General features: G+C 42.1%; 46 protein-coding genes. 32 read left to right on the forward strand and 14 right to left on the reverse strand.

Annotation, left to right across the window (positions count from 1 at the left end):
- Window positions 1–226: 226 nt before the first annotated feature.
- Genes Q7O90_RS02990 through Q7O90_RS03010 form a run of 5 tightly spaced genes read left to right on the forward strand, consistent with a single transcriptional unit; the run spans window position 227 to window position 3300 of the window.
- Entirely contained in the window at window positions 227–1033 is an 807-nt protein-coding gene (locus Q7O90_RS02990; RefSeq protein WP_304127267.1) for an arsenate reductase/protein-tyrosine-phosphatase family protein, read from the forward strand.
- Window positions 1034–1045: 12 nt separating this feature from the next.
- On the forward strand, window positions 1046–1588 hold the full coding sequence (locus Q7O90_RS02995; protein WP_304127270.1) for a ClbS/DfsB family four-helix bundle protein: 543 nt from the start codon (window positions 1046–1048) through the stop codon (window positions 1586–1588).
- An 18-nt stretch (window positions 1589–1606) separates the two neighbouring features.
- A complete protein-coding gene (locus Q7O90_RS03000) occupies window positions 1607–2401 on the forward strand; it encodes an SPL family radical SAM protein (RefSeq protein WP_304127272.1) in 795 nt (264 codons plus the stop codon).
- Window positions 2386–2691, forward strand: a complete 306-nt coding sequence (locus tag Q7O90_RS03005; RefSeq protein WP_304127275.1) for a hypothetical protein — start codon at window positions 2386–2388, stop codon at window positions 2689–2691. Before Q7O90_RS03000 ends, Q7O90_RS03005 begins: the two co-directional genes overlap by 16 nt.
- A 33-nt stretch (window positions 2692–2724) precedes the next feature.
- On the forward strand, window positions 2725–3300 hold the full coding sequence (locus tag Q7O90_RS03010) for a hypothetical protein (protein ID WP_304127278.1): 576 nt from the start codon (window positions 2725–2727) through the stop codon (window positions 3298–3300).
- A 77-nt stretch (window positions 3301–3377) separates the two neighbouring features.
- Here the strand turns inward: Q7O90_RS03010 and Q7O90_RS03015 are convergent, their stop codons facing one another.
- On the reverse strand, window positions 3378–8135 hold the full coding sequence (locus tag Q7O90_RS03015) for a hypothetical protein (RefSeq protein WP_304127281.1): 4758 nt from the start codon (window positions 8133–8135) through the stop codon (window positions 3378–3380).
- 113 nt (window positions 8136–8248) lie between these two features.
- Entirely contained in the window at window positions 8249–9451 is a 1203-nt protein-coding gene (gene coaBC / locus Q7O90_RS03020; protein WP_304127284.1) for a bifunctional phosphopantothenoylcysteine decarboxylase/phosphopantothenate--cysteine ligase CoaBC, read from the reverse strand.
- A gap of 222 nt (window positions 9452–9673) precedes the next feature.
- Between coaBC and rpmE the strand changes: the two genes are divergently transcribed.
- The 10 genes from rpmE to Q7O90_RS03070 all read left to right on the forward strand — a co-directional run bounded on the left by rpmE (window position 9674) and on the right by Q7O90_RS03070 (window position 18928).
- Entirely contained in the window at window positions 9674–9871 is a 198-nt protein-coding gene (gene rpmE, locus Q7O90_RS03025) for a 50S ribosomal protein L31 (RefSeq protein ID WP_106057728.1), read from the forward strand.
- Between the two features lie 206 nt (window positions 9872–10077).
- The gene (gene prfA, locus Q7O90_RS03030; RefSeq protein ID WP_304127290.1) at window positions 10078–11142 is read left to right on the forward strand and encodes a peptide chain release factor 1; all 1065 of its coding nucleotides are present in this window, start codon (window positions 10078–10080) and stop codon (window positions 11140–11142) included.
- Between the two features lie 17 nt (window positions 11143–11159).
- Window positions 11160–12152 (forward strand): L-threonylcarbamoyladenylate synthase, encoded by a 993-nt coding sequence (locus tag Q7O90_RS03035; RefSeq protein WP_304127293.1) that lies wholly within the window; start codon window positions 11160–11162, stop codon window positions 12150–12152.
- A gap of 104 nt (window positions 12153–12256) precedes the next feature.
- A complete protein-coding gene (gene rpiB, locus Q7O90_RS03040) occupies window positions 12257–12685 on the forward strand; it encodes a ribose 5-phosphate isomerase B (RefSeq protein WP_304127296.1) in 429 nt (142 codons plus the stop codon).
- A gap of 54 nt (window positions 12686–12739) precedes the next feature.
- Window positions 12740–13381 (forward strand): uracil phosphoribosyltransferase, encoded by a 642-nt coding sequence (upp, locus tag Q7O90_RS03045; protein ID WP_287299841.1) that lies wholly within the window; start codon window positions 12740–12742, stop codon window positions 13379–13381.
- A gap of 66 nt (window positions 13382–13447) precedes the next feature.
- The gene (tyrS, locus tag Q7O90_RS03050) at window positions 13448–14776 is read left to right on the forward strand and encodes a tyrosine--tRNA ligase (RefSeq protein ID WP_304127301.1); all 1329 of its coding nucleotides are present in this window, start codon (window positions 13448–13450) and stop codon (window positions 14774–14776) included.
- A 141-nt stretch (window positions 14777–14917) separates the two neighbouring features.
- The gene (locus tag Q7O90_RS03055) at window positions 14918–15376 is read left to right on the forward strand and encodes a C-GCAxxG-C-C family protein (RefSeq protein ID WP_106057722.1); all 459 of its coding nucleotides are present in this window, start codon (window positions 14918–14920) and stop codon (window positions 15374–15376) included.
- Between the two features lie 128 nt (window positions 15377–15504).
- Complete coding sequence (locus tag Q7O90_RS03060) at window positions 15505–15834, forward strand: hypothetical protein (protein ID WP_304127305.1); 330 nt, start codon at window positions 15505–15507, stop codon at window positions 15832–15834.
- Window positions 15835–16218: 384 nt separating this feature from the next.
- Window positions 16219–17100 carry a LysR family transcriptional regulator gene (locus Q7O90_RS03065; RefSeq protein WP_304127307.1) on the forward strand — a complete coding sequence of 294 codons (882 nt, stop codon included), beginning with the start codon at window positions 16219–16221 and terminating at the stop codon, window positions 17098–17100.
- Window positions 17101–17281: 181 nt separating this feature from the next.
- Window positions 17282–18928, forward strand: a complete 1647-nt coding sequence (locus Q7O90_RS03070; protein WP_304127336.1) for an InlB B-repeat-containing protein — start codon at window positions 17282–17284, stop codon at window positions 18926–18928.
- Window positions 18929–19020: 92 nt separating this feature from the next.
- Here the strand turns inward: Q7O90_RS03070 and Q7O90_RS03075 are convergent, their stop codons facing one another.
- The 4 genes from Q7O90_RS03075 to Q7O90_RS03090 all read right to left on the reverse strand — a co-directional run bounded on the left by Q7O90_RS03075 (window position 19021) and on the right by Q7O90_RS03090 (window position 22135).
- Complete coding sequence (locus Q7O90_RS03075) at window positions 19021–19506, reverse strand: imm68 putative immunity domain-containing protein (protein WP_304127338.1); 486 nt, start codon at window positions 19504–19506, stop codon at window positions 19021–19023.
- Between the two features lie 179 nt (window positions 19507–19685).
- Entirely contained in the window at window positions 19686–20450 is a 765-nt protein-coding gene (locus Q7O90_RS03080; RefSeq protein ID WP_304127340.1) for an acyl-CoA dehydratase activase, read from the reverse strand.
- 157 nt (window positions 20451–20607) lie between these two features.
- A complete protein-coding gene (locus Q7O90_RS03085; protein WP_304127343.1) occupies window positions 20608–20862 on the reverse strand; it encodes a DUF3343 domain-containing protein in 255 nt (84 codons plus the stop codon).
- A gap of 1 nt (window position 20863) precedes the next feature.
- Window positions 20864–22135, reverse strand: a complete 1272-nt coding sequence (locus tag Q7O90_RS03090) for a double-cubane-cluster-containing anaerobic reductase (RefSeq protein ID WP_304127345.1) — start codon at window positions 22133–22135, stop codon at window positions 20864–20866.
- Between the two features lie 337 nt (window positions 22136–22472).
- Here Q7O90_RS03090 and Q7O90_RS03095 point away from each other — a divergent pair, with 337 nt between their 5' ends.
- Both Q7O90_RS03095 and Q7O90_RS03100 read left to right on the forward strand, forming a co-directional pair.
- Window positions 22473–23018 carry a glutathione peroxidase gene (locus Q7O90_RS03095; RefSeq protein ID WP_304127347.1) on the forward strand — a complete coding sequence of 182 codons (546 nt, stop codon included), beginning with the start codon at window positions 22473–22475 and terminating at the stop codon, window positions 23016–23018.
- Window positions 23019–23178: 160 nt separating this feature from the next.
- Window positions 23179–24270, forward strand: coding sequence for a hypothetical protein (locus Q7O90_RS03100; protein ID WP_304127349.1), 1092 nt, complete (start codon window positions 23179–23181; stop codon window positions 24268–24270).
- 115 nt (window positions 24271–24385) lie between these two features.
- Here the strand turns inward: Q7O90_RS03100 and lpdA are convergent, their stop codons facing one another.
- The 7 genes from lpdA to Q7O90_RS03135 all read right to left on the reverse strand — a co-directional run bounded on the left by lpdA (window position 24386) and on the right by Q7O90_RS03135 (window position 32081).
- Entirely contained in the window at window positions 24386–25759 is a 1374-nt protein-coding gene (gene lpdA / locus Q7O90_RS03105) for a dihydrolipoyl dehydrogenase (RefSeq protein ID WP_304127351.1), read from the reverse strand.
- A gap of 45 nt (window positions 25760–25804) precedes the next feature.
- Window positions 25805–26806 (reverse strand): lipoate--protein ligase, encoded by a 1002-nt coding sequence (locus tag Q7O90_RS03110; RefSeq protein ID WP_304127353.1) that lies wholly within the window; start codon window positions 26804–26806, stop codon window positions 25805–25807.
- A 176-nt stretch (window positions 26807–26982) separates the two neighbouring features.
- Entirely contained in the window at window positions 26983–28401 is a 1419-nt protein-coding gene (gene gcvPB / locus Q7O90_RS03115; protein WP_304127356.1) for an aminomethyl-transferring glycine dehydrogenase subunit GcvPB, read from the reverse strand.
- Window positions 28401–29726: an aminomethyl-transferring glycine dehydrogenase subunit GcvPA gene (gene gcvPA / locus Q7O90_RS03120; protein WP_304127359.1), complete on the reverse strand. Its 1326-nt coding sequence runs from the start codon at window positions 29724–29726 to the stop codon at window positions 28401–28403. Before gcvPA ends, gcvPB begins: the two co-directional genes overlap by 1 nt.
- A gap of 40 nt (window positions 29727–29766) precedes the next feature.
- Window positions 29767–30138, reverse strand: coding sequence for a glycine cleavage system protein GcvH (gene gcvH, locus Q7O90_RS03125; protein WP_106057709.1), 372 nt, complete (start codon window positions 30136–30138; stop codon window positions 29767–29769).
- A gap of 66 nt (window positions 30139–30204) precedes the next feature.
- The gene (gcvT, locus tag Q7O90_RS03130) at window positions 30205–31293 is read right to left on the reverse strand and encodes a glycine cleavage system aminomethyltransferase GcvT (RefSeq protein WP_304127362.1); all 1089 of its coding nucleotides are present in this window, start codon (window positions 31291–31293) and stop codon (window positions 30205–30207) included.
- Window positions 31294–31430: 137 nt separating this feature from the next.
- Window positions 31431–32081, reverse strand: a complete 651-nt coding sequence (locus Q7O90_RS03135; RefSeq protein WP_304127365.1) for a CvpA family protein — start codon at window positions 32079–32081, stop codon at window positions 31431–31433.
- A gap of 119 nt (window positions 32082–32200) precedes the next feature.
- Between Q7O90_RS03135 and Q7O90_RS03140 the strand changes: the two genes are divergently transcribed.
- The 8 genes from Q7O90_RS03140 to Q7O90_RS03175 all read left to right on the forward strand — a co-directional run bounded on the left by Q7O90_RS03140 (window position 32201) and on the right by Q7O90_RS03175 (window position 44283).
- Window positions 32201–33991 (forward strand): aminopeptidase P family N-terminal domain-containing protein, encoded by a 1791-nt coding sequence (locus tag Q7O90_RS03140; RefSeq protein WP_304127369.1) that lies wholly within the window; start codon window positions 32201–32203, stop codon window positions 33989–33991.
- A 198-nt stretch (window positions 33992–34189) separates the two neighbouring features.
- Window positions 34190–35284 carry a M24 family metallopeptidase gene (locus Q7O90_RS03145; protein ID WP_304127370.1) on the forward strand — a complete coding sequence of 365 codons (1095 nt, stop codon included), beginning with the start codon at window positions 34190–34192 and terminating at the stop codon, window positions 35282–35284.
- A gap of 32 nt (window positions 35285–35316) precedes the next feature.
- Entirely contained in the window at window positions 35317–36210 is an 894-nt protein-coding gene (pepI, locus tag Q7O90_RS03150) for a proline iminopeptidase (RefSeq protein ID WP_304127373.1), read from the forward strand.
- Window positions 36211–36557: 347 nt separating this feature from the next.
- Window positions 36558–36785, forward strand: a complete 228-nt coding sequence (locus Q7O90_RS03155) for a helix-turn-helix domain-containing protein (RefSeq protein ID WP_304127375.1) — start codon at window positions 36558–36560, stop codon at window positions 36783–36785.
- A gap of 30 nt (window positions 36786–36815) precedes the next feature.
- Entirely contained in the window at window positions 36816–38540 is a 1725-nt protein-coding gene (locus Q7O90_RS03160) for a type I restriction-modification system subunit M (protein ID WP_304127377.1), read from the forward strand.
- A gap of 1 nt (window position 38541) precedes the next feature.
- A complete protein-coding gene (locus Q7O90_RS03165; RefSeq protein WP_304127380.1) occupies window positions 38542–39678 on the forward strand; it encodes a restriction endonuclease subunit S in 1137 nt (378 codons plus the stop codon).
- Between the two features lie 12 nt (window positions 39679–39690).
- Window positions 39691–42927, forward strand: a complete 3237-nt coding sequence (locus tag Q7O90_RS03170; RefSeq protein WP_304127383.1) for a type I restriction endonuclease subunit R — start codon at window positions 39691–39693, stop codon at window positions 42925–42927.
- A 12-nt stretch (window positions 42928–42939) separates the two neighbouring features.
- The gene (locus Q7O90_RS03175) at window positions 42940–44283 is read left to right on the forward strand and encodes a hypothetical protein (protein ID WP_304127386.1); all 1344 of its coding nucleotides are present in this window, start codon (window positions 42940–42942) and stop codon (window positions 44281–44283) included.
- A 157-nt stretch (window positions 44284–44440) separates the two neighbouring features.
- On the opposite strand, the gene Q7O90_RS03180 is transcribed toward Q7O90_RS03175, so the two are convergent.
- Window positions 44441–45043 (reverse strand): hypothetical protein, encoded by a 603-nt coding sequence (locus Q7O90_RS03180; protein WP_304127388.1) that lies wholly within the window; start codon window positions 45041–45043, stop codon window positions 44441–44443.
- A 314-nt stretch (window positions 45044–45357) separates the two neighbouring features.
- Between Q7O90_RS03180 and Q7O90_RS03185 the strand changes: the two genes are divergently transcribed.
- The 7 genes from Q7O90_RS03185 (at window position 45358) to Q7O90_RS03215 (ending at window position 57611) form a co-directional block, all read left to right on the forward strand.
- On the forward strand, window positions 45358–51735 hold the full coding sequence (locus Q7O90_RS03185) for a leucine-rich repeat protein (protein ID WP_304127390.1): 6378 nt from the start codon (window positions 45358–45360) through the stop codon (window positions 51733–51735).
- A 104-nt stretch (window positions 51736–51839) separates the two neighbouring features.
- Window positions 51840–52361: a nucleoside deaminase gene (locus Q7O90_RS03190; protein WP_304127392.1), complete on the forward strand. Its 522-nt coding sequence runs from the start codon at window positions 51840–51842 to the stop codon at window positions 52359–52361.
- On the forward strand, window positions 52362–53150 hold the full coding sequence (locus tag Q7O90_RS03195; RefSeq protein ID WP_304127395.1) for an Ig-like domain-containing protein: 789 nt from the start codon (window positions 52362–52364) through the stop codon (window positions 53148–53150).
- A gap of 104 nt (window positions 53151–53254) precedes the next feature.
- Window positions 53255–54256, forward strand: coding sequence for a 4-(cytidine 5'-diphospho)-2-C-methyl-D-erythritol kinase (locus Q7O90_RS03200; protein ID WP_304127398.1), 1002 nt, complete (start codon window positions 53255–53257; stop codon window positions 54254–54256).
- A complete protein-coding gene (locus Q7O90_RS03205) occupies window positions 54247–54915 on the forward strand; it encodes a GntR family transcriptional regulator (RefSeq protein WP_304127400.1) in 669 nt (222 codons plus the stop codon). Before Q7O90_RS03200 ends, Q7O90_RS03205 begins: the two co-directional genes overlap by 10 nt.
- A 225-nt stretch (window positions 54916–55140) precedes the next feature.
- Entirely contained in the window at window positions 55141–55485 is a 345-nt protein-coding gene (locus Q7O90_RS03210) for a DUF6110 family protein (protein WP_273067479.1), read from the forward strand.
- Window positions 55485–57611: a heavy metal translocating P-type ATPase gene (locus Q7O90_RS03215; protein WP_304127404.1), complete on the forward strand. Its 2127-nt coding sequence runs from the start codon at window positions 55485–55487 to the stop codon at window positions 57609–57611. The genes Q7O90_RS03210 and Q7O90_RS03215 overlap by 1 nt, the downstream gene beginning before the upstream one ends.
- The last annotated feature ends 60 nt before the right edge of the window (window positions 57612–57671 follow it).

The following is a 57671-nucleotide window of genomic DNA, read 5'->3' on the forward strand; positions in this document are numbered from 1 at the left end:
AAAAGTCAAATAAGTTACGCTCCGATAGAAAAGGAGCCCGTCCGCTGAGAATATTTGCGTATCAGATACGACTGTAAGGCCAAGAAATTCTACACTTATGAGAGTCTTTTTGAATATGGGTCTTACAGAGCATACTGGGCATGAATATTGATAAGTAATTCGAAAAAAACGGCTGAGGAGATAACTATAGAAATAGAATCCACGGCACTTTAGGAGGAAAAACACTATGCTAAAAATCTGTTTCGTCTGCCATGGCAATATCTGCCGCAGCCCCATGGCGGAATTTCTGCTAAAAAGAATCTTGGAGGAGCATGGAAGAACAGAAGACTTTCTCGTAGTCTCTAAAGCGACTTCCACGGAAGAAATCTATCGCGGGCAGGGGAATCCCGTCTATCCTCCTGTACGGGAGATTCTGGAAAGACTTGGAATAGACTGCAGCAAAAAAAGAGCCTGCCAATTACAAAAAGAAGACTACGAAAAATACGATTATTTTATCGGGATGGACGAGCGGAACCGCGAGAATATGAAACGCATTTTCGGAGGCGACCCGGAAAAGAAAGTTTCCCTTCTTGGAGATTATACCGGCCATCCTCATCCTATTGCAGACCCATGGTACAGCGGAGAATTCCAAGCCTGCTATGAAGATATTGTAGAGGGCTGTGAGGGATTTTGGAAAAAAGTAAATGGAGAAGAGTTTGATAAAAACAAACTGGAATACACATTGATGATTAAACAACCTGATTTTATTACACAAGAGATATTCACAAAGGCACTTGAGAATATAAAAAAGAAAAAGCCTAATGCATTGTATGATGAGATGAGTTTTAGAGAAATAGAAGAAGGTAAATCCATTCAGATTTTACATGTTGGAAGTTATGATGATGAGCCAAAATCATTTGAACAGATGAATGAATTTGCTAGAAAACATGATCTTACAAGAATAGGTGATTTTCATAAAGAAATATACTTAAGTAATAAAAACAGAACATCAGAAGAAAAACAAAAAACCATATTAAGATATTCAGTTAAATAGGAGGAATTTGTTGTGCCAAGACCAACGACAAAAAAGGATTTAATGACTGTTGCTAAGGAAAACTATGAAAAGTTAAATTTACTTATTTCAAAGATGACAGAGGAAGAGTTAAACACACCGTTTGATTTTTCAAAAGATGAAAAGAAAAAAGAAGCTCATTGGAGAAGAGATAAAAACTTAAGAGATGTTTTAATCCATCTCTATGAATGGCATCAGCTTATTTTGAATTGGGTACATTCCAATCAAAAGGGAGAAGAAAAACCATTTTTGCCTGAACCATATAACTGGAAAACTTATGGAGATATGAATGTGGAGTTTTGGAAGAAACATCAAAATACTTCTCTTGAAGACGCAATTAAAATGGTTCATAAATCACATAGTGATGTATTAGCGTTAGCTGAAAAATTTACAGATGAAGAACTCTTTTCAAAAGGTGTTTATAAATGGGTCGGAGGAAGTGTGCTTGGTTCATACTTTGTAAGTGCAACTGCAAGCCATTATGATTGGGCAATGAAAAAGATTAAAGCGCATCAGAAAAATGTAAATCAAAAATAATTGGAATAGGATAGTAAAGTGCATTTTACAAAAGTAAAAGGAATACTATCTTCAAAGAATGGAATGAATTTGTTCAGAGGCTGTACTCATGGCTGCATTTATTGCGACTCAAGAAGTAAATGTTATCAAATGAACCATAAATTTGAAGATGTAGAAGTAAAGGAAAATGGCATCAGTATTTTGGAAGAGAGCCTAAAACGAAAGCGAAAAAAATGTATGATTGGTTTGGGATCTATGACTGATCCATACATTAAAGAGGAACTTGGACTAAATTATACAAGACAGGCACTTGATATAATAAATAAATATGGCTTCGGTGTAACACTTATAACAAAGTCAGCTAATGTTTTAAGGGATTTAGATTTATTTGAAGAAATAAATTCAAAATCAAAATGCGTTATTCAAATGACATTAACAACTTATGATGAAGAACTTTGTAAAAAGATAGAGCCTAATGTTTCAACAACGAAAGAAAGGGTTGAAGCATTAAAAATATTGCGTGATGAAGGAATACCAACAGTAGTTTGGCTAACTCCGATACTGCCGTTTACTAACGATACGGAAGAAAATATTCTTGGGATTTTAAACTGCTGCAAAGAAGCAAAAGCGTTTGGAATAATATGCTTTGGTATGGGTCTTACACTTCGGGATGGAAACAGAGAATATTTTTATTCGCAGTTAGATAAAAAGTTCCCAAAGCTGAAAGAACGCTGCATCAGAGAATACGGAAACAATTATGTAGGTGGCGATATTATTGACAAAATCTTTCAAGGAATGACTACGATGGACTGGCAAAAGTGTATAACGATATAAATAATCGCAATAGTCCTTCGATTTGCGCAACTTATGTATACGGAGTGGAATATCTGTATTCGAAATCAAAGGATAGAAGTTACATATTTAACTCCGATTTTTCATTAAAAGCAATTTATGATTCTAATACAGCCAAGATGGAGTATGAAAAAAGTGATATCGACGAAGAAGAATTATACAATGAGGTTTATAAAAACTTCGGATTTCTCGTCGAAGCCAACGTCAATCGCAAGCCACTGATCAACATGCAGAAAGAGTTCAACAAGGAGTACTATAAGCGATTCAATTAAAAATTACAGGAGTATAATAAGAAGGTGCAAACCATGCAAAATGCACAACTTAAGAAGATATTAATCATCACTTGCTGCTTGCTCGTAGGAGTAGGAGTGTTATTTATAAGATGGTACATCAAAAGTAATATAGAGAGGTATTCAGTTTATTATGTTATGAATATCTCACACGATAGAGATGCGCATCCAGAGTTTGCGATGTTGCTTGATAATATTGATAGTATGGAGCAACCAGAAAAAAAGAAAGTTATATACAAACCGGAAAGTGGAGCTTCGGGGGTATTTAGTGATAGATTTTATATTTATAATGGAGCTAATGTGCTTAATGATGAGGAACCTATTTTGTTCAAAGAAGATGATTTTGATGGAGATGCCTACGTCTATCATGACAATAGAGGAAGAATATATACATTCGATAAGACATTCAAGGTAAGAAGCGCATATGACTATAAAAATCATGCTGATATCGATATAAAAACAATAGACCAGAAGGCCCTTTACGATGAAATATATAAAGATTTTGGCTTCCTTATAAAGGCTAATGACAAGAAGCCAATGATCAATCTACAGTGGCTTTTCAACAAGAAGTACTATAAGCGATTCAACTAATAATTGAATATAGAATTTGAATAAATGCAAAAGAACCCCAGTTTAGTACTGCTAAGCTGGGGTTCTTTAAATATTAACTACTTCTTAAACATATGTAGCCTCTCCGCCCTACGTATATCATTTTCGATGAAATCGGAAGCTGCGAAGGAGCTGTCGTACTCGAGACCTGGTGGTAGCATTGGCGTGCAAGGTCTTGAGATGACTGCTCCGAGCTGCTTCTGTGTCAGCTTACGGCCGTACTCGGCCTGGTACTCCTGCTCGAGTATGCGAAGGATGTCCCGAGCATTCTCGAGGCAGGTAATAGAATACTTATATACCTTATCCATATCGTTTTCGCCCACGAAGCTAAAAGTCGTATATGGCAGCATCAGATTAATCGTTCTGTGCTCCTTAGAGTCATCAACTAGCTCGAGGCTGTCACCGCCAAAGAATGGATAGCTGTCATGCTCATTTATCCAAATCGAGATATCTGGTAGGAAATAAGCACCCTCAACTGGAATTTCTCGTTCTTTCATAGTATCTAACGCTCTGCCAGTAAGTACTCCTACGATTACCTTTCGAAGGTCAATTCCCTCGCCCTTAATCAGGGGTGCTATGTGATTTAAACGCTGACCATTATGAAGGAAGTCGTCAACTAATATTGCAGGCTTTTCAAAGGACTTGATGGTTTTTATCTGCTCCTGTAGCGGTGCGTAGTTAAGGTATTCTCTGATAGTGAATCCAGATAAATCATTCTTAAAGTACTTATCTGTTCTTAGAGCCTTTGTTACTGTATTAGGTATGACCACATCCGAAAGAGCCTTGCCGTATGGTACTGCCATATAAGGGCCACGTTTCTTCAGAGGATCGGAAGCTGCAGGCACTCCGTTTTCAGATGTAACCATATTTACGATACGGCTATATACTGCACTAGGGTTAAATGTGAGTATCAGCTTGCCAGGGAATAGCTCGTTAAAAGTCCGGAGGAGCTTCGCATGAGCATTATCTGCAGCCTTAATAATCCTAGGGTTCTGGTTGAACGGAGCCTTGATACACGCTTCGACATCTCTAAATAGTACGATAGGTGCTTTCATATCAACTGCATAGATTGCCTCTTCCTCACTGCTAGAGATATTAACAAATCCATGGTGGATTAAAAGGTCAATCGTATCCTCGTCCATACCTGCATGATTTACAGGGCGATAGATTACGTAAGTGTAATCTTCATCGAGGAGTTCCGTCATGATCTCCGTGAGCAGAATCTGCTTAAGGTTGGAAACGCCTACATTTGTATCATCTTTTGCATAAAATGCACCGATTGAAGCTATCGAGCCAAGCGCACTCTTTCTAATCGTAGAAGCTACTTCGCTGCTGCCGAATTCCTCAATTAGGTCATTCGCACGAAGCTTTCTAGCCGATGCAAAGGCAGAGAGTACAGGTTCTTCACGTTCTCCTGGTCTAGCTTCTATCAGGATTGATTTCGTAGCTGGGTCATCAAGGTATTCGCTGAGAACCACGGGGTCGTAGCCAGCCTTCTCCAAATCATCGCTAAGTGGCATTGTGAAACCAGCATCCATGTGTTCAAAGACGCTGAAGCTGATGTCGCTAGCTGTAAGTACTTCCTTATATGCAGGCTCATGCTTATAGAGGTTCATATCGTATATGTAGTTCTGCACAACTGGGTCGAGCAACGTGCCGATATCTCGTCCGAGGTCAATATTGTTACGAATCCTAGCGGAGCTTACATCTTCAGAATATTTTTTGAGGTGCAGCTTTATAATCTCGCCTGTGATTGGGTAGCCATCACCGCTATCTCTATAAGAATCGTCGCTCGATTCTCTATCGAACACAATGTGACCTAGCGAGTGAATCGAGTATTCGCTTGGGGCAGCCTTGTAGCAAGCGGCATTTGCAATAGCATCTGAGCCTGTAACTATGTATAAATCTTTGCCTGCAAAAAGCTCTCTCAGTCTCCGCATGTCATCCGAACTAGCGAGGTTAACCTGCATATCGTCTGGGAATAGATTTAAGCCCTCTTCACTGCTAATGGACATCGCGAGAATATTCCTGCGCAGTGCATGAGGCAGCATCCTCTTGGTCCAAGAAAGCTCATCTAGTGCTAGATACACCTCAAAGCCCATATCCCTTATAGTCGTTGCAATCGCCTTATTTCCAAGAGTGAATGGATCATACGAGCCAGGGAAGAATGCGACTTTGTCATACTCCGCAAACTCAAATTGCCCAACTTCATCGACGTATGTAGCGATGAATCGGTATATGTAATTTAACACTGCTGCATTGTTGTAAAACTCTAGCCCGATATCGTCACCAATTAGCGGAATCACAGCAGCTAGTCTCTTGAAGCAGTGGGATGCAGCCCATCCCTTTGACCCTAGAGTCATGACTTTGCTGCCAAATATTCTCATTCCAAGCACCCGCAGTGCTTCCTGCGACAGCGCAGAATTGTAATGACTAATGGCCTTAATAATCATGCCGAGTAGTCTCTTCTTGTACTTCTCTGCATTCTTGCTAGTTTCAGGTAGCTTGTCGTAGTTCTCTAGTAGCACTGCCATAGTGCTTAGCGATGCAGCTGCTGACTTGCTATTACCCGTATATAACATAGTTTCAAGCGCTTCTATTGTCTCGCTCTGTTCGTTGTCAGGCTGATACATCATGAGCTGTCCTAGATATCCAGGAATGTACTTAAGGAACTGGTAGTCGCTTAGCTCGAGACCGTTGAAGAGGTCGATACAAAGCTCGTTTATCTGGTCGCTAGGCATGTTGCTAGCAAGTTCTATCAAGCAGTCGCCAGCATGTTTACGAACTATAATAGCCTCACTGACCTTAATCAGGTTTACAAAATGTGTTGCGATATGCATAACATTGTATCCTTGCTTTGCTACCTTGAACATATAATCTATGTTAGCGAGCTTAGACATCCAGGAGGTACTAGTCTTGAGATTATCCAGAAATAGTGACGAAGGCACCGATTCAGTCACATCTCGTTCTTTTGACACCCCAAGAATGCTCAGGCGTCTTGCGTCTACATCTATGCCTGAGTCAGGGAAGAATCGCTCAATCACAGCGAGTGCAAGGAGATCTGTATCCTGACTGTAGCTGTTAAGGATATCCTTTGTAAAGAACATTAGGCTCTCAAGGAACGATTCCGACATTAGATGCTTATCGATACTTAGTGCAGTGCTGCATAGAACGGTAATTGTCTGCTCGTCGAGATCAGCTACGTGGTAGTAGTCCTCGAGGACATCAAAATACTTGTTGCGGCACGAAGGTCTGCAGTTCTTAACGACTTCATTTACAAAATCTGGTGTCGCATCGATGATACGCTTCCTATGAAAATCCGTATGCTTTCTAGATGGCATGAGAAGCTTCTCGAGGTAACTAGAAAACTGCGTGATATTAGTGGTGTCAGAATCTCTTGTAGGCACCGATTTAGGTAGCTCCTTCTTATATTCCTCGCGAAATCTTGCAACTATCTGACCCATTATCTGAGCGGCCTGCTCTCTGAGATCGCTCTCTCTGTTAAATAGCATGTCGTACATGAAATCGAGAACGCTTACCTTCTGCTCCTCCGTCATGTAGGATTTATACTCGCCGAGAATGTTCAAATAAGTTCTGATATTGCTCCACTGAGACTCGCTCCTAGCGCGTTCAAGAAGGCTGGAGAACTCATCTGGACTGTTGAAAATCTTCATGAGGCGAATGTTGTGCTCGATTGCTCTAAACTTGAGCTGCGAAGTAGCCTCGGCTCCACTTAAGAGGGTTAAATCCCTGACCCTAGGATTGCTCCTAAAGTGCGGGGTCTCAGCCCAATCCTCTGGGAGATCGGTAGTTACACCGTTTTCGCGCATGAACTCCTCGAAGTCGAGAAGCCTGTTATATACCTTCTCATATCTGTGGTTCTTGGCTTCATTTATATTGTCAAATTTATTGAGAACTACATCAAATGCTTCTTCTAATGTAAAGAAGTTTATGGTTTCTTGATCATCCTCATCCCTTATGCTCCTCACACGGAAATCTGCGTATATGAGCAGTAGTGACTCTACAGATAGATTCTCCATCTCGAGGTCCCAAGTCGAGTGATTTGCAGCAATGTGCATGATGGTCGGCAGTCCAAATCTAGTCAGGCAGTAGTCTGTATAATAGTAGTGAAGATAGGGAACACGTCGCTCCTCTTTCTTGCGGCAGCCGTATTTACCAATATCGTGAGAGGCTGCAGCGGCAGATAATAGACCGAGATCGACGTTAATTCCCGCATCGCAAAGCTGCCTCGCCGTGTACATAGCAACGTAGTGAACTCCGCTTACATGACCGAGAGTGTTAAAAGGTGAGATATCGGAGCTAAGCCTCATGAATTCGTAGATATAATTGCTTCTAACGAGTTTATTAAATCTGAGATACTCATCAGTAAACCCATTGCTCGTAATCTCTTCATCGCTGAGAAGGTGGATGTCATAGCAAGGATCGAAGGGAAGAACCTTCCTCTCGTACTCATACACGCCACGCATGAGCTGTAGCAGGATATTTCTGCCAGCTTTAAACTTATCTAGGTCTTGCGGTCCATCTAGGTGAGGGAATAGCAAGTTTAGTAGATATCGCCTCGTATGCTCGAGCCAACCTTCTATTGGAGTAACCTCAAGCTCTGGAGTATAACGCGAACAGATGCTTAAAATTGTTTTAGTGTCGAACCGTCCGTGCTTACCCGAATGGTAATACAGCTCGTACACCATCTCGACAAAATCCTCGCGTGCTGTACGCACCTCCATTACATCGCTATCTAATCCAGCAGCTTCGATGAAGTCGGGGTTCAGTAGAGCTCCCTTGATTGTGTTTATCATTATTGCTTTGTTGTCCATCTCTAATACCGTTTATCAATTTTCAATAACTCGCATTGCAAAAGGTTCCATCTTAATTGCCAACATAAATCGGGACTTAAGTCAGAAGCTAACGATTAGTTAGTTTTCTCACCGAGCGTCTTGGCCTTATCGATAATCGCCATCGCTGTATCGAATTTACTGAGCTTACCTAGCTCTGTCTCGTCATCCTTGGTGATAATAGTAACTATATTGGTGTCCCCACCGAAGCCAGCGCCTGCGTCCTTAAGACTATTCGCACATATCATGTCGAGCCCCTTGTGCTCGAGCTTACTGCGGGAGTTTTCAAGCAAGTTTTGAGTTTCCATCGAGAAGCCACAGATTATCTGCTCAGGCTTTCTAATCTTCTTGAGCTCTGTAAGGATATCAGCGGTTCTCTTGAGCTCTATGATCATATCGCCGTCATGCTTCTTGATCTTCTCATCAGATGTGTAAATTGGCGTATAGTCAGCAACTGCAGCAGCCTTAAATATATAATCCGCCTTAGGTGCATGCTTTAGCACTTCTTCGCACATCTCGGCAGAAGTTGCAATCTCAATCGTGTTCACATAAGGAAGTGACTCTAAACTAGTCTTGCCGGTGATGAGCGTAACCTGCGCACCCCTGTAAGCAGCGGCTTTAGCTAGGGCATATCCCATGCGTCCGGTCGAATGATTGGTGATATATCTAACGGGGTCAATCGCTTCCTGCGTAGCACCGGCGGTGACGAGCACCTTCTTGCCAGCGAGGTCTTTTGCGTATGCTAGATCAAATAGGATTTCTTCCAAAATAGCATCTGGTTCAGGCATCTTGCCGACACCCACATCTCCGCATGCCAGCACTCCGCTCGATGGCTTCATGACCCTGATTCCAACCTTGAGGAGTCTCATGATATTGCCCTGAGTGATAGGATTAAGGAACATCTGTGTATTCATAGCAGGTACAACCAGCTTAGGGCAGTTCGCAGCGAGGAAAGTTGTTGTGAGCATATCGTCAGCCATTCCGTACGATGCCTTGGCGATAAAATTCGCAGTTGCCGGAGCAACTACAAAGTAATCTGCCGCCTTCGCGATAGATATGTGCGCTACATCGAATTTAAAGTCCCTATCAAATGTATCAGTCATGCACTTGTTGCCCGTAAGTGTCTCGAAGACCAGCGGCGAGATGAATTCAGTCGCATTCTTAGTCATAATCACGTGCACATCCGCACGCTCTTTCTTTAGAGCGCTGACTAGAGATGCCGTCTTATAAGCGGCAATTCCGCCTGTGACACCGACAACAACACATTTATCTTTAAGCATGTGACTCCTCCTGTTATCTACATCTTGTGGTTAAATAATATAATATACTTTCATGTGCGATTTCTCAATCATAAACACAGCATTAATCGTATCAAAATGGCTAAAATTCAATACTTGCTAGAGTTTTCCCTTGCACAAGATGCTCTGCTTTGTTATAATAACAAGGCTATTGGGATAGCGCGTGAATGCGCACGATAGACTTTTAAGAAAAGGAGAACTAGCATGAAGGAAGGAATCCATCCTGATTATAAGGAATGTAAAGTTACTTGCGCATGTGGTAATACCTTTACTACACTTTCGAACACTGACACTATGAGAGTCGAAGTATGCTCAGAGTGCCATCCATTCTTCACAGGTCAGCAGAAGTTTGCTAACCGTGGTGGACGTGTAGAGAAGTTCAAGAACAAATACAACCTTTAGGGAATCAATATTTAGAGGACGCTGTTTGCAGCGTCCTCATTTTAGAGCGTTTGGAACCACAGGCGGTGGTTTTCCTGACGCTTTTTTCATAGGTGATAAGCAAGCCTGCTCGGGATATTAAGGCGAATGATAATAGCGAAGTATTTGCAAGAGTGGGTAAATATATAAAAATAAAGATCTAAAACTCATAAGTAAAGGATGTAATTATGTTTGATAAGCTAGATTTTATACTTGAGAAATACGAGGAGCTATCGAAGAAGGTTTCTGACCCCGATGTTATCGCTAAGCAGAAGGAATGGCAGAAGCTGATGAAGGAGATGAGCGACCTCGAGCCAATTGTTAAGGAATACACTGCATATAAGAAGGCAAAGGAAGAACTTGAAGAGGCTAAGGAAATCCTCGATATGGAGGATGACGAAGAGCTACGCGAGATGGCGCGTGAGGAGCTCAAGGCTAACGAAGCGGCGATTGAGGAATACACAGAGAACCTCAAGATTCTACTTCTTCCAAAGGACCCTAACGACGATAAAAACGTAATCCTAGAGATCAGAGCGGGTACGGGTGGAGATGAGGCTGCGCTATTTGGAAGCGACCTGCTTCGTATGTATCTCAGATATGCTGAGAGAATGCGTTGGAAGACAGAGCTTATCGAGAGCAATGAGACTGAAATCGGCGGCGTTAAAGAAGTTGTTATGCTCGTCAAAGGTAAGGGAGCATATTCCAGACTCAAGTACGAGAGTGGTGTTCACAGAGTACAGAGAGTTCCAGAGACTGAGTCGGGTGGTAGAGTGCATACATCGGCTGCTTCAGTTGCGGTAATGCCAGAAGTCGATGACGTTGAGGTTAACCTAGATCCTAACGATGTACGTGTAGACGTATATAGAGCATCTGGTAACGGTGGACAGTGTGTAAATACTACAGATTCCGCCGTTAGACTTACCCACATGCCAACTGGCCTTGTAGTAACATGCCAGGACGAGAAGTCGCAGATTAAGAACAAGGATAAGGCTTTCAAGGTTCTTAAATCGAGACTATTTGACCTCATGCAGCAGGAGCAGAACGACAAGATTGCAGCAGAGAGAAAGTCACAGATCGGATCAGGAGACAGATCTGAGAGAATCAGAACGTATAACTTCCCACAGAGCAGAATCACAGACCACAGAATAAACCTGACTCTGTACAAGCTTGACTCGTTCCTCGACGGTGACCTCGATGAAGTAATCGATGCACTAATTACTGAGGACCAGGCGGAGAAGATGAAGGATTTCTAAAGCAAGAGAGGCGTCCAATGAAGACAAGAATTATCCTTCCTGATACAGAGGGAATCTCCGAAGCCGGAGCTATCCTGCGCTCTGGCGGACTCGTTGCATTTCCGACTGAGACGGTGTATGGTCTGGGTGCAAATGCTCTAGATACTGTCGCTACAAAACGCATATACGAGGCAAAGGGTAGACCGAGCGATAATCCGATGATTGTCCATGTGGCGAGCATTGATATGCTTAACGAGGTTGCTTCGGATGTTACAGATGAGCAGAAAGCCATTATGAGCAAGCTGTGGCCAGGTCCGATTACTTTCGTGCTTCGCAAGAATCCAGCAGTTCCTGATGTTACAACAGGAGGACTTGATACGGTTGCGGTGAGATGGCCTTCACGGCGCGAGGCTGCTGAGATTATTGAGGCAGCGGGTGTTCCGATTGCAGCGCCGAGTGCTAACCTATCTGGCAAACCGAGCCCTACGACATTCGAAGATGTTGCCGAGGATATGGATGGTAGAATCGATGCGATAGTCAAGGGCGAGAGGACTGCCATCGGCATAGAGTCGACAGTTTTGGATCTGACATCGGAAGTTCCTACCATACTTAGACCTGGATTCATAACGAAGAGCCAGATTGAAGAGGCTGCATGCTGTGAAGTTCAGTATGACCCATCTCTATTCAAAAAGCCTGGAGCAGATGACTTCCATCCGAAGTCACCAGGCATGAAGTATAAGCATTATGCACCGAAGGCTGCAGTTAGAATCGTAGAAGGCAGCAAAGATGCAGTGTGTAAGGCAATTGCTGAGCTCGAGGCTGAGTCGGTTTCAAACAACCTACGGACAGCTGTACTTGACTACATGGGGAATGGTGACAAGGCGGCAAATAATTTTTTTGCAGATCTCAGGCAGTGCGATAGAGACGGTGTGGATATAATATACATCGCGGCGTATGACTGGGACGAAGTCGGGTTTTCCGTTATGAACAGAATGGTCAAGTCTGCAGGATATGACATCGTGAATGTTTAGAGCATTTACATACATAGATCAGATATAATTTATATTATTTATGTGACATATATCGCTGATACACATACAATATATAGAGGCGAAGATATGCGAGGAGGATTTATATGAAGATTGCGATTGGCTGCGATCACGCAGGATATCCGCTCAAGGTGGCTGTGGAAGATAAGCTACTCAAGGAAGGTTATGGAGTCATGGATGTAGGCACGGAATCAACAGAGTCAGTGGATTATCCAATATATGGTAAGTCCGTTGGACGTGCAGTTGCTAGTGGGTTAGCTGATAGAGGCATAGTTATCTGTGGATCCGGCATAGGAATTTCTATCGCAGCGAATAAAGTAAAGGGTGTTAGATGTGCTCTTTGCACTTCCGTAGAGATGGCGGAGATGTCGAGAAGGCACAACGATGCGAATGTGCTCGCTATGGGTGCAAGAATGATAGAGCAGGATTTGGCTTTTGAAATTGTCGATAAGTGGCTAACGACAGATTTTGAAGGCGGAAAGCACCTTCGCCGCATAAACATGCTTGATGAATAATGTATTTGGTATATACTTAATGATAAGTGAATTGAGATAATCAGGAGGATTATAATGGCTAACAGAGAAGGCAAGGTATATGTGTTTGATCATCCGCTGATTCAGCACAAGACAGCTCTCATGAGAGATGTAAACACTAGTGTAAAGGAGTTCCGCGAACTCGCTACTGAGGTGGCGATGCTGATGGGCTTCGAAGCGACAAGAGATCTGCCACTTGAAGAGGTTGATATCGAAACACCTATGTGCAAGACTACAGTTAAGATGCTTGAGGGAGAGGATATTGCAATCGTTCCTATCCTAAGAGCTGGACTAGGCTTCGTAGATGGGATGCTTGCGCTCGTTCCAAATGCAAAGGTTGGACACGTTGGACTATACCGCGACCCAGATACACATCTTCCTGTTGAATATTATTGCAAGCTACCTACAGACATCGAGAAGAGAAAGATTTTCGCCGTTGACCCAATGCTTGCAACTGGTGGAAGTGCCATTGCAGCAATTGATTCTATCAAGAGCAGAGGCGGACACGATATCGCATTCCTATGCCTGATAGCTGCACCAGAAGGAATCGACGCCCTACATGAGGCTCATCCTGATATTGACATCTACATTGCAGCAAAGGACGAGAGACTCAACGAAAACGCTTACATTCTTCCAGGACTTGGAGATGCAGGAGACAGACTTTACGGTACAAAGTAATCTCGGCAAGCTAATGATATTAAGCCTGCGGCGAGAGCTGCAGGTTGTTTTTATAGGAGGGACACGATGATACAGATTCCAGATAATGTGAGCAAGTACACCAACGTATATGATGTGCTTGAAGAAAGAGGCCTGATTGAACAGTGCACAGATCCAAAGGCTATGCACGACCTACTCGGAAGCGAGAAGATTAAGTTCTACGTAGGATTTGACCCAACTGCAGACTGTCTGCATGTTGGACACCTGATTCAGATTATTATATTTGCGTATATGCTCAAATATGGCCATACACCAGTGGCTCTCGTCGGCGGTGGAACTGTAATGATCGGAGATCCTTCTGGTAGAACTGACCTGCGCCGCATGATGGATGTTGAAGAAATCGATGCAAACGGTAAGAAGTTCAAAGACCTATTTGACCGATTCCTACCGTTCGATGACGAGTGGAAATACACGGGCAACGGTGGCGTCATGAAGCCAGGACACCAGAACAGAGAACCTAAGCCGGGCCTTGCGGTAAGCACGAATAACGCTCTGTGGCTAAGAAACCTCAACTATATCGAGTTCGCTCGTGAGATTGGCTCGGTATTTAACGTAAACGACATGCTGAGAGCAGAGTGCTATAAGAGAAGACTCAAGGAAGGACTTACTTTCCTAGAGTTCAACTACATGCTGATGCAGGGATATGACTTCTACGTAATGGCGAGAGACTTCGGTCTAAAGGCGCAGTTCGGCGGCAACGACCAGTGGTCCAACATCATCGCCGGCGTCAATATCGCTAAGAAGAAGTCAGACCTAGATGTGTATGGCATGACCTTCTCACTTCTCACCAAGAGTGATGGAGAGAAGATGGGTAAGACTGCAGGTGGTGCGCTCTGGCTCGATGAAGAAAGAGTTTCAGTGTTCGACTTCTTCCAGTACTGGAGAAATGTCGCAGATGCGGACGTTAACAAGTGCCTACGTATGCTTACATTCCTACCAATGGATGAGGTAAACAGATTATCTTCCCTCGAGGGCGCAGAGATCAATCAGGCAAAAGAGATCCTCGCTTACGAAGTCACTAAGCTAGTGCACGGCGAGGAGAAGGCTAAGAAAGCACTTGAAGATGCTCGTGTGGTGTTCGCAAGTGGCGGCACTAATGCAGCGACGATGCCAACTGTAGAACTTGAAAAGTCTGCATTTGAAGGCGAGGGCTTCGGCCTTGCTAGCCTACTCAAGGAGATAGGTCTAGCCCAGTCTAACGGTGATGCATTTAGAACGATAGAGCAGGGTGGTGCTAGAATCAACGGAGAGCAGGTTACCGACAGAAAGAGAAGAGTAACTCTCGCAGACTTCGAAGATGGAAAGCTTACAATTCAAAAAGGTAAGAAGAAATTCGTTGCGGTGACACTGAAGTAGCAAGTTAATAGTGATTAGCTTGCACTGTGGTGATTAAAGCAAATAAAGATAAGCGCGCAGCGATGCGCGCTTTGCCTATTTGAGAAACATATATCTGTATATGTATAAAATAACATTATTTATATATTTAGGGGGTGCAATATGGTTAAAGAAGTAAATTTTGAAGATGTAAAGCGTGATGTAATACATGCATTCACAAACGGATGCATGTGCTCAGAATCTGTAATTACGATTGCAAACAAGCATTGGGATCTCGGGATGGGAGACGACATAATGGCAATTGCAACTGGATTCCCATTCGGTTTTGGTGATGGCGGAAATGTATGTGGAGCTGTAGCTGCAGCGACGATGTCGCTCGGGAAAGTATTTGGCAGAGTAATCCCTGGAGACCCAAGCTATGAGAAATGCACATCGCTCGTAAGAGAGCTCAATGACGATGTCATAGCAAAGTTTGGTAGTGCACTATGTCCAGACTTACTAGAGGGTTATGAATTTGCAACACCGGTTCGCAAGGAACACTGCACCGAAATAGTGGTAACAGTGCTTGAGTCATTCGCTCGCATAATGGAGCGTGAATGTGGGGTTCATGTCTGTTGGTAAATATGATATATTATGAAGACTAATTAATATTAGATTGTACAAGAATTAAATGTTACGAATATATTACTTTGTAATCGCAAATATATTGAGTTGAAAAAGCAGATAATTTGTGTAGAAAGAGGCGGTTTATGGCTAAGAAACAATCAAAATACGAGAGGCCGGGCGGCGCTAAAAAGGGTAGAATTGCAGTGGTCATATTTATCATCGTAGCTGCAATTACAGATGCTATTATGATTCGTGCGTACTTTACAGGTGGTAAAAGTGCTATGGTTGGCGCCATGATTATACTGATGACAGCGATGTATGTTTTTATCGCTTATAGCCTAATTAAGCTCGTTAAAATGATGGAAGAACAGATGGTTAAGGATGCCGAGGCAGAAAAGGAAGCGGAAGAGAAGGCGAAGCATATAGGAAAAGGTGCTACGTACAAGACTCTCAAGAAAAAGTCTAAGAACTAAAGGGGTAGTTCTGGTAGTGATAAATAAAGAAAAATCTCAGTGTATATTTTAAACTTAACTACTACTATGAAAAAACATGTAGCATAAATAAGCATTTGTGAGATGCACAAATGTGATATCGCAAACAACCTTATAGATAAATATTATCGATTATAAAAATTTGATAACAATAATAATAAATCAAACAGCTAAGTAAAAAAGCGAGGACATACGTCCCCGCTTTCTTTGTATGGATATTCTATGGATGGATTGTGTAATAACAGCGAAGGTATTGAAATAACCTGTGCTGTACCTTTATAATAAACTTGAGAACAAAGCATGTAAATTTAATTAAAATGAGTTAATTGATAAAAATAAATAATTGCGGTCCTCGATGGAGGTATTATGGAAAATCGTAACGTAGCGACCTTTATAAAGGTTGTAGAGATGAATAATTTTACTAGGGCAGCAGAGAGTCTCGGGTACTCTCAGGCAGCCGTAACTGCCCAGATAAAGCAGCTCGAGCATGAACTCGGAGCACCTTTATTTGACAGAATTGGCAAGAGGATAAATCTTACTAGAGCGGGAGAAACATTCCTCCCATATGCTTTTCGTCTGCTTAAGGCGGAAGATGAAGCGGTAGCAAGCATCAGAGAGCAGGAAGGTCTCAGCGGAACGCTGACAATCGGAACATCTTCAAGCCTATCGATCGGAGCGCTTCCACATATCGCTATTGATTTCATCAAGGAGTATCCTGATGTAAATGTTGTTATCAAGGTATCCGACTTCACGCAGGACCTGAGGGAAAAGCTCATTGCAGGAACTATGGATCTCGTGTTTAGTATGGCCGAGACTCCAAACCCACAGAACTTCCAACGCATGCTAGAGAAGGATGTACCGATGGTATTCGTAGCGCATCCAGACCACCCACTTGCGGGCAAGAAGATTCCGCTGCGCAAAATCCTTGCAGAGCAACTAATCGTTGCGGATAGAGAAGTTGGATATACGTTCTATCTAAATAAATTTGCAAATGATATCGGTATGCAACTTGAACCTGCACTTGAGGTTGGTTCAGTGTCCGCTATCGTCAATATACTAGAGGGCGGATATGGAGTATCTTACCTGCCTTGGTTCGTCGTTGAGAAGCCAGTTGCTGAAGGCAAATTGGCAACAATTGATGTTACATGTCCGGATCCAGAGCTCAAGAGTACTATCATATGTCATAAGAGCAAGTGGATTGATCCAGTGATTAAGAAATTTATAGAGTTTATAAATGAAAGAATATAGGAAGGTTGTATGCAAAAACATCACAAAGTCGATTAGACTTGATTTTATATGCTCTGAACAACGAATGCCAGGTGCTATGTATTTTATTAATACATAGCACCATTTATATATATATATATAAATGGTAGAATTTCCGTGTACATTATAGATAATTAACAATTAAGAGAGGACATTAATATTGATGAATAAGGCAGTTAAAAAAAGTATTAGCTTAATATTGAATCTTATGATCATATTATTACTGCTCTCAAATACATCAATTGTATTTGCAGATGAAGATTTAAGCTCACTCCATCCTGTGCATTATTTTATGTATGGTGATGACTGGCAGGGCCCTTTAGTTGATAAAAGTGCAGAAATCAAAAGTGATAATTATTGGGTTGACTTAAAATATTCAAAAGTAGAAAACATTCCGGTAGCTGCAGGAGAACCTATAACATATTTTAAAACTCTTGTTCCTAAATATGTGTTGGAACCTAAAGATACTGCTGTTAATCAGCATGCAAAGGTTAGCACGATAATCAATTTTTGCTGTGCTCCTGAGTTTCTAAATACCGGCATTATTCCAAAGTGGAGCGGATTAAACATTTTCCTTCACCCTTTGAAACCACAAGATAACCCGTATTTTCAGCAATTCTCCACGATTCCTGAGGATAGAACAAATCCGCATAAGTTTAAACAAAGTGATATTTTAACTGCTGAAGAAACTAGTAAGCCATTAGAGAAATTACAAGTTTTAGCCGATATAAAGGCTAAAGGCAGCACCGATTCAAAGAAAATAGACGAATATAAGAAAGGCGATTCAATTGACCTTGAGTTTTCTATGAATGCCTCATGGTTCAAGCGTTATATGAATGGGTTTGCTTTGTTCTTAACTCAAACCGGCGGCATGTCGGATGAGGGAATTCAGAAAATTTACAATCAGTATGCGATGTCAGATGCACAAATCGTTTTTTCATTAGATATCCCAGACGGGGTAACTGTTAGTAACAATCCAACAGCTACAATTAGGGGATTAGATGGGTTTACAGCAAATGTTTCGAAGGAAGGAAATACTTTGCTTGTAAAATTACGTAAAAATGAAAAAGCTAAAGTTTGTAAATGGAAAGACTTGATTGAAAAAATTAATTCCATAGATACAAGTAACATCAATGTTAGTATTTCGGGATTAAAGGTTTCTAAAGACGCAAGTCAAGATTCTCAGGTAACTATAAGGGGTACGGTATCAGGAGTTTATGATTTTGCTACTTCTTATACAGAAAAATTTTATTTGCCATCTCCCGAACATAATAGTCATGAGGAGTTAGGTCCGGGACATGAGAATTGTGCGACCAGAAATTACTGGTCATTTGCAGCAATTCAAGATCCAAGTGGATTGGATAACGCGGCAGACTCAAATAAGCCAAACCAAATATCTTATACTTTCAAGGTAAATAAACCGGCTGATAACACCGTAACTTTCAAGGACGGAAATGCTACACACGCTACCGTAAAGGTGGAAAACGGCAAATCAATTGATAATGATGCTTTAGCTAATCAATCGATGCCAAGTGACCCAACAAAGAGTGGTTATATTTTTAAGGAATGGAATACTCAAAATGATGGAAAGGGAACTAAATTTACAGGTTCAACCATTGTTAACGAGGATATGGTAGTATATGCTATTTACAGCAAGAACCCGACTCCAAACAAACCCGGCAAGCTACCAAATAATAGTAAGTTACCAAAGACGGGTGATAATATGAATATGCCATTGTATGTTGTGGTATTAGTTATATCAGGAGTATTATTGTTTGCATTATATTTCAAAAGAAGAAAAGACAATTAGTGTATTAATGTAAAATATCAGGAGCTGTCGCATGAGTGACAGCTCCTTTTTAACGTGATACTGAGATTTTGCTGGCCTAAATAAACAGGAATTTAACTTAACAATTCTTGTCTGAGACTTTCGCAAATTTCCGCCATCTCGCGCATATCCTCCTCTGGAACGAGTTCAGAAAGGTCATATTCAAGTGGATTCTTCGAAAAGTCAGAAAGAGCTTTATTCAAAAGCCCATAATCATCTGGTGTAGCAATAATATTTATCTTGCGAGAATCTGTATCATATGGCTCTAAGTCGTGTAAATCAACACTGCCATTTACCTTGCATTCTAATAATATCGCGGCAAGGTCGGTTAATATATCAATAGCGAAATGAAAATCAAGATAGATTCCCATAGAATTAGTAAAGCCCAAAGGGGAAACAGTTCTTCTGAAGTTTTCACCTTGTTTATTAACTCCTAAAGATTGCAGTATATTGGAAAACTCTATCTCGTCGCTACTTTGATCTTCTAAAAAAGCAATAAGGTTAAGGCTATCGTCACTATCTCCGATGTAGTTATTCCAATATTTGTTTTCAATATACATTCAGGCATCCTCCGCAAATATCAATTTGTCGATTAATCATTGTAATTATATTATCATACAACATTTTGTCATACATCAAGTTTATAGTAATTAGATATTATTACGCAAAATCTAAGAGGGCTACTCCCATAGGAATAGCCCTTTAGTTATATGTTCGCTCACATTGTCTTAAAAAACTTCTACTTCTCGATTTTTCCTGCCAGAATTGCCGCCCCATATGCACCGGCATATCTGCCGTCAGGAAGAGGGGTAACTGTTCTACCTAACTTCTTAGAGAGAAGCTCTGCAAAATACTCATTGCCGCTTAATCCGCCAGTTATAACGCATTTATCTGCGATAGCTTTCTTCTGACACAGTGTCACGACCTTAGTCGCAACGCTGTCGATTACACCGGCTGCAATTTCTTCCTTCGGGCGACCTTCACCCATGTAGTTGATAACCTCAGATTCTGCAAAAACAGTACATATCGAGCTAATCGGTATCGGATTTCCGCGTTTAGCCTCATCGAATAGTTCTTCGATTGTAAGCCCAAGGCGATTTGCCATAACTTCGATGAACTTGCCCGTTCCAGCGGCACACTTATCATTCATGAGGAAGTCAACGGCCCTGCCATCTTGAACCAAGATGTACTTGGTATCCTGCCCACCGACATCGATGATAGAGCAGTCTTCCTGTCCTGCCATCTCATAGCCGCCGCGTCCGTGACATGTAATCTCGGTAATCACTTTATCCGCGTAGTCTACTGAGATTCGACCGTAGCCAGTCGCTACAATATTAGCGCTCTCTAAATCTACGCCGAGATTCTCAAGGTTTTCCTTGATTATGCCAGCAGTAATCTTGCTGTTCCAGCCCGTCGGTAGCACCTCGAAGCGAGGTCTATCATCTTCGCCGATCACACAGACCTTAGAAGCGGTAGATCCAATATCAATTCCAATTCTAGTCATTTAAAATCCTTTTCATTTTGCCTAATCACATCTGATTTAGAGCACGCGAAATCGGCAAGCTTTATCTAACATATTAAGTATATCAAGTATACCAAGTATGCCAAGCTACAGCTAGTCGTACGTAGCTCTAGACGTACTTGACTGAACTTAGCGAATTCTACCCATATCTATGCCTGCTACTGTTGAATTCGTTATCTAGCCCGTTTATGGATATGTAGCGAAGCTGCTGATCTCTTGCAAGCTCCTCTATAAAAGACACATCTTCTTCCTTCACTAGTAGCGACACGCCGCAGCAAACGCTTAACTCGCGCGGAGTCGGGCTAATCTGGGCGTAACGTGAAGTTGCCTTTATAGCACGATACATCTCCATGGCATCCGTGTGATTATCGAACAAAACATAATAGTGGAGCATTTTAGCCTAGCACCTCGATAAATGCTTCGATACGTGTCTTGAGCTGCTGTGCATCGCTGTCAGTGTAGTCTGTCTCGATTCCGAGCACAGGGATTCCAGCTTCCTTGAGCTTGTCCTCAAGCAGGTAACCCTCGATGTCGTATGTCTGGCAGAACTTTAGATTAACGTCGATTACAGCATCTACGTCGTATTCTTTAGCAAGTCTGATTATATCGTCGAAACGACCTGAGTTAGGGGTGAAGCAAGCGCAGTTGATCTTCATGTAACGGTCAGCGATATTTGAAACCATCTCATCAAGATTCTCACCTGATTCATCTACAAAGTTCTCAAAGTAACGAGTTCCAGTACATGTCTCTTCACAGACAACAGCTGCACCAGAGGTCTCAATTAGATTATGCATCTTCCAGTTTGGAATAGCCATAGGGGTTCCAGAAATCATGATGCGCTTTGTTCCTGCAGGGAATACTGAAACGCCGTCAGCAACTCTCTTCTCGAGCTCGTCGCATAGCTTGTTAACCATAGTTGTGAATCTCTCAGGATCGTCGTAGTAAGCAATCTGCGAGATGAGGAGAGTGTCAGTTCCACTGATAGGAACATTCTTGTTCTTGCGTAGATCGTATAGTCTCTTGAGAGCTGCACGCTTAGCATTGATCTTCTTGATGTTTTCAGCTAACTTCTCAGGAGTAATCTTGTTGCCAGTCTCCTTTTCAACCATTTCAAGAAGATCGTGACATTCGTCAGCCCACTTCTCGATATCCTTAGGTCTCTTCATCTGAGGAAGATCCATGATGTGCATCTGAACGTCAGTGCCAAGGATTTCATAAGCCTTCTTCTTGCCGTCGCAAGTGTTCTCCCCGATATAGATATCTGCGAGTCTATAGAAAGGACATGTTCTGTCAAATCTAGCTCCAAGCATAGCCTTGATGAGCGGACATGTGTTTGCTGGCAAATATCTCTCTCCACCTGGAACCCAGAACTGAGAGCCTGCGCAAAGACCTGTAGCTATGCCATTGCCTGCAAAAATAATTTCGTCAGGAACATATGCACAGAATGTTCCGAATACCTTGCCGCCATTCTTCTTAAACTCAACTAGCTCAGCTGGGCGTAGACCATGAACATCAGCGAGAACCATGTCAAAGTAGTCCATAGCTTCTGGTCTATTCTCCTGAGAAAGAAATACGTCACCGATTGCTCCTGGAAGAACGCTACATAGTAGATCGTGGTTTTCCACATCCATGCCGAGATCTTCCCACATCTTACGATAATCTGCCATTTTTAAACCTCCATAATAATAAGTCAAATATACTGATAAAATTATATCAACTAAGCGAGCAGTGCAAACATTGAATAAAATGATAGATTTTACACAACCTATAGAATTTATTGATAATTATTTGACAGCTTATGAAATGTAGTGGGATGGCAATTGACAATTAGCATATGTTGTGGAGACGAGTCAAAACGAGAGATATTACGGGAAATAAACTGATAAAAAAACAGTTTTTCAGAGAAAAATATTGACACGGGAATTAAATGTGATACAATTGAATTGTTCAAAAGACGTTTAAGAAAACTAATTTATATATGAGATATTCATAGGAGGATATGAGATGGCACAGATTTATGATTTTAAGCTAGCTAGACCTGATGGAAGCGAGCTAAACCTCGCGGATAACAAGGGCAAGGTAATGCTCATCGTTAACACTGCAACCGGATGTGGATTCACACCTCAGTATGAGCCACTAGAGGCACTTTACAAGGAGCTTCACGAGTCCGGACTGGAGATTATCGATATTCCTTGCAACCAGTTCGGTGGACAGGCACCTGGATCAGATGATGAGATCCATGAGTTCTGCACACTCAACTATAACACTACATTCCCACAGCTTAAGAAGTCAGATGTAAACGGTGAGAATGAGCTTCCACTTTACACATTCCTCAAGAGCCAGAAGGGTTTCGAGGGTTTCGGAGACTTCCCAGACAGAGAGAAGTTTGAGGAGTTCGTTGCAATGGGAGATCCTGATTTCAGAAACAACGCTAACATCAAGTGGAACTTCACTAAGTTCGTTGTAGATAGAGAAGGAAACGTAGTTGCAAGATTCGAGCCAACAGCTGATATGGCAGAGGTTGCTGCCTTCGTAAAGAGCCTTATCTAATCTATAAATATTCACACATAAAAGATTAAAGGTACACAGATAGTATGAATTATGAGACGCTTCGGCGTCTCTTTTTTTGCTTTGACATTATGATATAGCTGCGATAGTATCGTAGCAGTAAGACAGTGCTCGAATATTAGCGACTCTTGAGGCAGGAGAGATGAAGAAAAGCGGAATTAGCCTAAAATTCAATTATTTCATACAAGTTGGAGTAGCTGTGACTCTTGCGTCTTCATTTAATGTATGGCTTGTAATTAGTGGGTCAGATATCGGATTTGTTAAATACATTATAACTGCAACGCTCTCATGTCTAGCCGCAGAATTATTCGTTAGAGTATTATCTCCCGTCAAATATATAGTGAATAGTATGATATGGAGATCAAAAGGAAGTAAGCAGCCAGCATATGCCTTCTGGGTATTCGTATATCTCAAGGGTCGCATTAACCACTCATGGCAATTATATATGATAAATGAACTCTTTATTCCAGATAAATACCTGCGATGCTCAATGAAGAATCTGAGCTATGAAGAAATAAGATTAGAATTACGAAGAGTGGAGATACTGACGGAAATCGTTATGTTCATTCTGTACAGCTGTATTTCATTTGCAATTTATAGGACTAGTAACATGCCGTTCTACTTGATTCCTCTTGCTGGAATGGCTATAGATATAGCAAATTCGAATATTGAAATGGAAATATTTAGAGGTAAATTCACGAAGCTTCGCGACTCAAAATATTTTGAATATTATGTAATTAGAGAGCGGTTACTCGCGGACTATAATGATGAAGAAGCGATTAAGCGATTTTTAGAGCTCGAAGCTGAGAACTTTGAAGACAGAGAAAGAATTCACGAGAGGATATCAATCTGGAGCAGGATAGTCGTAGGAAAAGCTCTGAACAGAGAAACTCTTACAGAAGAGATGAAGTTCTTGCTAGAGAGAAAATATCTCGAAGTTGTGTGGGAACTATTCGTTACACATGAAACATTAAACTTACTGAATCTTTATATTGCATATGCAGTGGTAGTTGGAGAAACGAATACGGAGAAAGTCGCACTAAATATCTTAAACAGATGGAAATCTCAGGATATAGGGGCTAAGTTAAAGGCTAAGTTCGAAGCGTCTGAGCAGGCCTTTGGTGGGGATAGAACTAAGCTGGAGGCATTAAGGCTACGAGCTGGCGAGTTTTATGAGGAATTTGCAGACTGCAGAAATGATGTTGATGAAGTAAAGAAGGCTTGCATCAAATGAATAGAGCCTGAAAAGAATGATATTGCTTAAATGAAAAATCGTTTGCAGCATTACACTGCAAACGATTTTTTATAACTAATTCGATATTAATCCAGCAGCATCTGGGTAGCTGATACTATCTAGCTGCTTCTGCAATCGCTTCCACGAATGTTGGGTGTGGATGGATTGTAGAAGCTACATCTTCGAGTGTCAGCTTGTTTGAAATAGCTAGCGCTAATTCGCCTACGAGATCGGTAGCGCGGCCGCACATGAGCTGTGCGCCGAGCAGTATATGGCTGTCTGCGTCGGCAATCAGCTTGATGGTGCCGCGGCCGAGGTCCTCAAGGACTGTCTTGCCATTTGCTCCCATAGCGTACTTCTTAGTGATGATTTCGATACCCTGCTCCTTGGCCTCGTCCGCGGAGATGCCGACGGACGCAATCTCAGGCACTGTGTAGATGCAAGTTGGGACTGTTGCCATGCGGATTGGTGGTTCCTGTCCGTTCATGTGGGCAACTGCATTTCTACCCTCGGCAGTTGCGGTATGAGCTAGCTCGATGCCGCCGATTGCGTCACCTATGCCATATATGCTCGGACTCGCCGACTGGTAGTTTTCGTTAACGGCGAGTCGGCCGCGCTCTCCTGCAAGATGCTGGAGCTGTTCAGATAGCAGACTAGGAACATCAGAGCGTCTGCCAACAGCCATGAGAACAGCATCTGCAGGGATAGATTTCTCTTCATCCTTTTCAGTATAGACAACCGCAAGTCTTCCGTCGGCCTGCTCAATTCTTACAACAGGGCACTTAGTTAGAACATCTATGCCATCCTTCTGCAGTCCCATCTTCAGACTGCGGGCCAATTCCTTATCGACAGTAGGAATGAGACGGTCTAGAGCCTCAACAACAGTTACGTGTGATCCAAAACCATTGTATACAGTAGCAAATTCAACACCGATAACGCCGCCGCCGATGATCACGAGATCATCGAAGGGCTTACCGCCCTGCTCGAGGAGCCTAGTCGAGTCCATAACGCCCTCGAGCTCGGCGCCTTCAATAGGCGGAATAAACGGATTGCCACCAGTAGCAATCAAGATGAATTTGCCAGTTACCTCATGTGATTCGCCCTCTGCATCTGTATAAGATACAGTGTGCTCATCTTTGACTAGCGCGAGGCCATGAATTAGGTCAATCTTAGCCTTTGCAAGGCCAGTTTCAATGCCCTCGCGTAGGGTATCAAGCACCTCGTCCTTGCGAGTTCTAACAGCATCGAGGTCAACCTTAACATCAGCAGCATTCACACCAATTTTAGCACCCTCTCTTGCTTCCTTAGCGAGCTCGGACGAGCGCATGATAGTTTTTGTAGGCACGCAGCCTCTGTTGAGGCAGGTGCCACCAACTCTATCCTTCTCAATTACAGCAACCTTCATGCCATACTTAACAGCATCAAAAGCAGCTTCGTATCCACCAGGACCAGCTCCAATAACAACTAGATCATAATTAAATTCAGCCATATCTTCCCCTTTTCATAACGATAGTGCAGTAGCACCAAGATATACCTACATAATACCGTCAGCAATCAGATTAGCGATATCACTGCAAATCTGATACTCTTTGCTGCTTGGCGCATATGGGAGTGCTCCTTCAACAAGTGCAGATATAGCGGCCTTGCTGTACTTGCAGCCAATAAGCTTTTCCTTTAGAACTCCGAACACCTCAGTTTCTAGCGAGTCTGAGAATAGTCCACAGTCCTGAATTACACCACCTTCAACCTGTAGCTCGATATCAACTCCACCCCAGTCAAGTCTCTCTGAGATTGAAGTAGTGAATGGAATCTTGCGACCAAAACGCCACTCCTCAGAAGAATACTTATCGATTAGGGCCTTGAGCTCTGGATCAGATTCAGCAGTTGGAATATCGAAACTCTCAACCTCTCCACCATATACCTTTGCAAAAGCGTCATGTAGAGCCTTCTTGAGCTCTTCTAGCGTTACGTCAGGCTTGTGGTTGATAAGGTTAGTGATTCTTGAACGAACAGATTTTACACCCTTTGACTTCAGCTTAGCAGCAGATACGTTGAGGTATTCGCCAAGTGGAGTAGGGTCTACGTTGAACATAATAGTTCCATGGTGGTAGCAGTAGCCATTGCTCTGGTAGTATGCGTGTCCGGAGAACTTCATGCCATCGATAGTGAGGTCATTTCTTCCAGTCTTTTCTGCATTGATGCCTAGTAGGCGAACAGCCTCGAGGATTACCTCTGTCTGCTTTGGTATGTTGTACTCATCTTCTCTTGCAATGAATGTAAAGTTGAGGTTTCCGAGGTCGTGGTATACCGCTCCGCCGCCAGAGATTCTTCTAGCTAGCTTGCAGTCGCCTTCTCGCATCGACTCAACCCTGCACTCACGCCAAGGGTTCTGATTCTTGCCGATTACTACAGTGTTAGCGTTCTGCCATAGGTACATAATTACTTCGCCCTCAGCAGCACGAAAAGTCATATACTCCTCAGTAGCGAGGTTGATAAACGGATTAGTACAATCAGTTTCGGTATATCTTAATTTCATATAGTTATAGCTCCTTGCTATTAGATTTCAGTTAAATCAAGCCCAGACAGACAGTCGCGTAAAAACGCAGGCTAGAATCTGTCCAGGCTTATAATTTGTATTCGGCCGGGAATGTCACGACTTATGCATGAGAAGCGCTGCTAAACGTGTTTAATCGGTACATACCGGCATATTTCTTATGAAAACTCGTATCTTAGAACTGGTTCTCTCGCAGCCTTAACTTCGTCCAATCTACGAATCGGAGTAGTAACAGGCGAAGCAGATACAGATTCAGGTGATCTGATGATTGAGTCGTAGATTTCTCTGAATGCAGCGATTGCTTCGTCGAGTGTCTCGCGTGACTCAGTTTCAGTAGGCTCAACCATGAGAGCCTCACTAACGATGAGTGGGAAGTACATCGTAGGTGGGTGAATTCCGAAGTCGAGGAGTGCCTTTGCAACGTCGAGTGCAGAGACATTGTTCTCCTTGTGGAATTTCTCAAGGCTCATTACAAACTCATGCATACAAGTGCAGTCGTATGCCATTGGATACAGATCCTTGAGCTTCTCCATCATGTAGTTAGCGTTTAGAACAGCGTTATGTGCGAGTTCAGGAACTCCATCTCCACCAATATATGTTAGGTATACAAGAGCTCTCAAGCTAACTAGGAAGTTGCCGTAGAATCCGGTAACGCTACCGATACTGCTCTCTGCACGAACATACTCGCCGTTCTTAACTGTGAGTCCAGGTAAGTACTTGCCGAGGAAGTCTTTGCATCCGCAAGGACCGCTTCCAGGGCCACCGCCACCGTGAGGTGTCGAGAATGTCTTGTGCAGGTTGAGGTGGATTACGTCAAATCCAATATCTCCAGGACGCACTAGTCCGATTACAGCGTTTAGGTTAGCTCCATCGTAGTAGCAAAGTCCGCCAGCTTCGTGAACAAGCTCTGTGATTTCAAAGATATTCTCGTCGAAGATACCAACTGTGTTAGGGTTTGTAAGCATTAGACCTGCAGTCTTGTCACTAATCTTAGACTTGAAGTCATCCATGTCAATGCTTCCGCGCTCGTTAGATTTTACAACTACAACCTTGAAGCCTGCCATTGCAGCACTTGCAGGGTTAGTTCCGTGAGCAGCGTCTGGAATTAGGATTTCATCCTTATGTTCGAGACCCTTGTCGCGTAGATAAGCCTTGATAAGGAGAAGTCCTGTGAACTCTCCTTGTGAGCCAGCTGCCGGTTGGAATGTTACGTGATCCATACCCGTGATTTCACATAAATAGGATTCTAGTGTGTCTATCGCCTCTGTGCAGCCTTCTACTGTTTCAGCTGGCTGAAGAGGGTGGATATTAGTGAATCCTCTGAGCGATGCAACTGCATCATCAATCTTAGGGTTATGCTTCATAGTGCAAGAACCTAGTGGATAGAATCCGTCGTTAACACCGTGAGCTTCCTTAGCAAGAGCTGTGTAGTGACGCCCCATTTCGTTCTCAGGAACTTCTGGAAGTTTAGGAGCACTAGCTCTCATCGGAACTTCAGGTAGCGTTACAGGAACGTCGCAAGCAGGGAATAAATCCTGACCTCTGCCAGGAATACTTCTTTCAAATATAAGTTTCATTACTTGCTCACCCCCTTAACGATTTCAATTACTTCATCCATCTGTTCCTTAGTATTGAGCTCTGTAGCGCACCAGAGAATCTCTGTGTCGCTTAACTTAAGTCCGCCGAGGATACCCTTGTCAGCAAGCGCTTTTAGGATAGCGTCTGCATCAGCGCAAACTGTTACGAACTCATGGAAGAATGGCTTATCGAACTTCAGCGAAAGACCTGCGCTTACAAGTCCTTCAGCCAGATAGTGTGCCTTTGATGAGCAAAGCGTTGCAACTTGCTTGATTCCAGCAGGACCAACAGCTGTCATATATACGCCAGCCTTCAGAGCACAGAGTGCCTGGTTGGAGCAAACGTTGCTGCTAGCCTTTTCTCTACGGATGTGCTGTTCTCTGGCCTGTAGAGTTAGCACGAATCCACGCTCGCCACGGGAGTCAACTGTCTCACCGACAAGTCTGCCGACAATCTTACGAGTGTTCTTAGCAGTTGTTGCTAGAATGCCTAGGTAAGGGCCACCATATGCGAGGCCAAGTCCGAGTGGCTGACCCTCTCCGCAAACGATGTCTGCACCAATCTCGCCAGGAGTCTTCAGAACTCCGAGTGCTATTGGATTAACGCTCATGATAAGCTGTGCACCAGCTTCGTGAACTATTTCAGCAATTTCGTCAGCGTCTTCGACAACACCGTAGTAGTTAGGATACTGCATCAGGAAGCAAGCAGCTGACTTGTCCTCTGCAAGAGTAGCCTTAAGCGCTTCTACATCAGTAACGCCGCCGCACTCGCATGCTGGAACAACCTTTACCTCAGTGTCTCTTCCAAAAGAGTATGTCCTTATTACTTCAAGAACTCTAGCATCTACAGTTTCCGATACGTAGATAGTGCTACGCTTGCGGTCCTTTGTCATAGCGCATGCTTCTGCAGCTGCCGAAGCACCGTCATAAAGCGAAGCATTCGACACATCCATGCCAGTAAGTTCACATATCATAGTCTGATACTCGAAAATCGACTGAAGTATACCCTGGCTGATCTCGGCCTGATAAGGGGTATAAGCAGTGATGAACTCCTCTTTGCTTACTACTGCATTAACTGCAGCCGGGATGTAGTGATTGTAAGCACCAGCACCGCGGAAAATTGAATCATATACCACGTTGCGGTTTGCCATTTTCTCCATAATTTGAGCAGTTTCCAGCTCTGATTTTCCAGCTGGGATGTTAAGTTCGCCCTTGATTCTAGCTGCAGCCGGGATGTCCTTAAATAAATCATCCCAATCTTTGTAGCCGATATCGTTTAACATCTGGAGCTGTTCTTCTTTAGTGTTAGGAATAAATGTACCCAATTCGAACCTCCTTGTACGAAAGTGTTAAGGTAAATACGGTTTATGCTTCTTCCGACTCTACAAATGCGTCGTATTCGTCTGAGGTTAGAAGCTCCTCTGTCTCAGCTACATCCTTAACCTTAATTAACCAAGAGCCGTATGGGTCCTCGTTGATTGTCTCAGGTGCATCGAATAGGCTCTCGTTGATTTCAGCAACGATTCCTGTAACAGGGGATAGCACGTCGGATACAGCCTTTACAGACTCGATGTCACCAAATGCATCACCAACTGTTACTTCATCGTCAACCTCAGGGAGGTTGATAAATACGATGTCACCAAGGCTATGCTGAGCATAGTCAGAGATACCGATAACGCATAGACCGTCTTCTTCAGCGATCCACTCATGTGACTTTGAATACTTTAAATCTGCCATTTTATTTCTCCTTTTTGTATATATTATTTAGATATAAAATATCATTTTTAGCAAGCACAGATTATCTTACTGCTCTCTCTTATAGAAAGGAAGCTTTACCATCTCAGCGTCAATCTTTCGGCCACGCACGTCTACCTGAACAGGTGCTCCGATTTCACGCTTTGCCGATTCAACGATAGCCATTCCGTAAGAGCCGTTTAGATATGGTAGGAATGTTCCAGAAGTGATGTGTCCAATCTTTTCTCCATCTCTATATACATCGCACTCTTCTCTGATGATTCCGCGGCCGGTAACCTTGATTCCTACTCTTCTCTCTTTGAGTGGAGTTGCAGCTTCAATTGCAGCCTTGCCGATGAAATCAGGCTTATCCATCTTGATTGCAAAACCAAGACCAGCGATCTTAGGTGATATGTCATCATTCATATCGTGACCGTATAGTGGCATTGCAGCTTCCATACGAAGCGTATCACGAGCTCCGAGTCCACAAGGAATCAAACCGTCTTCCTTGCCAGCTTCAATGAGAATTTCCCATACATCTGCAGCCTTATCAGCTGGCATATATATTTCAAATCCATCTTCGCCTGTATATCCAGTTCTGGAAAGAACGCAAGGAATTCCTTTTATCGAGCCATCGAAATTAGCTGTGTAGTAACCAGCGGGGATGAGCGATGGATCAGCAACCTTAGCGAGAATCTCCTCTGCCTTAGGACCCTGTAGAGCGAGCTGTCCCCATTCATCTGAAACGTTTACAACATCGACGCCGTCAATCTTATGATCAACCATCCAAGCGAAATCCTTCTCTATATTTGCTGCGTTAACAACAACGAAATAGTCGTCCTCGCCACGCTTGTACACGATTAGGTCATCTACAGTTCCGCCGTGCTCGTTGCACATTGGGCTGTATCTTGCCTGACCAACTTTGAGGTCGGTGAAATCATTAGTTAGTACATAGTTAAGAAAATCAACAGACTTAGAACCTCTTACGAGAATCTCACCCATGTGGGATACATCGAATAGACCGCAGGCTGTACGAACTGCCATGTGTTCCTGCTTGATACCTGTCTCATACTGAATTGGAAGTAAAAATCCGCCAAAAGGCACGATCTTGCCGCCATATTTAACGTGAGTATCATATAGTGGTGTTTTCTTATCCATCAAGACTACCTCCTTGAGTGTTTTTGATTAGATACATTGAATATACTCAAAATATAGCATAGCAAAACATTACAATCAATGAACAAAAGCACGACATCAAAAGTTTATTTTGTGTCATGCTTTTTAATATAGAAATATTAAATATATAACCTGCGCATAAAGTAGATTAATGGGTTTGCATCATAAAGGTATCCTGCGATATACGAGTTGTTTAATTGTTCGTTTAATGTATGAATATACTGTGGTGCAAACAGCGATGTAAGCGGAAACATGAGGGCAAGGAGCAAAAATATGATGATTGCCCCCTTGATAGAGCCGAACAGAAGTCCAACGCTTGAGTCCACGGTTCCGAGTAAGTTTTTGCTCTTACGTCCACGCATAATCCTTTTTCTAAGGTGCGAAGAAATAATCCATACAACAGACACTATGAGCGAGAAAGAGATAATCGTAATGGAGAGATTTGTAAATCTATTCACGGTCGTAGTAATGCCATCAAGACCAAATGCTTCGAATTTGGTGCGTATCACTTTAGGGATGAACTGTAGTAAATCCATCTCTTGTCCGTTGAATCTCTTCGTTAGCTTGCCCTTCATAAAATCATCGATAGGGAGTGTAAAGAGAAGCGATCTAATCCTATCCGTATTCAGGATGCCAATTATGACCCCACCAGAAACCGCAGCTAGTCTGACAAGGGATTCGAGAAACCCTTGCGACTTGCCACGTAGTGCACATATTAAGAAAATTAATACAATTATAATATCTAATACCATGACTAAATTATCTAACATCTGAGGCATATTATCAATACCACTATTCGTCACCAAAACGGCACAAATGGGTGCTAGAATGAACTTATTAAATTATTGCTATTATTTAAGCTTATACATTTTATGGTTAGGGGGCTATTATGACAGCAGCGGCAGAAAGAATTGCTCAGCTAAGAAAGCTTATGGCAGAGCGAGGCATAGACGCATACGTTATCCCAATGGCAGATTTCCACCAGAGCGAGTATGTAGGCGAACATTTTAAAGCGATTAGATTCGTGACAGGGTTTTCCGGTTCATATGCGACTGTGGCTATTACCAAGGATAAGGCTGGTCTATGGACCGATGGCAGATACTTTACTCAGGTTCTCACAGAATGTGAGGGCAGTGGCATCGAGCTCATGAAGATGTTTGTTGACGATACACCAGGAACTGTTGAGTGGGTTGCACAGCAAGTCTCTGATGGCGGAAAGGTTGCTTTTGACGGAAGAGTGCTATCGATGGGCGATGGGCAGGCATACGAGGAAGCTTTTGCGGGTAGAAATGTAGAAATTGATTACGAACAGGCTCTAGTCGAGGAAATTTGGAAAGACAGACCGGGGTTATCCGAAGAGCCAGCATGGTTCCTAGAAGAAAAGTATAGCGGAGAAAGTACCGGCAGCAAGCTAAATAGAGTTCGTGAGGAGATGAAGAAGGCTGGAGCAAACATCCATCTGGTTGCATCTCTTGATGATGTAGCATGGCTTCTCAATATGCGTGGCAACGATATTGACTTCTTTCCTCTTGTTCTAGCATATGTAATTGTTAGAGAGGATAGTGCGGATTTATATGTTGAAGAGAAAAAGTTAAATGATGACCTCCGCAAGATGCTCAAAGAGAACAATGTAAATGTTCATCCGTACAATGATATATATGAGGATGCTAAGAAGGTCGACGCTAGTGCAACAGCGCTGATTGACCCTATGAAGATGAATTACGCACTGTATAAGAATCTACCATGTAAGGTCGTTCAAGGGGCAAATCCTACGATACTTATGAAGGCTATCAAGAATGAAACCGAGATTAAGAATGTCAGAAATGCAGAGCTAAAGGACAGCGTAGCGCTCACAAAGTTCATCTACTGGCTCAAGAATAACTACGACAAGATGAAGATTACCGAGCTCAGTGCCTCCGAGAAGCTGACTCAGCTGAGAAGCGAGCAGGAGGGCTATGTTAGGGATTCGTTTGAACCTCTACATGCATTTGGGGCACATGCTGCGATGATGCACTACTCTCCAACACCAGAGTCGGATGTAGAATTAAAAGGTGGACAGATGCTGCTTTCGGATACAGGTGGTGGATACCTAGAGGGATCGACAGACATCACTAGAACTACGATTCTTGGATCAATCAGCGATGAGATGAAAAAGTATTACACTGCTGTATATAAATCCATGCAGCACCTATCGGCAGCAAATTTCCTATATGGAAATCACGGATGGTCACTCGACGTACTCGCTAGACAGCCAATCTGGGATTTGAACAAGGATTTTCAGTGCGGAACTGGACACGGCTTTGGCTACCTCGGCAGTATTCATGAGCCACCAACAGGATTCCGCTGGTACATAGTTCCTTCCAAGAATGAGCACCATCAGTTTGAAGAGGGCATGATGGTAACGGACGAACCTGGAATCTATGAAGAGGGTGAGTTCGGAATTCGTATCGAGAACAACTTGCTCACTGTAAAGGGAGAGAAGAATAAGTACGGACAATTTATGCACTTCGAGACATTGAATTTTGTACCTATTGATCTAGATGGAATAGATCCAGATGAGCTTACTAGATCCGAGAAGGAATGGCTCAACGAATATCACAAGGAGTGCTTTGAAAAGCTTTCGCCATATATGAATGATGAAGAGCGTGCTTGGCTCGAGGAATATACGAGAGAGATTTAAAGCTTTACGCGAAGAGTAGATTTTACATCTTAGTTGATGGGAAAATCTGACAATCGTCAGGACCTTAAGAATTATTTGGGTAATTATTCAGATATTTTGATTAATTTTTGCCAAATGTATATTAAATCATATGGCAGGGATGTATAATAAATGTATATTTGTACATGTATGAATGCACAATAGAAATGGAGGAACATTATGCTTAATAAGTCTAAGCTAGAGAGAGTTGTTGCAAAGATGAAAGAGCAGGATATGCCACAGATGATCATCACTGATCCAGTTAGCATCTTCTATATGCTCGACAAGTGGATTATTCCTGGTGAGAGAATGCTCGCACTATACATCAATGTAAATGGAGATGTACAGCTTGTACTCAACAAGCTCTTCCCGCAGACAGAAGATCTTGGTGTACCGCTAACATATTATGACGATATCGAGGAGCCTGTTGGAATTCTAGCTAAGTTCATTGAGAAGGATAAGACTATTGGTATTGATAAGAACTGGCCAGCAAGATTCCTTCTTAAGCTTCAGGATTTAGGTGCTGGAAGCAAGTTCGTAAACGGATCTGTAATCGTTGATAAGGTTAGACAGATTAAGGACGAGCATGAGCGTCAGATTATGAGAGAGTCTGCAAAGAAGATCGACGAGGTTATGGATAAGCTTATTCCTTGGGTTGCGAAGGGCCTAACAGAGAGAGAGCTAAACGCTAAGTGCGTTGAGCTCTGCAAGGAAGTTGGATTCCAGGGTCTATCATTCGATCCTATCACAGCATACGGCAAGGGTGGAGCTGACCCACATCACGTAACTGATGATAGCAAGGGTAAGTATGGAGACTCCGTAGTACTTGATATCGGTGGTATGTGGAATAACTACGCATCCGATACTACAAGAACAGTATTTATCGGAGAGATTAACGACAGGCAGAGAGAAGTTTATAATGTTGTTCTTGAAGCTAACAAGAGAGGTATCGCTGCTGCTAAGCCTGGCAACAAGATGAGCGATGTCGATAAGGCTGCAAGAGACTATATCACAGAGAAGGGTTTTGGCGAGTATTTCACACATAGAACTGGTCACTCAATCGGACTTGAGGATCACGAGGTTGGTGACGTATCTCTCGTAAATGACGAGATTATCGAGCCAGGACAGTGCTTCTCCGTAGAGCCTGGTATCTATCTATATGATGAAGGAATCGGTGTTCGTATCGAGGACATCCTGTACATCACAGAAGATGGATGCGAAGTACTAAACGGATATCCTAAGGAAGAGCCAATCGTTGTTCCTGCGGAGAAATAAAAATTCAATTAAATAAAGGGAGAGATCAATTAATGGCAAAGGTTACAGAAGGTTATATGCCTTTTCTCGGTTTCGAAACTTATTACAGAGTCGTAGGCGAGAGAAAAGAAAATGGCAAAGCACCGCTCATCTGTTTGCACGGTGGACCTGGTTCAACACACAACTACTACGAGGTTCTAGACAATCTCGCAGATGATGATGATCGTCAGATCATCATGTACGACCAGATTGGTTGCGGAAATTCATATCTAGATGGTCATAAGGAACTATGGACTCAGGATACGTGGCTAGATGAGCTAGAGGCTCTAAGAGAGCACCTAGGACTAGACGAGTGCCATATCATCGGACAGTCATGGGGCGGTATGATGCAGATTGCATATGCTATCGAAAGAAAGCCTAAGGGTGTTAAGTCATTCGTTATTTCCAGTGGACATCCATCAAGCAGCCTCTGGGAGAAAGAAGGTCTAAGACGTATTAAGATGATGCCTCAGAATATGCAGGATGCAATCAATCACGCACTTGAGACTGGAGATTTCTCTGGAGAGGCTTATGATGAAGCGGTAGCTGAGTATATGCACAGATACTGTGACTACTGGATTGGTGAAGATGCACCAGAGTGCTGTACACGTCCTAAGAAGGCTGGCGGCGAGGCATACCTATACGGATGGGGTCCAAATGAATTCGCCCCTACAGGTTCGCTAAAGGACTTCGAGTATGTTGATAGGCTAGGCGAGATTAAGATTCCTTCGCTAGTATGCAACGGAATCTCCGATCTCTGCTCACCGTTAATAGCTAAGACTATCGCAGATGGAATTCCAAACTCAGAGTGGATTCTCTGGGAGAATGCAAGACACACATGCTTCGTAGATAGGCATGATGATTACTGCAAAGTGCTCATCGAGTGGCTCAACAAGTACGACAAGTAATCGGCAACCCCGAATTGATTGGTGATTTGTCAGTGTGTAAATAATTGCAAAACAAAAGCGCAGCATTAGAAGATGCAAGTAAGGAATTTTAATGCATTAAAAAAATCGGTATAGTTTCGGAGAAATCCGGCTATGCCGTTTTTCTTTGCTTGTAGTCAGGTAACTGCATCAATGCAGTTATAGACGATTCGGATTCTCTTATCCACTGGTGATTAGGAGATTGTTTGACGGAGGAAAATAAAAAATCCTCCAACAAAAATGTCTTGAAGGAATGGATGCTATAAAATTTCATATTTATTTGGTATAATAACGCTATATTAATGACCTGGAAACGAAAAGGAGATGATATGGGTTTTCCTGAAGAAATAAAAAGAATTAGACAGCGTTCATTCCTCACACAGCAGGATTTCGCAAAGAAAATCGGTGTGGCTTTTTCTACTGTAAATCGTTGGGAGTCAGGACGCGCAAAGCCAAACTTAAAGGCAATGAAAAGCATAAATGCGTTTTGCTTAGAGAATAACATTCCGTATGAAACGATAGAGGAAGCTTGGCTTAACTACAAAATAGAGAAATAGAGGAGCAATACTGCTATGACAGATAAAGAATTGAAAGAGTTAAAAGACACACTATGGCATTCTGCAGATGTTCTTCGTGCCAGTGCTCATTTAGCTGCAAATAAATATGGACAGCCTATATTGGGGCTTATATTCCTTAGATATGCAGATATTTTATACAAACAGCATAAGGGAGAAATTGAAGCTGCATATAATCATCTTGAAGGTGGACGTATGGAAAAATCCATCAAAGAAATCTCTATCGAAAAGTGTGGTTTCTATCTTCCAGAATGTGCTTATTATGACTTCATCAATGATGCACCGGACGATGCAAACAAGGCTGCCCTCGTTAAGAAAGCTATGGAAGCCATTGAAGATGAGAATCCTAAAATGAATGGTGTACTTCCAAAAGAAGTTTACTCTCAGTTAGTACCGGAAGAAGAGCCGGAACTTCTCTCTAATATCGTACGTATTTTCAAGGATATTCCAGAAAATAGCACAATTGATATCTTTGGTGAAATCTATGAGTATTTCTTAGGTAACTTTGCACTTGCAGAAGGTAAGGATGGTGGAACATTCTATACGCCTGCAACTGTTGTTAGATATATGGTTGAAGTATTGAATCCACAGCCGGGTGAAAAGAAGTTCTTAGATCCGGCCTGCGGTTCTGGCGGTATGTTCGTACAGGCTGCACGATACATGCATAATCATAATGCCAGTGAAAGCGATCAGATGACGTTCCGTTGTTATGGTGTGGAAAAAGAACCGGATACTGTAAAACTTGCTAAAATGAACCTTCTTCTTAATAATGTCCGTGGCGATATAACAAAAGCTAACTCATTCTATTCTGATCCGTATAACGCATTTGGTCGGTTTGATTATGTAATGGCTAATCCTCCGTTTAACGTAGATGAAGTTGTGATTGAGAGGGTTTCTGACGATGCGCGTTTCAATACCTATGGTGTGCCAAGAAACAAAAGCAAATCAACTAAGAAGAAATCAGATAAGAAAGAAACTGTACCTAACGCAAACTATTTGTGGATTGGCTACTTCGCTACTGCCTTAAACGAAAATGGCAAGGCCGCACTTGTTATGGCTAACTCTGCTTCTGATGCATCCGGTTCAGAATACGACATTAGAAAGAAAATGATTGAAGAAGGCATCCTCTCACAGATGGTAACTTTACCTTCTAATATGTTCTCATCAGTTACCCTTCCTGTAACACTTTGGTTCTTTGATAAGCAGAAGCCAAACAGTGATAAGAAAAATGAAATCTTATTTATTGATGCAAGAAATGTGTTCACACAGGTAGACAGAGCACATAGAAAGTTTTCCGATGAGCAGATTAAGAACCTTGGCGTTATCACAAAGCTCTATCATGGCGATACACAGGCACTTGTTGACTTGCTTGATGAATACAAAACAGAACTTGCGAATGCACCAGAAACTTCTGATGATAAGGAGGTACTTACAAAAGCATATTGGCAGTCACAGATTGACTGGTTAACAGAAAGATTTCCGGATGGCGTATATACCGATGTTATCGGTCTTTGTAAAGTTGCTCCTATGGACGGAGAAGACGGAATCATTGACCAGGACTATTCTCTTAATGCAGGTCGTTATGTTGGTGTAGTGATTGAAGACGATGGTTTAACTCAAGAAGAATTTAAAGATGAAATGTATTCTTTAAATGCAGAGTTTACTAAATTAAGTGCCGAGGCAAAATCCTTGGAAGAACTCATCGCAAATAATCTGAAAGGATTGTTGGGTGAGTGAGATGGAATATGTGAAATTGGGGAATATTGCAAAATTTCGTTATGGAAAGATGCCTGATAAAGATAAGTTTCTTGACGATGGATATCCTGTTTTCAGCGGATATAGAATAACAGGATATTATAGTGAATATATGGTTGAAAATCCGACTTTAATTGTGGTAGCAAGAGGAGTTGGAGGTACAGGGGATGTAAAAATTTCACCGCCAAAATCTTATATCACGAATCTATCTATCATTGTTGATCTTGATGAAAGTGTTGCAGATATGCGTTACCTATATTATCAATTTGTTTGCAATAATTTGAGATACTTGGATACGGGGGCGGCTCAATCACAAATCACAATAAATAATTTATCAAAACACAAAGCTTTACTACCAAGACTTGTTATTCAAAAAAAGATTTCATCGATATTGACAACTTACGACAACCTAATCGAAAACAACAACAAGCGTATTCGCATCTTAGAGCAAATGGCCGAAAATCTCTACAAGGAATGGTTTGTAAGATTCCGTTTTCCGGGGTTTGAAAATACAAAATTTACAGATGGTATTCCTTCGGATTGGCAGATATTAAGAATGAGTGACTTCTGCTATGTTACTGACGGAACTCATGATACCCCAAAACCTATAAACGATGGTGGTGTTCCATTGGTAACAGGAAAATGCATCAAAAACGGATTTATCGATTTTAATGAACCATATAATATTAGTTATCAAGATCATGAATCAATCTCCAAAAGAAGTGGTTTGCAGACAGGGGATATTCTTTTCAGTAACATTGGAACTGTCGGTACTACATGTTTTGTAAATTATGATAGAGAATTCAGTGTAAAAAATGTCATTATTTTCAAACCCGGTAATATAAAGGTTTCAAATTTTTTATATTCGTGGCTGAATTCTGATTCAATTCAAGCGATATTTGCAACACAAACCAATGGAGCATCGCAACAATTTGTGGGCTTGAATTTTATGAGAAGGTTCAAAATTTTAGTTCCAAACGAGAATGTATTAGATTTATATTCAGATAGAATCAAATCTATACGGACTGAGATAGTTAAATTGCATGATATTAATGAGAATTTGACTAAGCAACGAGATATGCTATTACCACGCTTAATGCGCGGAAAACTTGAAGTTTAAGGAGATGTTCATATGCATAATTTTATATCTGAAGGCGATATAGAACAGGCCATACTTTCAAAATTAAAAGCTGAGCCATTTAAATATGATATCCTCGTTTGCGATGCTGATCCAAGTAAGCGTGATGACTTGAACGATGGTACAGGAAGAAGTTCTAAGAAAGAATGTGTTCTTCCCGATGTTATGATGTCTTCTCTTAAGCGTATTAATCCAGCTATCAAAGAAGATAAAATTAAGGAGATAGTAAAGACACTAAGGCAAGATTATACGGGAACAGACATCATAGATACAAACTACAAATTATATAGACAAATTCGAAACGATATAAAAATCACCGTTCACAGAAACGGAAAAGATGACTTTGATTTTGTAAAGCTAATCGATTTTGAGCATCCTGAGAACAACACTTTCACAGCAGTTTCTCAGATGTGGATTCAGGGGAAGGTCTACTACAGAAGACCGGATATCCTTATCTTCATCAATGGTATGCCCCTTGTGTTTATCGAACTAAAAAATAGCATTGTTAAGATTGAAGAAGCTTACAACAAGAATCTGAAAGATTACATGCGAGATATTCCGAATCTATTTGCATTTAATCAAATTTGTGTGCTCTCAAATGGTTTGGAGACGAAGCTTGGTACATTTAATGCGACCTATGACTATTTCTTTGAATGGCTCAAGGTTGATAGCGAAAAGGAAAATTTGGACAGAGAAGCTATTAGCTCAGCTGAAAATGTAAAAGATAGTTCTGTAAGATACTTTGTAGATGGTCTATTAAAAAAGGATAGATTGATTGATTATATTGAAAACTTCATTCTCTTTGAAAACCAGAGAACCAAGATTATCGCTAAGAACCACCAGTATTTAGGGGTTAATAACCTGATGGAATCTGTGAAAAACAGAAAAGAATTGAACGGTAAGCTCGGTGTTTTCTGGCATACACAGGGTTCGGGCAAATCCTATTCTATGGTTATGTTTGCGCGTAAAGTGAAACGTAAGATTCAAGGTAATTTCTCTTTTCTCGTTATTACAGACCGTGAAGATTTAGATACACAGATTCATAAGAATTTTGTGCGTACAGAGGTTATTGGTTCTAAAGAAGAATGTCAGCCAAAGGACAGCAAGCAGTTAAGAGATTTCTTGACTACGAATAAGGCGTTTATCTTCACGCTGATTCATAAGTTCAGATATGATAAGACAAAGAAATATCCAGTGCTTTCTACTCGTGACGATATTATTGTCCTTGTTGATGAAGCACATAGAACGCAATATAAGGATTTAGCAGAGAATATGAGAACTGCACTTCCGAATGCTAACTTTGTTGCATTTACCGGAACACCTCTTCTTGGCACAAAACGTCTTACAAATCAGTGGTTTGGAGATTATGTATCAGAGTATAATTTTGCCCAGTCTGTTGAAGACGGCTCTACAGTACCTTTATTCTATTCCAGGCGAGTTCCGGAAGTTGGGCTTGAGAACGATTTCCTTGACGATGACCTTGTGGATATTATTGAAGAAGAAAATCTTAACGAAGATGAAACGCGTCTCCTAGAGAATGCGTCTTCACGTATCCTTGAAGTTATCAAGAGAGATGATCGCCTAGATAAAGTGGCGCAGGACATAGCTTGTCATTTTCCGAGACGTGGGTTCCTTGGAAAAGGAATGGTTATATCTGTCGATAAGTACACTGTTGTCAAAATGTATGACAAAGTTCAGCATTACTGGGCTATAGAAAAGCAGAATATCATGAAAGAGCGAAACAAAGCTTCTACCAAAGAAGAATGTGATCAGCTCACTCGCATTCTTGCTTATATGAATAAGGTTGAAATGGCTGTTATCATTTCAGAGGAAAATGATGAAGAAACCAAGTTTGTGAAGCAAGGTCTAAAGATATCTGAGCATCGTGCAAAGATGAAAGAAATCACACCGGACGGCAGAGATATTGAGGATAGATTCAAAGATCCTAATGACTCACTGCAGCTCGTATTCGTGTGTGCTATGTGGCTAACAGGATTTGATGTAAAGAACTTATCTACACTTTATCTTGATAAACCAATGAAAGGCCACACGCTGATGCAGGCGATTGCTCGTGCTAACAGAGTGTATCCTGGAAAACCTGCCGGAATTATCGTTGATTATGTAAATGTATTTAAATACATGAAGAAGGCATTAACTGAATATGCGACTGGTGATGACGGCACAGACTTCCCTGCAAAAGATATTGATCAGCTAATAGGTTATATTGACGGCACTATTGATGAGGCGGATTCTTTCCTAATGTCATTGAACATCGAACTAGAAAAGATAATTGCTGACTCTAATACACTGGATAAACTGGATGCATTAAGAAGTGCTTATGACACTATCGTTGCAAAAGATGATAATAAAGAGAAGTTCAAAGTTATCCTTAACACGTTGACAAATCTCTATGAAGCATCAAAGCCGGAAATTTTCGAGAAGAATTGGAGCAATGATAAGTTTGCACCACTTGTGTATCTACACGGACTTTTATATCACACTATTGATGATGAAAAAGTAGCTAGTGCTAGACAGAAAATGAATCAGGTATTAGATGGTAGTGTTACTGCAAGTCAAGATTTCGTTAATTGTGTGCGCGAGGAACCTGCAAAGTACATGATAAAAGGCACAAAGGCTATTGATCTTTCTAAGGTTGATGTTGAGCAATTGAGAAAAGAAATCAAGGTTGCTGAGTATAAAGCTATTGAGATTAACGACTTGAAGGAATACATTGAACAAGCACTCGAACAGATGCTTAATAGAAACTGTACGAGAACCAAGTTCTCAGAACGTTTTAAGCGCATCATTGATTCCTATAACGCAGGTGGTACTGAAAATGAGGATTATTACGAGCAACTTGTAAAACTTCTTGAAGAACTTCGTCAAGAGGATAATCGTGCTAATACAGAAGGTCTTACTGAAGAGGAATTAGAGATTTACGATTTACTGATTGCAGGAAAGAAATTAACACAAGCTGAAGAACAAAAAGTAAAACTCTCAGCTAAGAATCTTTATAAGAAGCTAGTCGATAATCGTAGTAGTCTTCTGGTAGTAGATTGGTACAAGGATGAACAGCCACGTGCCAAATTGAAATATGAGGTTGAGCTATCGCTGAATGATGATCTGCCTGAAAGTTATGATAAAGCAGCGTTTGATTCTAAGGTATCCTTGCTTATGAATCATTTTGTGGATATGGCGGTTCAAGGATATGGTTGGATTGGTGCTGCGTAAGGAGGTTAAATCATGTTTTTTGATAAAAGAGATTTGAGAGTATTTGACAATGCTGATTCAAGAGCTTATTTTGAGGAAATTCTTCAGTCCTATTATAGTAAGAATTACAGAGCTTCTGTAGTATTGCTTTATTCATTCATTATCTATGACTTATACAATAAATTACAAACAATGGATTCTGAAGGAGATTCCAAAGCAACAAAAAAATTGTCAGAAATAAACAAGATGATTCAGGATGATGAAAAGTACTCGAAGGTCGAAAATGAAATAATCCAATTTTTTAAAGATAATTGTGCGCTGTATTTTGAAAGATTTACAGAAGATATAGATTATCTGAAAAACTGTAGAAATAAATGTGCACACTTGAAGGTTAATGATAATTCTTTGTTTACTCCTAGTGATTACCATGCTAGAATGCTAATCTGTTCCATGTATGATAATATCCTATCGGTAAAAGCCCCGTTTATCATGGATTTATTTTCATTCGTTGAAAACGATGTGGAAGCTTATAGCCAGACAATATCATTTAGTCCAAATAATAGTATTGATGAATCAATTATTACTAACATTAAGAATAAATATTTAGAAAGAATGACGTATGACTCATTAAAGACGTCGTACAAAACATTTATAAAATTATTACTTGTTTCAGAAGATGAACATTGCGAAGAAAACGCAACTGGATTATATATGTTTGCGTATGCAATAACTGAATATTTAATTCAAAATGGGCACTCAAATATTTTCAATGATGATGGTGTATTAAATATCTTTTCTAGAATTCAAATAGATAAACTAAAAGCTAGTGATTTGAAAAGAAATGCATTAGTCGGATTAATTACGACATTTCCGGCTGTGATGGATAGACTTAAAGATTTTGCAGATTTGTTTTCATATATATCCGAATGTGTATTGTTGAAACCTCAGAGTTTATGTTACTATCACGCATTTTATCCAAGAGATAAACAGACAATATATGAGTTTTTCAAAGAACATGATGAACTACACACTCCACAATCAATTAGGACTTTATATAATTCTCTAAAAGAGGATAACAGTTTTTCTCTGGTAGAATTCACTGAACTTATGGCTGGATCTATACCTTCATTTAATGGATTTTGTGATGCGGATTGCTTTATGGCATTTTTTATTGAAAATATAGAATTGTTTGAATTAGAGCAGATAAAGAATATACGCAATATTTATCAATCAAAACCCCAGTGTACGAATCGTGGAAATTATTCATCTGAAGATTTAAAAGTTAAAGAGTATATCGACAAACTAGAAAATCCTGATCGAGTGGAGGGTGCAGAAACAGTACCGGAGGCTGATCTTAACGAAGATTTTCCATTTTAGAAAAATAACCACACTAGAGCAAATCAACACTCTAGTGTGGTTATTCTTTATTCCTCTGCATGAAGGCGGTTACTCAAAAATCTGATGTTTTGTCGAAGCCCTAAGTTACACCACCTTTAGCTGAGCTTTTTCGTGGTCAATTATTTATATGTTATGGCTATCTATATTCATAGTGTCCTGGCACATCGACCTTCCATTCCGGTTTAGTCACCCAGCCTTTAGGCAGATGATCGCCTTTGCACTCGAAGTTAGGATCGGTTTTGCGTTTCTCGGCTATGTATTCATTCCTATGTGCAGCTTGTTCAGCAGGACTATTAAACTCTCTTCCGCATCTACATTTGAAAACCTTTTTCTGTTCGTAGTGACCTTGTTCTGGAACCCAGACCTTGTGCTTCGCTGTAGTTGATGATGAACTAGAAGAGGAGCTTGAAGTATTGGATGTGCTTGAAGAACTTGATTTCTCATTCTTCTTACTCTTATCCTTATCCTTGTCTTTGTTTTTGTCCGTATCCTTGGATTTTTCTTTATCCGAGCCATTTCCTGCGCTTGAACTCGATGAACTGTCGGAGTTCTCTGAACCCCCTTTGCTATCGGTAGAAGCAGCCTCTGTCTGTTTATGCTTCTTCGCATTAGAGTTCTCTTTGGACGCAGCTGAATCACAACCTGTGAGAGCTACTGCGATAATCAGAAGCATCGATAAGATGAAGGCAATCCCGAGTCGCCCACGATTCTTTATTCTCAATTTAGAAATTCTGCCCATAATTTTCTCTATCCCCTATGTATATCTTATTTACCTCATGTCATCCAAATATATAGATATATAGAAAACATACGCACGTACCTGCGGTTAAATAAAAATATCTGTTATTATAGCATTTAAAATCGCTTCTTCACCCCAAGAAAGTAGACTATAAGTATTATCAATACAAGTCTCGTTATGTATATAAAACTTCAATCTGAATATTTATGCAGGCAGAGAGCAATGACGTTAGATACATTGTAAAATGTACAGATAATATTACGTATATACATCTTATATTCATCTCAAATTTTATAGAAAAGAAGGACAAAGACATGAAGAAAATTTTGCTTTCGCTCCTATTAGTGGTGACATTAGCGGTTCCACTGCCCGCATTTGCGGAAACAACGGGAGCAGAATCTCAGACTGGAGCTGAAGCGCAGACAGAAGCGCCTTCAAGTAACAGTACGGATTCTGAGAAATGGACTAGTGAGGATTTCACTTACACAGACATGAGCAAGACTATTTACGGATGTGACTATACCAGAACCGTAAATATCGAAGGAAAGGCAATCAGCGGTTTTTCTGCAAAGGGAGAAGCTAAGTTTGCCAAGAACAAAAAGCTCGTGCTGCCATCAAAGGATGATAAGGGTAATACGCTCGTTGGTGTTGCTAGCAATGCGTTCCAAAAGAAGGGCGTTGAGTCAGTAACTTTCCCGTCGGGTATGCTTGCGTCATACAATGACACAGTTACGCACAAGATTACTCGCAGAGGTAACTTCGTGATTGCAGAGGGGGCATTTGAAGGAAACAATTTGACCAATGTAAATCTGCCGGACGGCGTGCTTGCAGTTCTTCCAAATGCTTTCATGAATAACAAGATTAAGACCGTAACCCTGCCGAGGACTATCTGGTGGCTCGAGACACAAGCGTTCTCAAATAACCAAATCAGCAAGGTTAATTTTCCGCTGACAACTTATTTCCAGTTGGAAATGCATGGCATGACCTTTGCAAATAACAAGATTAAGTCTGTCAGACTGCCCGACTATACAGCAGTAGTTAACAAGTTTGTATTTGTTGGGAATCCAGGGATGGAAGAGCTTTCGGCAGAGGGTAAGGCTGCGCTCAAGGGCAGTTTTGCAAATAGCGGCGTGGTATACATGTACTCCGAGAACTACGATCATAAAAATATGGATAGAATCCATACGACGGACAAGACGACCGCTAATACAAAGTCTTGGGTACAGAAGCTAATCACAAACGAAGGAACTCCAGAAACCACCAACAATGACACTGAGTCGTGGAATGTAAATGACTTTACATTTGACGGGCAGAAGATAACAGGTCTCAGCGAGAGCGGTAAGGCGAAGCGCAAGGTTAACAAGGCTCTCGTGCTCCCTGACTATAATTCGGAGCTAGATAAAGTTACCGAGATTGCGGATACGGATTCGACAACTGGACTATTTGCAACTGCGGACGAGAAGTTCGATTCTGTAACTCTTCCTATGGACCTTGAAAAGGTTGGTAAGAACGCATTCCGCGATTCGGGACTCAAAGAGGTGGCTTTCTCACCAGTGCTCAAGAGCATTGGAGATACTGCGTTCCAGGGTAATAGCATCAAGACTGTAGTTCTGCCTGATACCTTGACATCTCTCGGGAGAGGAGCATTTGCGACAAATCCTGCTCTTGAGAAAATAGACCTACCTAATGGGCTGACAGAGATTCCTGACAGTGCATTCGGTTGCAGTGATAACAAGAATTGGATGGCAGGACTCACTTCCATTGAGATTCCGGCTAGTGTAAAGAAGATAGGAGCTAGAGCGTTTGCAGGAAACAACTTCTCGAGTATCACAGTTCCTAAGGGCGTTACAGAGATTGGTGACTACGCATTCGCTACAAAGAATTATCTTCTCAAAGACGCAGCGGTATGCAAGCTTGAGCTACCAGAGGGGCTTACATCCATCGGTAGATATGCGTTTAGAAATAAGAAAGTAGCCGAAGTTAAGCTCCCAGAAGCTGTAGAGGCGCTGCCAAAGAACGTGTTTGCGAAGGAAGTTACTTCTGCGTCAGGAAAAACAGAGGCATACAGCCTAGTGACAAAGGTGTATGTTGATGATGTCACAAAGTATACAGATACAAGTAAATTCCCTAAATCTGAATTCCACAAGATACTCTCTGATGACGTAAATGTGTGGAATGCAGAAGACTTCACATACGCAGATATTACTTTAGACAGCAACAACTCACCTGCACCAGCGCAGGATAACATGAATATAATCACTGGAACTATCCACGTTGTAAGCGGTCTCACAGACAGCGGCAAGGCAAAGCTCACGAACAACAAGAACCTAGTAGTCCCAGCTATAGATGATGATGGACATAAAGTTCAGGGTGTTGGTAATAGCGCTTTCAAGGGGCTAGGCCTAGAGAGCGTTGAGCTCCCTAAGAATGTTAAGGCGCCAAGCAATGGTCTATGGGATAGCTCCGTGACTACGAGAGGTGACTTCTTTATCGGAGCAAGTGCATTTCAGAGCAACAGCCTGACAGAACTTACAGTTCCAGAAGGGGTGATATATATCGGAAGCAACGCATTCAGCAAGAACAAGCTTAAGTCGGCTCGCTTCCCATCGACACTTATGATGATTGGTAATGGGGCATTTGCAACGAATGAGATTGCAAACCTTGATTTCTCTAAGACTACGGATTATCCGCTCTCTATCGATAATATGGCGTTTGCTATTAACAAGATTGAATCGGTTCAGCTGCCTGATAAAACCGAAAAGGTATCGAAGTGGGCATTTCTCAGAAATACAGGAAAGGCTCCTATTACAACGGGCAATGCTAACGAGAAAAAGGGCGGCATCGTGTACATGTACATAAATGACCCAGGTGCACTCGTTGAGGATATCGGAAACGGCAAGTCTAACGTACAGCTTCTCAAGGCAAATCAGAACATTCCAAGTGACGAATCTCCTTGGAACAGCGATGACTTCACATATAACGCTGCTGGAACTGTGGTTACAGGACTTACAGAATCCGGCAAAGCTAAGCTTAAGAAGAATGACACGCTCGTGATTCCTGAGACCAGCACAAGCGGAGTCAATATAGTTGCGATCGGAAACGGTGTTAACAATGCGCTTGCTAGTAATGGTCAGATTGGAACATTTGGATTTGCCGATGCTGGCAAGGTATACGTGCCTAAAACTGTTAAGCTGCCATCGACAGTCAAGCAGATTGGTGACTTTGCATTTGCAGGAACTATCGATAACACAGCTAAGAAGGTATATGGAGTGACTAATGTAAATCTGCCGGATGGACTTGAGTCGATTGGTAATTCTACATTCCTCAATGCTAGGCTAACATCCATCGTCCTTCCAAATTCAGTTACAAAGCTCGGAACTGGTGCGTTTAACGGAACTGATTTGGCAGAGAAGATAGTTATCTCGAAGTCATTAAAGGAAATCCCTGACGTGGCATTCGGGAGAACTAACGACACAGTGGGGCTTGCTGACAAGGCGGCGGTTACTGACATCGTAATCCCTGAAGGCGTTACAGATATTGGCAGAAGAGCATTTGTAGGCTGCAAGACCAATGCAGTCAGCCTGCCAGAGAGCCTAAAGAAGATTGGTGACAATGCATTTATGAATAATCAGCTTGCAGAGGTCACTATCCCAGGCGGCGTTACGAGCATAGGAAAATCTGCGTTTGAGAAGACTGCAGAGGCAATTCCTTCAACGCTGAGAACGCTGAATCTCAAGGAAGGCTTCAATGGAGCTGTAGGTTCAAATGCTTTCAGAGGACAGCTTTTGACATCGGTTGAGCTTCCTAAGTCATTCACTAATATCAGCGGAATAGATAAGAGAGCGTTTAGGGATAACCCAGTAAAACCAACACTGCTGACAGAAAGCAAGTCGGTAGTGGATACTTATAACAGCATCCCTAACAAGGCGGATCTCACATACGTTATAAAGTACGACAATCTAGTTGGCAGCGGCTGGACTAGCGAAGATTTCACATATAGCGCTGACGGAGCGACTATCACGGGTCTTACAACAAGCGGAATTGCGAAGAGAAACGGCGGGAACCACAACCTGGTTCTTCCAAATGAATCACCATCAGGCGTAGATATCACGGCTATAGGTGATGCTGCATTTGCAATCCCTGAAGCAGAGGTAACTGTTGGAAAGTATGATTTCACTTCGGAGAACGGATTTGAAACGGTTAAGTTACCTGCTAAGCTGAAGTCTATCGGTGCAAGAGCATTCGAATACAACATGCTTAAGGGTGTCGACCTCGAGGTGGCTACAGAGCTAACGAAGATTGGAACCAGCGCATTCCACGGTAATCACATCGTGAAGCTGCACATTCCAGACTCAGTTAATGAGCTCGGCGAGGGAGCTTTCACAGCGAATTCAATCGTTGACCTTAAGCTCTCTAGGAACGTTACAAAGATTCCACAGGCTGCATTCTCGATGAATATTCGTCTGCGTGAAATTGAGATTCCGGGTACAGTTACAGAGATCGGTCAGATGGCATTTGCAGGAGCTAGACTTGAATCACTCAATATTCCGGCGTCTGTAAGAAAGATTGGTGAGAAGGCGTTCCACCTCCATCACCTAACAGAGCTGACTATACCTGGAACAGTTAAGGAAATCGGTGATTCCGCATTTGAAGGAACATATAAGTCTCTGACGTTGACAAGCCTCAAGATTGAGGAAGGCGTTGAGCACATCGGAAAGTTCGCATTTAAGGAAGGGCTTCTGACAAGCGTTGATCTGCCAAAGTCACTCAAAACTCTCGGAAGTGAACCTTTCATGAACAACACAGGAACTGATGCAAACCACGTCGTAATCCTGAGAACTGTAAATCCAGACCACCTAGCATTCAACACTGGTGCAACAACTCACCGTGTGCTGATGTCCAAGGCGATGATTACATTCGATGCAAATGGCGGTACAGTTGAGAAAGGATACGCTGTACTCGATGACAACGGCAGAGTTGATAGCCTGCCAACACCAACAGCTCCGGATGCACTACATGAATTCGAAGGCTGGTTCACAGAGCGTGAAGGTGGCAAAAAGGTAACTGCAGCTCAGAAGTTCGATGACGGCATGAAGTTATATGCCCACTGGAAAGAGAATACTACATGGAATGAGAAAGACTTCACTACCGACGGAGATACAATCACCGGCCTATCAGAGGTAGGAAAGATGAAACTTGCTGTAAATCCAGATCTCAAGCTTCCTGCATCAGTAAATGGTACTGCAATCAAAAAGATAGGAACTGGTGCATTTGCGCCTGCTAAGACGGGCGGAAATGCGATCAACTCGGTATCAATCCCTGAGGGAGTAACTGAGATTGGACAGGCAGCGTTCTCTGGCACAAATCTAAAGTCGCTGGAGCTGCCAAAGTCAGTGAAGAAAGTCGGTAAAATGGCATTTAGCGGCGCTCCTCTCGAGAATGTGAAGTTCTCCGAGGGCCTTGAAAGCATCGGCGATAATGCTTTTGAAGGACACAAGCTAACTAAGGTTAAGCTACCAGATAGCCTAAAGACAATCGGCAAGTCTGCATTCAAGAGCAGATCGCCAGAGCGTGCAAGCATCAAAGAAGTTGAGCTCGGCAAGTCACTGCAATCGATAGGAAGGGAAGCATTTGCTAACCAGAATATCAAAGAGATAAAGGTACCGGAGACTCTAAAGGATGTTCCAGCTAACGCGTTCAAGGGCAACGTTGTGGATGGCAAGGATGCGAAGGTTAAGCTAATATCTTCTAATGAAGATCAGCGCAAGGGAGCTGGCGTTTACTCTAACTTCAAGGTAAAGGATCCAGCGGCAACATTCTATGTACCATATAAGGTGGAGCTTCTATCCAACGACGAAGATTCCAAGACGACAGAGCTAACCACAGATGAAAACGGAAAGGTTGCGCTAAACGCACTGCCTGACAAGGATGCGTGCACGACATTTGAAGGCTGGTTCACAGCTAAGACTGGCGGCACTAAGGTAGATGGCACAGAGGCGTTTACAGAAGACACTAAGCTATATGCACACTGGCTCGTGAGCCATGACCTTGAAGAGATTGCAAGAACTGAACCTACAACAGAGGCTGATGGCAACATTAGATACTGGCACTGCAAGAAGTGCGATAAGTACTATCTCGATAGTGCAGCTAGTTTAGAAGTTAAAAAAGCTGACACAGTGATTCCAAAGATTACGTACACTTTCGAAAGTGGAGATAACAATCTCTGGACTAAGGGTGATGGAGATATGCTGTTCGTCGTTAAACGTAGCGTAGATGATGCAAGGGCATTTGACGACTATTACGATGATAAGGTTCTTCTCGACGGAAATGAGCTTGTTAAGGGCGTTGATTACACTGCTGTAAAGGGAAGCGTAAGAGTAACCCTTAAGAAAGCAGTTCTCGATAGACAGAGCACGGGTAGTCACACACTGACAGTTGCTTTCAAGGATAAGAGGGGCGGAGCTTCGACAAGCTTTACTATCAGAAGCAAGAGTCAGCCAGTCGTAAATGGCAATACTTCAAGTTCAAATGGTAACAGAAATGCGAGAGCTAAGTATCGCGGATACAGAGTATCCAGAGCCGTAAAAACTGGTGATACAACAGCAGTTATACTGTATCTGGCTATGATGGCTATTGCATCAGGCTCACTCGCAGTATTCTCAAGGAAGAGGAAAAATAGTCATTCGGAATAGAAAGCTAAATAAAGGACGATTTATGGGCAAAACAGGCAGGATTTAAAATTTCTGCCTGTTTTTTCATTTGAAAAATACACGTCTCTATGATAAAGTAAACTGATATGCGAGATAACAATTTCTACATGGAAGAGGCTTTAAGAGAGGCCTATATAGCGGCAGAGCTAGGGGAGGTTCCAGTAGGGGCAGTTGTTGTGAAAGATGGTGAAATTATCGCTAGAGCTCACAATATGGTGGAGGCATATGCATCTTCATCAGCCCATGCGGAGATGCTTGCGATAGATATGGCTGAAGCCAAGCTAGACAGCAAATGGCTAAGTGGATGCGAGCTGTATGTGACGCTCGAGCCTTGCTCTATGTGTGCGGGCGCCATGGTGCTCTCGCGGCTAGACAAATTATATATAGGAACGATGGATCCTAAGAATGGAGCTGCAGGCTCTATATTTGATATTACGAACGAGGCACAGCTTAACCACAGTATATATGTAGAACGAGGGATACTTGCCGAGAAGTGCGCGGAGGTGTTAACCAGCTTTTTTAGAGAGCTTAGGGTTTCTAAGGCACAGCTTCGCAAGAAGAATATAGATGCTGTCGAAAACGAAGTTGATATATTGGAGGAAAATTAGATGAAAAGAAAAGGACTAATTGCAGTTCTATCGATGCTTATGGTTGTTCTTAGCACAGCTATGTGCTTCGCAGCAGATGATACTACTTTTGCGCTGAAATCTTCATACCCTAAGGATGGACAGAAGAACACTTCAATCGAGAACCTAGGAGTTAAGCTTTACTTTAATCATTCTGTATCAAGTAAGGCAGCGCAGGCCAATAACAAAAATAGTGTCAAGATTGTTGATAAGGATGGCAAGAAAATCCCAATAAAGGTTCTGACTGCTAACGATGATTCCGGACTAGTGCTCGTGCTCGGGGATAGCACTAACAAGAAATTCAAGGTTAAGAATAACTCGGAGTACAAGCTCGTAATCGAGAAGGATTTTGTGGACGATAATGGCAATACCCTTGGAAAAGAGACTACTGTAAGCTTTAAGACTTTCAACCAGACTCTGAACACAACTATCAATATGGTTATGATGGTAATCATGTTCGGTGGTATCATGGTTGTGACAATTAGACAGCAGCGCAATAAGGATGATGACGATAAGATTGAGAAAGAGAAAACCGGAGAATCGACATTCAATCCTTACAAAGAGGCGAAGAAGACAGGAAAGTCAGTAGAAGAAGTAATCGCTGAAGAGAAAAAGAGAGTTGCTAAAGCTGAGAGAAGGGCTAAGAGAAAAGGTACAAAAAAGGTTGAGGAGAAACTTGAGATAAGCGAACTTCTACCTAATGTATATAAGGTTCATAAGCCAAGCCCAATCAAAGCTCGTAAAGCAGGGGACAAAAAATCCTCGAAGTAATTCGAAAAATCACAAATAACATATACATTTATGTATGATAAATAGTACAATATATGCGAGGGTGCACAGCATCCTCGCATTTTTTAGAATCAAAGGCGGGATAAATGATTAGAGGAGATATGAAGCCTTCTGAAATCGAACTCAAAGCGTATGCGAAAATAAACCTTTCGCTGTATGTACTACATAGAAGACCTGATGGCTATCACGATATAAAGTCTTTTATGCAAAGTATCAATATTTTCGATGTTTTAAAAATAAGAACTAAATTAATAAATAGTTGCGATTATAATTGTTTTTTTGCAGAAACTAACATATACTTATCATCAACAAATAAGAATATTCCATTAACTGCAGATAATCTAGCTGTCAAGGGTGCAGTCTCCGTTATAGAGGCAATTTCTAGTCGATATAATCTTACTGAACTTATGGAAGAGAGAGGTGCTGAGTGCATCTCAATCGAGATTGACAAAAAGCTACCCGTAGCAGCTGGGATTGCTGGTGGCAGTGGAAATGCCGCAGTGGTTATGCTCGGCGTGAACCACCTGCTTGGCAGCCCCTTGTCTATGAGGGATCTCATGGAGGTGGGCGTTAAGGTCGGTGCGGATGTGCCTTTTTCGATAATGATGAATGCATGTCTCAATGCTGATGAACTGAAGGGTCTACCACAGCTTGGAGAGGCGAGCTGCGCTGCGATAGTTTCTGGAATAGGCGAAGTGGTTGAGGCAGTTATGCCGAGACCATATTTCGTGATTTTATTTAACCCTGGCATTGCTGTATCTACTAAGGAAGTGTATGAAGCAATTGACAGGAAACTAGAAGGCGCTGAGCTTGCGCAAAGGGAAGCAGATGTTAATCGCTTCTATAATGAACTTGAGCTGTATACACTTACGCATTACCGAGAAGTGCAGAACTTGGTGTCGCGGATACGCGAGCATTTGCACGCTGATGAAGTTCTGATGAGCGGTAGCGGACCCACCGTGGCAGCTTACTATACCGAAGAAACTAGATTCGAAGCTGACTGTGAGGCTTTAGAATCTGCTAGATGGGTTGAACCGACTTGGCGATACTGGAAGACAAAGAGCGGAGGACTTAACTTATGGAGTTAGATTTTCAGATTCAGAAACCATTAAGAGAGCTAGTGTACTTAGAGCTCAAGAGACGAATTCTAACGGGTGAAATAGATGCGCACACAAGGCTCATGGAAATTGACCTGGCGGAGAAGATGAACGTAAGCAGAACACCTATCAGAGAGGCGATTCGTAAACTTGCTAACGAAGGCTTGGTTGTTATCGAGCCACGCCACGGCGCATATGTATCTGAGATTTCCATCAAAGATCTAGAGGACGTCTTTGAGGTGAGAGAAACTTTGGGCGGACTCGCAGCTTCTATTGCCGCAGTTAAGGCGAGCGATGAGGATAAAGCAGCTTTACAGAAGCTGCTCAGGCTAGGTGAGCTCGCGATGGAAAATGGTGAGATGGACGAAATGGTAGAGTACGACGTTAAGCTTCATAACTATATAGTGCAGTGCAGTGGTAATAAGACTCTCATCCAGATGGTTAAGCAGGTTCAAGAACTATCGATGAGATTCCGTTACGTATACTATGAGAGCCAGAGAAAGTACATGATTCAGCCGATTGAGCATAAGAAGATTGTAGATGCTATCGTAGCTGGCGATTCGGAAGCGGCAAGGAAAGCAGCAGCAGATCATATCAATACACTTAGAAAGTTTGTCGTAGAGAAAGACAAAGGAAACGGCATGATATAGTCATCTGATTGAAACGGGTAGCCTAGAGCTACCCGTTTTTTGTGAGCATTTTGTGATGTTCCCGAGAATATACATAGAAAACACCGATATAGTTGCTGAAAGCCTTGAAAATGACCATGAGTTAGGGAAACAAAACAAAAGTTAATGTTGACTAGCGAATTTTATAAGTGATATATTTGATACAATCAATATAATTATGGAAGAATTAAGACTAGGAGGTTTATTATGAAATTTTTAGGTAAGCAGAGTTGTGTTGGTATTGGATGCGTTGCAGCAGGATTCCTCGCTGGAACAGTTGGCAAGTTAATCCTTACAAGCAAGGATGCTAAGAAAGTATATACACACTGTACAGCTGCAGTTCTACGCGGCAAGGATACTCTTATGGAGACCACAACAACACTAAGAGAGAACTGTGAAGACATCTACGAAGATGCTATGGATATGAATGCTGTTCGTTATGCTGAAGAAGAGATGCTAATGGTTGAGAGCGCTAGAGCAATCGTTGAAGCATACGACGAGGATGAAGAAGCTGCTGAGGAGCAGGTAGAAGAAGCTAAGGACGCAGAATAATGCGATTTGTAATACTTCACGAATCGAGCTCTAGGATACGTGTGCGTGTTCCAAAGTACAATATGACTATGGAACAGGCCGATATACTAGAGTACTACCTGAGAAATAAACCCTTTGTCGTGCAAGCGACAGTTCACGATAGAACGAGCGATGCATCGATTAGATATAGAGGTGGCGCAGAGGGAAGAAAGGCTCTTCTCGAGGCACTGAGAGGATTTTCCTTCAGTGACGAAGAAGCTATCGCATTAGTGCCAGAGCAGACAAGTAGGGCGCTTGATCATAAGTACCAGGAGAAAATGGTGAGCATGGTCATGTTTAGAACCCTGAGAAATATCTTCCTGCCAATCTGGCTTCGTAACGGCATTACAATCGTTAAGAGCGCTGGATTCATCGCTAAGGGTATAAAATCGCTCTCTAAGGGTAAGTTAGAAGTTGCAACGCTTGATGCTACTGCAATTACGGTGTCGATGCTTAGAAATGATTTTGACACAGCTTCATCCGTAATGTTCCTACTTGACATAGGAGATACGCTAGGCGAATGGACTCGTCGCAAGTCGGTCACAGATCTAGCAAGCGTAATGTCTCTTAACGTAACAAAGGTATGGAAGAAGACGGAAGACGTCGATGTATTGGTCGATGTAAAAGAAGTAAAGCCAGGAGATAAAATCGTAGTTCGCACCTCTAATGTAATTCCACTAGATGGGAAGGTCGTTGAGGGCTCAGCATCTGTAAATCAGGCGACTATGACTGGCGAATCTATTCCAGTTCGCAAGGAGCCTGGCGGATACGTATATGCTGGAACTGTAGTTGAAGATGGAAGCTGCGTCATAGAGGTTGCTCAGTCTGCAGGTACTGGTAAGTACGACCAGATTGTGAAGATCATTGAGGAGTCGGAGAAGCTCAAGTCCGAAACCGAGGAGAAGGCTTTCCATCTCGCTGATAGACTTGTTCCATATTCTCTTGCAGGAACTGTAATAACTTATCTCTTGACTAGAAATGCGACAAGAGCGCTATCATTCCTTATGGTAGATTTCTCTTGTGCTTTGAATCTGTCGATGCCACTTTCGATGCTATCCGCAATCAAGGAAGCTAGCAAGTATGACATCTCTGTAAAGGGCGGGAAGTTCCTTGAGGCAACCGCAACGGCAGATACTGTAATATTTGATAAGACAGGGACGCTGACACACGCTACACCGTCTGTAGTAGATATTATTACTTTTGGTGATGCAAAAGAAGAGGAGAGTTTGCGCATTGCAGCTTGCCTCGAAGAGCATTATCCACACTCTGTTGCAAATGCAGTAGTTGAAGAAGCCAAGAAGCGCCATATCTCGCATGAAGAGATGCATTCGAAGGTTGACTATGTAGTTGCTCATGGAATCTCGAGCAATATAGACGGGAAAAATGCGATTATTGGCAGCTATCACTTCGTAGTTGAGGATAGGAAGAGCGTAGTGCCAGATGGCGAAGAAGGCAAGCTCGATACACTGCCAACGGAGTATTCGCATCTGTACCTAGCTATCGACGGAGTGCTACAGGCTGTCATCTGTATATTTGACCCGCTTAGAGAAGAGGCTGCTGATGTAATCAAGGAGCTCTATGAACTCGGGGTGTCAAAGGTATGCATGCTCACGGGAGACAACGAGCGAACGGCTGCAGCAGTAGCTAAGAAGCTCGACCTCACGGAGTATCGTGCAGAGGTGCTTCCTGAAGACAAGCTTGCATTTATAAAGGCAGAGCGTGCAGCAGGACGAAAAGTGATTATGGTTGGTGATGGTGTAAACGATGCACCTGCTCTATCTGAATCAGATGTTGGAATTGCTGTAAATGAAGGCGCTGCGATTGCGAGAGAAATCGCCGATATAACTATTTCATCGGATGACCTGCGCAGAATCGTACTTCTGAGAAGGATAAGCATGCAGCTGATGGAGAGAATCGACAACAACTACAAGTTCATCGTTGCATTCAATGCAGGGCTTATTGGACTAGGAGTTGCAGGAATTTTAACACCTTCCTCATCTGCGTTATTCCACAACGGATCGACTATACTGAGTGGACTATATAGTACAACACCGCTGTTAAGTGAGTCGGAAGAAGATATCAAGGAGTTGGATTATGAAGAAGCATAAGTTTTTCGCATGGGCAACAGTTTTCTGCTTTGCTATGACGATGGTGACAGGATACAAGAA

This window comes from Mogibacterium diversum (genome assembly GCF_938028775.1).
Taxonomy (GTDB): domain Bacteria; phylum Bacillota; class Clostridia; order Peptostreptococcales; family Anaerovoracaceae; genus Mogibacterium; species Mogibacterium diversum_A.

Excerpts from the sequence above, each read along its gene's own strand:
- Q7O90_RS02990 (WP_304127267.1), top strand. The coding sequence starts at position 227 with ATGCTAAAAATCTGTTTCGTCTGCCATGGCAATATCTGCCGCAGCCCC.
- Q7O90_RS03010 (WP_304127278.1), top strand. The coding sequence starts at position 2,725 with ATGCAAAATGCACAACTTAAGAAGATATTAATCATCACTTGCTGCTTG.
- Q7O90_RS03015 (WP_304127281.1), bottom strand. The coding sequence starts at position 8,135 with ATGATAAACACAATCAAGGGAGCTCTACTGAACCCCGACTTCATCGAA.
- coaBC (WP_304127284.1), bottom strand. The coding sequence starts at position 9,451 with ATGCTTAAAGATAAATGTGTTGTTGTCGGTGTCACAGGCGGAATTGCC.
- rpmE (WP_106057728.1), top strand. The coding sequence starts at position 9,674 with ATGAAGGAAGGAATCCATCCTGATTATAAGGAATGTAAAGTTACTTGC.
- prfA (WP_304127290.1), top strand. The coding sequence starts at position 10,078 with ATGTTTGATAAGCTAGATTTTATACTTGAGAAATACGAGGAGCTATCG.
- Q7O90_RS03035 (WP_304127293.1), top strand. The coding sequence starts at position 11,160 with ATGAAGACAAGAATTATCCTTCCTGATACAGAGGGAATCTCCGAAGCC.
- rpiB (WP_304127296.1), top strand. The coding sequence starts at position 12,257 with ATGAAGATTGCGATTGGCTGCGATCACGCAGGATATCCGCTCAAGGTG.
- upp (WP_287299841.1), top strand. The coding sequence starts at position 12,740 with ATGGCTAACAGAGAAGGCAAGGTATATGTGTTTGATCATCCGCTGATT.
- tyrS (WP_304127301.1), top strand. The coding sequence starts at position 13,448 with ATGATACAGATTCCAGATAATGTGAGCAAGTACACCAACGTATATGAT.
- Q7O90_RS03055 (WP_106057722.1), top strand. The coding sequence starts at position 14,918 with ATGGTTAAAGAAGTAAATTTTGAAGATGTAAAGCGTGATGTAATACAT.
- Q7O90_RS03060 (WP_304127305.1), top strand. The coding sequence starts at position 15,505 with ATGGCTAAGAAACAATCAAAATACGAGAGGCCGGGCGGCGCTAAAAAG.
- Q7O90_RS03065 (WP_304127307.1), top strand. The coding sequence starts at position 16,219 with ATGGAAAATCGTAACGTAGCGACCTTTATAAAGGTTGTAGAGATGAAT.
- Q7O90_RS03070 (WP_304127336.1), top strand. The coding sequence starts at position 17,282 with ATGAATAAGGCAGTTAAAAAAAGTATTAGCTTAATATTGAATCTTATG.
- Q7O90_RS03075 (WP_304127338.1), bottom strand. The coding sequence starts at position 19,506 with ATGTATATTGAAAACAAATATTGGAATAACTACATCGGAGATAGTGAC.
- Q7O90_RS03080 (WP_304127340.1), bottom strand. The coding sequence starts at position 20,450 with ATGACTAGAATTGGAATTGATATTGGATCTACCGCTTCTAAGGTCTGT.
- Q7O90_RS03085 (WP_304127343.1), bottom strand. The coding sequence starts at position 20,862 with ATGCTCCACTATTATGTTTTGTTCGATAATCACACGGATGCCATGGAG.
- Q7O90_RS03090 (WP_304127345.1), bottom strand. The coding sequence starts at position 22,135 with ATGGCAGATTATCGTAAGATGTGGGAAGATCTCGGCATGGATGTGGAA.
- Q7O90_RS03095 (WP_304127347.1), top strand. The coding sequence starts at position 22,473 with ATGGCACAGATTTATGATTTTAAGCTAGCTAGACCTGATGGAAGCGAG.
- Q7O90_RS03100 (WP_304127349.1), top strand. The coding sequence starts at position 23,179 with ATGAAGAAAAGCGGAATTAGCCTAAAATTCAATTATTTCATACAAGTT.
- lpdA (WP_304127351.1), bottom strand. The coding sequence starts at position 25,759 with ATGGCTGAATTTAATTATGATCTAGTTGTTATTGGAGCTGGTCCTGGT.
- Q7O90_RS03110 (WP_304127353.1), bottom strand. The coding sequence starts at position 26,806 with ATGAAATTAAGATATACCGAAACTGATTGTACTAATCCGTTTATCAAC.
- gcvPB (WP_304127356.1), bottom strand. The coding sequence starts at position 28,401 with ATGAAACTTATATTTGAAAGAAGTATTCCTGGCAGAGGTCAGGATTTA.
- gcvH (WP_106057709.1), bottom strand. The coding sequence starts at position 30,138 with ATGGCAGATTTAAAGTATTCAAAGTCACATGAGTGGATCGCTGAAGAA.
- gcvT (WP_304127362.1), bottom strand. The coding sequence starts at position 31,293 with ATGGATAAGAAAACACCACTATATGATACTCACGTTAAATATGGCGGC.
- Q7O90_RS03135 (WP_304127365.1), bottom strand. The coding sequence starts at position 32,081 with ATGTTAGATAATTTAGTCATGGTATTAGATATTATAATTGTATTAATT.
- Q7O90_RS03140 (WP_304127369.1), top strand. The coding sequence starts at position 32,201 with ATGACAGCAGCGGCAGAAAGAATTGCTCAGCTAAGAAAGCTTATGGCA.
- Q7O90_RS03145 (WP_304127370.1), top strand. The coding sequence starts at position 34,190 with ATGCTTAATAAGTCTAAGCTAGAGAGAGTTGTTGCAAAGATGAAAGAG.
- pepI (WP_304127373.1), top strand. The coding sequence starts at position 35,317 with ATGGCAAAGGTTACAGAAGGTTATATGCCTTTTCTCGGTTTCGAAACT.
- Q7O90_RS03155 (WP_304127375.1), top strand. The coding sequence starts at position 36,558 with ATGGGTTTTCCTGAAGAAATAAAAAGAATTAGACAGCGTTCATTCCTC.
- Q7O90_RS03165 (WP_304127380.1), top strand. The coding sequence starts at position 38,542 with ATGGAATATGTGAAATTGGGGAATATTGCAAAATTTCGTTATGGAAAG.
- Q7O90_RS03170 (WP_304127383.1), top strand. The coding sequence starts at position 39,691 with ATGCATAATTTTATATCTGAAGGCGATATAGAACAGGCCATACTTTCA.
- Q7O90_RS03175 (WP_304127386.1), top strand. The coding sequence starts at position 42,940 with ATGTTTTTTGATAAAAGAGATTTGAGAGTATTTGACAATGCTGATTCA.
- Q7O90_RS03180 (WP_304127388.1), bottom strand. The coding sequence starts at position 45,043 with ATGGGCAGAATTTCTAAATTGAGAATAAAGAATCGTGGGCGACTCGGG.
- Q7O90_RS03185 (WP_304127390.1), top strand. The coding sequence starts at position 45,358 with ATGAAGAAAATTTTGCTTTCGCTCCTATTAGTGGTGACATTAGCGGTT.
- Q7O90_RS03190 (WP_304127392.1), top strand. The coding sequence starts at position 51,840 with ATGCGAGATAACAATTTCTACATGGAAGAGGCTTTAAGAGAGGCCTAT.
- Q7O90_RS03195 (WP_304127395.1), top strand. The coding sequence starts at position 52,362 with ATGAAAAGAAAAGGACTAATTGCAGTTCTATCGATGCTTATGGTTGTT.
- Q7O90_RS03200 (WP_304127398.1), top strand. The coding sequence starts at position 53,255 with ATGATTAGAGGAGATATGAAGCCTTCTGAAATCGAACTCAAAGCGTAT.
- Q7O90_RS03205 (WP_304127400.1), top strand. The coding sequence starts at position 54,247 with ATGGAGTTAGATTTTCAGATTCAGAAACCATTAAGAGAGCTAGTGTAC.
- Q7O90_RS03210 (WP_273067479.1), top strand. The coding sequence starts at position 55,141 with ATGAAATTTTTAGGTAAGCAGAGTTGTGTTGGTATTGGATGCGTTGCA.
- Q7O90_RS03215 (WP_304127404.1), top strand. The coding sequence starts at position 55,485 with ATGCGATTTGTAATACTTCACGAATCGAGCTCTAGGATACGTGTGCGT.